Source organism: Desulfosoma sp., assembly GCF_052743555.1.
Genome location: NZ_JBRAHS010000016.1, coordinates 1 through 42,880 on the forward strand (window position 1 = coordinate 1; position 42,880 = coordinate 42,880).

The 42,880-nt window shown below is 56.7% G+C and carries 41 protein-coding genes and 3 pseudogenes; 26 read left to right on the forward strand and 18 right to left on the reverse strand.

What is annotated here, in order from left to right:
• Both ACUVSA_RS11055 and ACUVSA_RS11060 read left to right on the forward strand, forming a co-directional pair.
• Nucleotides 1–216: pseudogene (locus ACUVSA_RS11055) on the forward strand (hypothetical protein); the annotation flags it as partial.
• Nucleotides 217–252: 36 nt separating this feature from the next.
• Nucleotides 253–1,086 (forward strand): GAF domain-containing protein, encoded by an 834-nt coding sequence (locus ACUVSA_RS11060; RefSeq protein WP_445894859.1) that lies wholly within the window; start codon nt 253–255, stop codon nt 1,084–1,086.
• Nucleotides 1,087–1,101: 15 nt separating this feature from the next.
• On the opposite strand, the gene ACUVSA_RS11065 is transcribed toward ACUVSA_RS11060, so the two are convergent.
• Nucleotides 1,102–2,322 (reverse strand): EAL and HDOD domain-containing protein, encoded by a 1,221-nt coding sequence (locus ACUVSA_RS11065; RefSeq protein ID WP_445894860.1) that lies wholly within the window; start codon nt 2,320–2,322, stop codon nt 1,102–1,104.
• 230 nt (nt 2,323–2,552) lie between these two features.
• On the opposite strand from ACUVSA_RS11065, the gene ACUVSA_RS11070 reads away from it, so the two are divergent.
• The 4 genes from ACUVSA_RS11070 (at nt 2,553) to ACUVSA_RS11085 (ending at nt 6,482) form a co-directional block, all read left to right on the forward strand.
• The gene (locus ACUVSA_RS11070) at nt 2,553–3,422 is read left to right on the forward strand and encodes an EamA family transporter (RefSeq protein WP_445894861.1); all 870 of its coding nucleotides are present in this window, start codon (nt 2,553–2,555) and stop codon (nt 3,420–3,422) included.
• A 121-nt stretch (nt 3,423–3,543) separates the two neighbouring features.
• Nucleotides 3,544–3,885, forward strand: a complete 342-nt coding sequence (locus tag ACUVSA_RS11075) for a hypothetical protein (protein WP_445894862.1) — start codon at nt 3,544–3,546, stop codon at nt 3,883–3,885.
• Between the two features lie 106 nt (nt 3,886–3,991).
• The gene (locus ACUVSA_RS11080; protein WP_445894863.1) at nt 3,992–5,602 is read left to right on the forward strand and encodes a cache domain-containing protein; all 1,611 of its coding nucleotides are present in this window, start codon (nt 3,992–3,994) and stop codon (nt 5,600–5,602) included.
• Nucleotides 5,603–5,768: 166 nt separating this feature from the next.
• Nucleotides 5,769–6,482 (forward strand): Crp/Fnr family transcriptional regulator, encoded by a 714-nt coding sequence (locus ACUVSA_RS11085; RefSeq protein ID WP_445890562.1) that lies wholly within the window; start codon nt 5,769–5,771, stop codon nt 6,480–6,482.
• On the opposite strand, the gene ACUVSA_RS11090 is transcribed toward ACUVSA_RS11085, so the two are convergent.
• Entirely contained in the window at nt 6,430–7,440 is a 1,011-nt protein-coding gene (locus ACUVSA_RS11090; RefSeq protein ID WP_445890563.1) for a DMT family transporter, read from the reverse strand. The genes ACUVSA_RS11085 and ACUVSA_RS11090 overlap by 53 nt on opposite strands.
• 288 nt (nt 7,441–7,728) lie before the next feature.
• Here ACUVSA_RS11090 and ACUVSA_RS11095 point away from each other — a divergent pair, with 288 nt between their 5' ends.
• A complete protein-coding gene (locus ACUVSA_RS11095; protein WP_445890564.1) occupies nt 7,729–8,829 on the forward strand; it encodes a TRAP transporter substrate-binding protein in 1,101 nt (366 codons plus the stop codon).
• Nucleotides 8,830–8,939: 110 nt separating this feature from the next.
• Here ACUVSA_RS11095 and ACUVSA_RS11100 read toward each other — a convergent pair whose 3' ends face one another.
• The 3 genes from ACUVSA_RS11100 to ACUVSA_RS11110 are packed head-to-tail and all read right to left on the reverse strand — an operon-like array spanning nt 8,940 to nt 12,595.
• Nucleotides 8,940–10,256 (reverse strand): TRAP transporter large permease, encoded by a 1,317-nt coding sequence (locus ACUVSA_RS11100; protein ID WP_445890565.1) that lies wholly within the window; start codon nt 10,254–10,256, stop codon nt 8,940–8,942.
• On the reverse strand, nt 10,256–10,798 hold the full coding sequence (locus tag ACUVSA_RS11105) for a TRAP transporter small permease subunit (protein WP_445890566.1): 543 nt from the start codon (nt 10,796–10,798) through the stop codon (nt 10,256–10,258). The genes ACUVSA_RS11100 and ACUVSA_RS11105 overlap by 1 nt, the downstream gene beginning before the upstream one ends.
• A 33-nt stretch (nt 10,799–10,831) precedes the next feature.
• Nucleotides 10,832–12,595: a gamma-glutamyltransferase family protein gene (locus ACUVSA_RS11110; RefSeq protein ID WP_445894864.1), complete on the reverse strand. Its 1,764-nt coding sequence runs from the start codon at nt 12,593–12,595 to the stop codon at nt 10,832–10,834.
• Between the two features lie 433 nt (nt 12,596–13,028).
• Between ACUVSA_RS11110 and ACUVSA_RS11115 the strand changes: the two genes are divergently transcribed.
• Nucleotides 13,029–14,060, forward strand: coding sequence for a bile acid:sodium symporter (locus tag ACUVSA_RS11115; RefSeq protein ID WP_445894865.1), 1,032 nt, complete (start codon nt 13,029–13,031; stop codon nt 14,058–14,060).
• A gap of 23 nt (nt 14,061–14,083) precedes the next feature.
• Nucleotides 14,084–15,587 (forward strand): annotated as a pseudogene (gene hutH / locus ACUVSA_RS11120) (histidine ammonia-lyase).
• A gap of 604 nt (nt 15,588–16,191) precedes the next feature.
• Here the strand turns inward: hutH and ACUVSA_RS11125 are convergent.
• The 3 genes from ACUVSA_RS11125 to ACUVSA_RS11135 all read right to left on the reverse strand — a co-directional run bounded on the left by ACUVSA_RS11125 (nt 16,192) and on the right by ACUVSA_RS11135 (nt 17,875).
• On the reverse strand, nt 16,192–17,091 hold the full coding sequence (locus ACUVSA_RS11125) for a TIGR01777 family oxidoreductase (protein WP_445894866.1): 900 nt from the start codon (nt 17,089–17,091) through the stop codon (nt 16,192–16,194).
• 160 nt (nt 17,092–17,251) lie between these two features.
• Complete coding sequence (locus ACUVSA_RS11130; protein WP_445894867.1) at nt 17,252–17,437, reverse strand: hypothetical protein; 186 nt, start codon at nt 17,435–17,437, stop codon at nt 17,252–17,254.
• Between the two features lie 168 nt (nt 17,438–17,605).
• Complete coding sequence (locus ACUVSA_RS11135; protein WP_445894868.1) at nt 17,606–17,875, reverse strand: hypothetical protein; 270 nt, start codon at nt 17,873–17,875, stop codon at nt 17,606–17,608.
• 143 nt (nt 17,876–18,018) lie between these two features.
• Between ACUVSA_RS11135 and ACUVSA_RS11140 the strand changes: the two genes are divergently transcribed.
• From ACUVSA_RS11140 to ACUVSA_RS11155, 4 genes are read left to right on the forward strand one after another with little or no spacing between them, the layout of a single operon-like run.
• On the forward strand, nt 18,019–19,494 hold the full coding sequence (locus ACUVSA_RS11140; protein WP_445894869.1) for a TolC family protein: 1,476 nt from the start codon (nt 18,019–18,021) through the stop codon (nt 19,492–19,494).
• Entirely contained in the window at nt 19,484–20,623 is a 1,140-nt protein-coding gene (locus tag ACUVSA_RS11145) for an efflux RND transporter periplasmic adaptor subunit (RefSeq protein WP_445894870.1), read from the forward strand. The genes ACUVSA_RS11140 and ACUVSA_RS11145 overlap by 11 nt, the downstream gene beginning before the upstream one ends.
• Before the next feature lie 54 nt (nt 20,624–20,677).
• The gene (locus ACUVSA_RS11150) at nt 20,678–23,812 is read left to right on the forward strand and encodes an efflux RND transporter permease subunit (RefSeq protein WP_445894871.1); all 3,135 of its coding nucleotides are present in this window, start codon (nt 20,678–20,680) and stop codon (nt 23,810–23,812) included.
• A gap of 3 nt (nt 23,813–23,815) precedes the next feature.
• Nucleotides 23,816–24,109: a PG0541 family transporter-associated protein gene (locus ACUVSA_RS11155; protein ID WP_445894872.1), complete on the forward strand. Its 294-nt coding sequence runs from the start codon at nt 23,816–23,818 to the stop codon at nt 24,107–24,109.
• A gap of 200 nt (nt 24,110–24,309) precedes the next feature.
• On the opposite strand, the gene ACUVSA_RS11160 is transcribed toward ACUVSA_RS11155, so the two are convergent.
• Entirely contained in the window at nt 24,310–24,948 is a 639-nt protein-coding gene (locus ACUVSA_RS11160; protein WP_445894873.1) for a hypothetical protein, read from the reverse strand.
• A gap of 81 nt (nt 24,949–25,029) precedes the next feature.
• Here ACUVSA_RS11160 and ACUVSA_RS11165 point away from each other — a divergent pair, with 81 nt between their 5' ends.
• Together ACUVSA_RS11165 and ACUVSA_RS11170 are read left to right on the forward strand one after the other, a co-directional pair.
• The gene (locus ACUVSA_RS11165) at nt 25,030–25,254 is read left to right on the forward strand and encodes a hypothetical protein (protein ID WP_445894874.1); all 225 of its coding nucleotides are present in this window, start codon (nt 25,030–25,032) and stop codon (nt 25,252–25,254) included.
• Entirely contained in the window at nt 25,247–25,531 is a 285-nt protein-coding gene (locus ACUVSA_RS11170; protein ID WP_445894875.1) for a hypothetical protein, read from the forward strand. The genes ACUVSA_RS11165 and ACUVSA_RS11170 overlap by 8 nt, the downstream gene beginning before the upstream one ends.
• A 399-nt stretch (nt 25,532–25,930) precedes the next feature.
• On the opposite strand, the gene ACUVSA_RS11175 is transcribed toward ACUVSA_RS11170, so the two are convergent.
• The 4 genes from ACUVSA_RS11175 to ACUVSA_RS11190 are packed head-to-tail and all read right to left on the reverse strand — an operon-like array spanning nt 25,931 to nt 30,280.
• Complete coding sequence (locus ACUVSA_RS11175) at nt 25,931–27,406, reverse strand: deoxyribodipyrimidine photolyase (RefSeq protein WP_445894876.1); 1,476 nt, start codon at nt 27,404–27,406, stop codon at nt 25,931–25,933.
• Between the two features lie 48 nt (nt 27,407–27,454).
• Nucleotides 27,455–28,738 carry a TRAP transporter large permease gene (locus ACUVSA_RS11180; protein WP_445894877.1) on the reverse strand — a complete coding sequence of 428 codons (1,284 nt, stop codon included), beginning with the start codon at nt 28,736–28,738 and terminating at the stop codon, nt 27,455–27,457.
• Between the two features lie 15 nt (nt 28,739–28,753).
• Complete coding sequence (locus tag ACUVSA_RS11185; RefSeq protein WP_445894878.1) at nt 28,754–29,233, reverse strand: TRAP transporter small permease; 480 nt, start codon at nt 29,231–29,233, stop codon at nt 28,754–28,756.
• Between the two features lie 27 nt (nt 29,234–29,260).
• Complete coding sequence (locus tag ACUVSA_RS11190) at nt 29,261–30,280, reverse strand: DctP family TRAP transporter solute-binding subunit (protein WP_445890581.1); 1,020 nt, start codon at nt 30,278–30,280, stop codon at nt 29,261–29,263.
• Nucleotides 30,281–30,627: 347 nt separating this feature from the next.
• Between ACUVSA_RS11190 and ACUVSA_RS11195 the strand changes: the two genes are divergently transcribed.
• Nucleotides 30,628–31,089 (forward strand): pyridoxamine 5'-phosphate oxidase family protein, encoded by a 462-nt coding sequence (locus ACUVSA_RS11195; RefSeq protein ID WP_445894879.1) that lies wholly within the window; start codon nt 30,628–30,630, stop codon nt 31,087–31,089.
• Between the two features lie 397 nt (nt 31,090–31,486).
• Nucleotides 31,487–32,542: a methyltransferase domain-containing protein gene (locus ACUVSA_RS11200; RefSeq protein WP_445894880.1), complete on the forward strand. Its 1,056-nt coding sequence runs from the start codon at nt 31,487–31,489 to the stop codon at nt 32,540–32,542.
• Between the two features lie 57 nt (nt 32,543–32,599).
• Here the strand turns inward: ACUVSA_RS11200 and ACUVSA_RS11205 are convergent, their stop codons facing one another.
• The gene (locus ACUVSA_RS11205; RefSeq protein WP_445894881.1) at nt 32,600–33,238 is read right to left on the reverse strand and encodes a TetR/AcrR family transcriptional regulator; all 639 of its coding nucleotides are present in this window, start codon (nt 33,236–33,238) and stop codon (nt 32,600–32,602) included.
• 138 nt (nt 33,239–33,376) lie between these two features.
• Here ACUVSA_RS11205 and cooS point away from each other — a divergent pair.
• Nucleotides 33,377–35,282 (forward strand): annotated as a pseudogene (gene cooS / locus ACUVSA_RS11210) (anaerobic carbon-monoxide dehydrogenase catalytic subunit).
• 324 nt (nt 35,283–35,606) lie between these two features.
• Here the strand turns inward: cooS and ACUVSA_RS11215 are convergent.
• The 3 genes from ACUVSA_RS11215 to ACUVSA_RS11225 are packed head-to-tail and all read right to left on the reverse strand — an operon-like array spanning nt 35,607 to nt 36,980.
• Nucleotides 35,607–36,293: a class I SAM-dependent methyltransferase gene (locus tag ACUVSA_RS11215; RefSeq protein WP_445894882.1), complete on the reverse strand. Its 687-nt coding sequence runs from the start codon at nt 36,291–36,293 to the stop codon at nt 35,607–35,609.
• Nucleotides 36,280–36,537: a hypothetical protein gene (locus ACUVSA_RS11220; RefSeq protein WP_445894883.1), complete on the reverse strand. Its 258-nt coding sequence runs from the start codon at nt 36,535–36,537 to the stop codon at nt 36,280–36,282. Before ACUVSA_RS11220 ends, ACUVSA_RS11215 begins: the two co-directional genes overlap by 14 nt.
• Complete coding sequence (locus ACUVSA_RS11225) at nt 36,534–36,980, reverse strand: translation initiation factor IF-2 (RefSeq protein WP_445894916.1); 447 nt, start codon at nt 36,978–36,980, stop codon at nt 36,534–36,536. Before ACUVSA_RS11225 ends, ACUVSA_RS11220 begins: the two co-directional genes overlap by 4 nt.
• Before the next feature lie 264 nt (nt 36,981–37,244).
• On the opposite strand from ACUVSA_RS11225, the gene ACUVSA_RS11230 reads away from it, so the two are divergent.
• The 3 genes from ACUVSA_RS11230 to ACUVSA_RS11240 are packed head-to-tail and all read left to right on the forward strand — an operon-like array spanning nt 37,245 to nt 37,907.
• On the forward strand, nt 37,245–37,529 hold the full coding sequence (locus ACUVSA_RS11230) for a universal stress protein (RefSeq protein WP_445894884.1): 285 nt from the start codon (nt 37,245–37,247) through the stop codon (nt 37,527–37,529).
• A 25-nt stretch (nt 37,530–37,554) separates the two neighbouring features.
• Nucleotides 37,555–37,716, forward strand: coding sequence for a universal stress protein (locus ACUVSA_RS11235; protein WP_445894885.1), 162 nt, complete (start codon nt 37,555–37,557; stop codon nt 37,714–37,716).
• A complete protein-coding gene (locus ACUVSA_RS11240; RefSeq protein ID WP_445894886.1) occupies nt 37,713–37,907 on the forward strand; it encodes a ferredoxin in 195 nt (64 codons plus the stop codon). The genes ACUVSA_RS11235 and ACUVSA_RS11240 overlap by 4 nt, the downstream gene beginning before the upstream one ends.
• A gap of 352 nt (nt 37,908–38,259) precedes the next feature.
• Here ACUVSA_RS11240 and ACUVSA_RS11245 read toward each other — a convergent pair whose 3' ends face one another.
• A complete protein-coding gene (locus tag ACUVSA_RS11245; RefSeq protein ID WP_445894887.1) occupies nt 38,260–38,796 on the reverse strand; it encodes a hypothetical protein in 537 nt (178 codons plus the stop codon).
• A gap of 203 nt (nt 38,797–38,999) precedes the next feature.
• Here ACUVSA_RS11245 and ACUVSA_RS11250 point away from each other — a divergent pair, with 203 nt between their 5' ends.
• The 5 genes from ACUVSA_RS11250 (at nt 39,000) to ACUVSA_RS11270 (ending at nt 42,771) form a co-directional block, all read left to right on the forward strand.
• Nucleotides 39,000–39,386: a hypothetical protein gene (locus ACUVSA_RS11250; protein ID WP_445894888.1), complete on the forward strand. Its 387-nt coding sequence runs from the start codon at nt 39,000–39,002 to the stop codon at nt 39,384–39,386.
• On the forward strand, nt 39,361–41,067 hold the full coding sequence (locus ACUVSA_RS11255; protein WP_445894889.1) for a proton-conducting transporter transmembrane domain-containing protein: 1,707 nt from the start codon (nt 39,361–39,363) through the stop codon (nt 41,065–41,067). The genes ACUVSA_RS11250 and ACUVSA_RS11255 overlap by 26 nt, the downstream gene beginning before the upstream one ends.
• Before the next feature lie 30 nt (nt 41,068–41,097).
• The gene (gene mbhE, locus ACUVSA_RS11260; protein ID WP_445894890.1) at nt 41,098–41,823 is read left to right on the forward strand and encodes a hydrogen gas-evolving membrane-bound hydrogenase subunit E; all 726 of its coding nucleotides are present in this window, start codon (nt 41,098–41,100) and stop codon (nt 41,821–41,823) included.
• Nucleotides 41,823–42,149 (forward strand): Na+/H+ antiporter subunit C, encoded by a 327-nt coding sequence (locus ACUVSA_RS11265; RefSeq protein ID WP_445894891.1) that lies wholly within the window; start codon nt 41,823–41,825, stop codon nt 42,147–42,149. Before mbhE ends, ACUVSA_RS11265 begins: the two co-directional genes overlap by 1 nt.
• A gap of 64 nt (nt 42,150–42,213) precedes the next feature.
• Complete coding sequence (locus tag ACUVSA_RS11270; protein WP_445894892.1) at nt 42,214–42,771, forward strand: proton-conducting transporter transmembrane domain-containing protein; 558 nt, start codon at nt 42,214–42,216, stop codon at nt 42,769–42,771.
• Nucleotides 42,772–42,880 lie beyond the last annotated feature (109 nt).

Genomic DNA, 42,880 nt, shown 5'->3' on the forward strand with positions numbered 1-42,880 from the left:
TCAGTGATGGCCGCCTATTATTACCTGCGCGTTGTGGTGACCATCTACAGGCCTGGGGAAGAGTCGGCCGTAGTCTTTTCGGGTCCCATGGCGGCGGCGCTGTCCGTCGGGGAAAAGGGCGCTCTTCTGGGGGCAGGGGCTCTCACGACCCTGGTGGGCGTCTGGCCCCATGCCTTTTGGAATCTGGCACGCCAAGCCGTGCATGTGCTCTTCTGAAGGTTTCGATCCATACTGGGATTGAAAGGAAAAACCATGGAAAAGAAAACCTCTCCTCAGGTGCAACGGGCGCTCACCCTCGTGCTGCAGGGGCTTTTGGAAAGCCTTACGGAGCCGCAGGTGGCCGATCTAGTGGTGGATCGCCTGGCTCGAAAGGTCCAACAAGACGGGTGTTGCCCGCTCAATCTCAAAGACGTCTCGGACCTGGAAGCCTGCCCTTTTACGGCTTTATCGCTGGAATGCTTTCATCGCCAAGCCTTTGTGGCCGAAGACATCGATGAAGAGAGCGTGGGCATGTTGCGGCTTTTCAAAAATCCTTACCTTCAAGGGTTTATGAACATCAGCCGAACCGTGACCTCCACTCTGGAATACCGCAAGGTGCTTCAAGTAATTGTAGAGGAAGTGACAAAGATCTTTCAGGCTAAGGGATGCACGCTGCTGCTGGATAGGGAAAAATCGCGCCTGGACCAGGTGGCGGCCTATGGCCTGAGTGAAAAGTACCTTGAAAAGGGGCCGGTGGACGCAGCCCGAAGCATCGCCGAAACCACGTCGGGCACACCGGTACAGATCTACGATGTACAAAACGATCCGCGCGTTCAATACCCTGCGGAAGCGGCCATGGAGGGCATTGGATCGATTCTGGCGATTCCCATCGTCATTCGGGATCGCGTCATCGGCAGTATGCGCATTTTTACGGAAAACAAGCGCCGTTTTCACAAATACGAAGTGGAATACGCCATGGCTGTGGCTGAACAATGCGGCATCGCCATCGAAAATGCGCTCATGTACAGTAAGGGCCGAGAAAAATACCGATCGCTGCTCTCCGAAGTCCACAACTGGATCGAATACTGCGCTTACCGGCCGGAATAGGGTGGATCGGGCCGCTCACTGCACGCGAAAAACGTGTTCTGCCCATTCGACGGCTTGAAGGTATCGGGCCGTCAGGGCGGACGCTTCGATGTGCAGGTTGGAACCGATGTGGGAAAGAGTGTCCCACTTGGCCCGTTCGTAGCCGAGAACGATTTCGTAAAGGACACGGTGCCGGTTCATGGTACCCAGCAGGGCGGCTTTGATCGACTCATCCAGCGGCACTTCTTCAAGGGCTTCGTCGATGGGACGGCCCAGCAGGGTGTCCATCACGGAAAAGATGCCCATGAGAAACAGCTGCTCTTTCTGGGAGCCCATGTTCACAAGATCCGCCAGCAATTCCAGAAACCGGGCTCGAATCAGAGACAACTTCATGAGCTCGTTGGGTTGTTTGGCCGTCAGGCGCGAAAAGACGCTTAAAGTGGCCCACTTTCGGATCTCCCGTTCCCCAAGCAGCGCCAGGGCGTGTCGAATGGACGTGACCCTGTGGCGCAGTCCAAAGAATGCTGAATTGATGTAGCGAAGCAGCTTGTAAATGAGGGCGGGATCCCGTTTGATCACATTATGGAGCGATTCCACGTCCAGGTCGGGCCGGTTGAGATTGGCAATCAGTTGGAGTGCGTGGAACTTGAAGACCGGCACATCCTTGCGTTCAATGATGACGGGTCGGCTGAAAAAATACCCTTGAAAAAGGGTATAGCCGGCTTGAAGCCCTTTCTGAAACTCTTCGCGCGTCTCGGTCTTTTCGGCCAGAAGATGGGGGATGCGAGAGCCCAGGTCTCGAGCGATGCGCTCCTGCACATCGACGGAAGTGCCTCGAAAATCGACCTTAACGATATCCACGAGGTTCAGCAGTGTGCGGTGGGAGTCTTCCAAAAGGATCACGTCGTCCAGGGCCAGCAGGTAGCCGCGTTCTTTCAGGCGGCGGCAGGCCTCATGAACGGCCGGAATGGGTTGCACGTTCTCAAGGATTTCAATGACGGCCCATTCCTTGGGCAGTAGATAGGGGGCGTCCTGCAGCAAAAGGTTTTGCGTGAAGTTGACAAAAGCCTTCCGGCCTCCGGCAAAGAGTTCCGTGCCCATGGTAAAGAAAAGGTTTTGAATGACACTGACAGAGGCCTGGTCGCCGTCTTGAAAAACAGCTTCTTGGTCCTGGCAAGCAGCCCGATAAAGAATCTCATACCCATAGACCTGAAGCCTTCGATCGAAAATGGGCTGCCGGGCGATGAAACTTTCCACAGGGCAAGCCAGGTGTAAGTAGGCATTCGGATTTTTCAGGCCAGGAACATTCGGTGGTTCCGGGGCTGAGGGTTTTGTTATGGTGTCACTCATGAGCGTTTATGCACCGTTTTTATTGTGGGAAAGAGAGATGCTTCGAAAGGACATTATCCCGGCCGTGGGGGCATGGCACCCGACACCACAGGGAGTGCCAAGGACGGTGGCCCTGCGCGTTTTGGTGCCATGAAACCATGTGGGTGGCCCTGTCTGTCCTGACCGCTTTGGCGGCCGCTTCCGTCGACGCCTGGACGAAGAAGTTTTTCGGCCATCGCGATGCCGTCACCATGGCTTTTTATCCTCTGTGTTTCAGTCTGCCGCTTTTCCTGGCGAGCTTGCCCTTTGTGCCGGTTCCGACCTTGGATATCACGTTCTGGTGGTGTTTCGGCCTCTCCGTTCCCATCAATTGTCTCAGCTTCGTGCTCTACATGGAGTCGATCCGCCTTTCGCCCCTCTCGTTGACACTGCCCCTTCTGACCCTGACTCCCGTGTTCATGCTGGCCACCGGGTACGCCGTTTTGCAGGAGGCGGCCTCGTGGATCGCCGTGCTGGGCATCGTTATCATCGTCTGTGGCGGCTACTTACTGAACGCCCCTTCCGCACAAGCCGGATTGCTGGAGCCCCTGCGATCCATCGCCAAAGAAAAGGGATCGCTCACCATGATCACGGTGGCCTTGATTTACAGCTTTTCCGCCGTGCTCGGCAAAAAAGCCATCCTTCACTCCTCTCCCATGTTTTTCGGCGTTTTTTTCTTTGTCCTTCAAAACTTTTTGTTGGTGACCTGGGCGATCCTGACCGGCCGCGCCCAGCCACGTCATTTTTTCACGGTGTCCAACGCCTCCAAAGGTTTGCTTGTGGGAGCCCTTTACTATCTGCACGTGGTGCTCCACGTCTGGGCCATTTCCATGACCCAGGCCGCGTATATGATTTCTCTCAAGAGGTTGAGCGCCGTTTTTGGAGTGCTCTACGGCGCGTGGCTGTTTCGGGAAGAACACGTCAGTTGGCGCCTTGCGGGGTCGGTCATTATGGTTGCCGGGGCGGCCCTGGTGGCCGTAGGTGGGTAGACTGCAGGGCTTTGGGCGCGATAGCATAGTTACACAACGACCTCTTTAAAATGGTGTCCCGGCAATACACACTCCGTGGCGCAATGCAGCGGCCCTTGAGCACTGGGATGGAGGGATCGTTATGAAGGCACAGCAGATGAGCTGTTTTTTGAGCGTCGTGGTCTTGACGATTGTGAGCGCGTTCCTCTCGGCGCCCGCTGCCGGCGCCGAAAACAATGCTTACCGAGCGGGGTATGTTAGAGGCTTTCGAGATGCGCCGATCTGGAAGGCCAAAGACCCATCCATCACGGCGGGCCGCTATGCCGAAACCACTCGCGATGCCTTGGCTGCTCAAGGACCGGTGCCCAGAAACTTCTGGCGCGGCCTGCGCGACGGCTATCGCGATGCCGTGCGGGCGTACACGCCCAAATTCACCGAAGAGGACGTGAATCGGGAAAATCTCCCTTCCCATCTGCGTCCTTGAGGAAAAAAAGTGCTCACTTTTGCTTAAGTTTTCATCCCATCTTTCCGAGGAAAAGATAGACAAGGGGAAGTTTATGTTTTTGGGGCGTTTCAGAGGAGGGATGGTGATGAAAGGGTTTGGTCGAAAGAAAGGGAAATTTTCCACAAGGCTCACCGTGTTCGGCGTTGGCGGTGTCTTGGCCTTTACCGCCGTGTTGGTCTGGATTTCCGTTTCTTTGGAATCACGTCTTATGGAAGAGAAGAAAACCGCGACGAAGCACGTGGTGGAGGTGGCTTATTCGGTCTTGGATAAATACGCCAAGATGGCGCAGCAGGGCATCCTGACCGAGGACACCGCTAAAGCGCAGGCTTTGGATCAGATCCGGACGTTGAGGTATCGAGAAAACGACTATTTTTGGATCAACGATGCCAAGCCGGTCATGGTTATGCATCCCATCAAACCGGAACTGGACGGCAAGGACCTCAGCGATTTTAAGGATCCCAATGGGAAGCATCTTTTCGTGGAATTTGTCAGAGTGTGCCGTGAAAAGGGAGCCGGCTTCGTGGACTATCTATGGCCCAAGCCGGGAATGGAAAAGCCCGTGCCCAAAGTGTCCTACGTGAAGCTCTTTCAGCCATGGGGCTGGATTATCGGCAGCGGCATTTACGTGGATGATGTGCGGGCCCAGGCCAATCAGATTCGCCTCCATTTTGGAGGGATTGCCGGGGTCTTGTTGGTGCTGGGGCTTTTGGCCACCTGGTGGATTGTGCGATCGGTGGCCCGGCCCGTGTATGGGGTGGTGTGCGGCCTGCATGAAGGTGCCGAACAGGTGGCGGCCGCCTCCGATCAAGTGGCCCAGGCGGGTCAATCCCTTGCCGATGGCGCCTCCCAGCAGGCGGCTTCCATTGAAGAAACCTCCTCCGCGCTGGAAGAACTGGCTTCCATGACTCGACAAAACGCGGATAATGCCGGCCAGGCCCACAGCATTGTTAAAGAGTCGGCTCACGATATCGAAGAGGCTACCGAGGCGATGAGCGATCTCACGAAGGCCATTCACGCGATTTCCGCGGCCAGTGAACAAACGCAAAAGATCATCAAGACCATTGATGAAATCGCTTTTCAGACCAACCTGTTGGCCCTCAATGCGGCCGTGGAGGCGGCTCGAGCCGGCGAGGCCGGAGCGGGCTTTGCGGTGGTGGCCGATGAGGTGCGCAATCTGGCCATGAGGGCTGCCGAAGCGGCGCGCAGCACGGCAGAAATTATTGAAGATACGGTGAAAAAGGTTCGCGAATGTTCCACCATGGTCGCGCGGGCCAACGGCGTCTTTACCAGGGTGGAAGGGGGAAGCCGGCGCATTGGGGATCTGGTGGCGGAAATTGCGGCGGCAAGCCAGGAGCAGGCTGAAGGCATCGAACAGATCAACAAGGCCGTGGCCCAATTGGATCAAGTGGTCCAGCAAAATGCCGCCCATGCCGAGGAAACAGCCTCCGCTTCCAATGAACTGCAGCATCAGGCGGAACGCATGAAACAGTTCGTGGCGGAACTGCAAAGTATCGTGGGCATTTCCGTCATGGAAGGCGAAGCCGTGCGCACGGGGCTCCGCCAAAGGCGTTCGCAAAGGGGAAACGGCAAAGCCGCCGAAGACGTGTTCCACGGCATGAAAGAGGCTGTGGCCGCAGGGCGTCCCGTAGTGAAAGCACGGCATGGCCAAGGGTCGGCGTCGCTGAGCGATTTGTGACGTCACTGCAGGCCGTCGCGAAGGGTGAGGTCCATTGTCTTTTCGTAAAGGCGTTCGGAAGCGGTTGTGATATAAAGACCTGACGGATGCTCGGCCTTGAGAGTGTCCGCCGGGTCTTTGTGTTTTTGTCATCTTCACTGGACGAAGCCTTTCCGGGAGGCTGGCCATGACGCGTGCGGCGGAGAGGGGTTCCTCTGCGGACGCGGTGGAATGCCTGAGCCACGGGCTCTTGTTTGATAACCTCTCCCAAAAGCAACTGGCACAACTTGGGGCCATTTGCAGTGAGCGTTTCTATCGCAAAGGGAAAGCTATTTTTGCCGAAGGTGAGAAAGCCGAAGGGTTTTTTGTGGTCTGCAGCGGCCGCGTCAAAGTTTACAAGGTTTCTTTTGACGGCCGGGAACAGATCCTCCATATCTTTGATGCCGGAAACATTCTTGGGGAAGTGCCAGTGTTTGCGGGCAGCGCCTACCCCGCTCATGCCGAAGCCCTGACGGACGTGAAGGCTTTGTTTATTCCCAGGAATGCCTTCATAGGCCTCCTTCAAGAAGACAGCGGCCTGGCACTGGCCATGCTGGCGGTGCTTTCCCGAAAGCTTCGGCACTTCGCGGCCCTCGTGGAAAGCCTTTCCCTCAAGGAGGTTCCGGGACGGCTCGCCTCATACCTGCTCTACTTGAGGGAACGCAACCCTGCCGCCGATACCGTGGATCTGGATCTGTCCAAGACCCAATTGGCGGCCGTGCTGGGCACCATTCCGGAAACCCTGTCTCGGATTTTTTCCAAAATGGTAGCCGCCGGACTCATCGAAATGCAGGGCCGCTCCATTCACATCAAGGATCGGGAAGGCCTCGTGGCCTTGTCTCAAGGGGAGAAGCCCGGCTGAAAAGCCGGCGTGCGAGCCCCGTCTGAGGATTTCCCAGGCAGTAAGCCACAAGGCCGACCACGATGAAAGTCAATCCTACCCAGCCCCAGGGTGTGGGCCAGGCGCCGTGCAAAAGGAGGATTTCGCCCAAAAGGGAAAAGACGACTTCTCCCGACTGCGTGGCATCCACGGCAGCGATCGCCAGGGGCGCATGGGAGGCGTTGCGGGCCTTGTAGAAAAGGGAAGTGGCCACGACACCCGAAGACAGGGCCACAATACCCGTCTGCAACCATTGGGATGTGTCGGGAGGATCTGGGCGTACCATGGCCCACAAGACGATCCAAAAGGGGACGGAGCCCAAGGTCATCAAAAGGACGCATGTGGGGGCATCGCGAAGGTGCGCATGGGGCACGAAAGGGATTTTTTCAAAGCCGCCGTGACGAGCCGCGTTGAGCATTTGATTTCCGGTGGGATAGGCAAAAGCCGCTAGCACCACACACAGGGCTCCCAGAAAGGCTTCCCGAACCGGTGTCGCCTCATTCACCTGTTGCACGTGCACGAGTACAATTCCTAGAAAGATCACCCCTGTGTACAGGACACCGACATAGGGCACGGGGCGCTTGAACGCCCAGAGGACGAGCGGCGTGGCCAGAATGGTGATCTGCCATGTGGCCGCAACGATCCATCCGGGTGCGTGATCGGCCGCAAAGCACAGAGCGCCGTAAAAGACGCCGAAGCCGATGGTTCCTGCCGTGATCCAAAAGAGTGCATGAGTGCGAAAGATGCCGAGCACCTCGGTAAAGTATTTCCATCCATGACGAGTGATGAGCCATAGGGCAAGTATCCAGAGCATATGGAAATACCGAAGGGCTGCCGACCACATCCAATGGCCCCCGGATAGACTCATGGCCCGATTTAGAATAAAGGTGGCGCTAAAGAAAGCCGATGCGGCCAGCCCCCACAGCACGAGTCGAATCATGACTGCACAACTCCTTGATTTATCTTAGCGCCAGATGCATCAGGAGAGTGCCACTCCTGAATCTGTCGTCGAAAGGTTGGCTTGGTTCGGTGAATCGAAGAGTATTTGGCATGAAAGGATGTCTGTGGTAAAGGAAAATGGCGAGCGTGTCAGGCGAAGCTCCCTTCTCCACTCTCTCGGTTTTCCCCCTTCTCTGCGACTTTCTCGCCGGCCTGCGACAGTTTCCCGGTTGCAAGGGGTCGTGATGGTCATCAGGACAAGAATCCGAGCGGAACAAAGGAGGATGGCATGGACAGGAGATCGTTCGTCAAGAAGGTAGGATTGGGATCGGCAGCGGCGGTGGCGGCGGCGACCATCAATGCCCCGTACGTATGGCCCAAAGGGCAGACCTATCAATGGCGCATGGTGACTACGTGGCCGCCGCAGATGCCCGTGTTGCAGACCGGCGCGGAACGTTTTGCCAAGCGCGTGGAAGAGGCCAGTGAAGGGCGCCTGAAGATTCAGGTCTATGCGGGTGGCGAACTGGTTCCTCCCTTGGGCGTCTTTGATGCCGTTTCCCAAGGCACGGTGGAATGCGGCAGCAGCGCATCCTATTACTGGGCTGGCAAGAGTCCCGCCGCGCAATGGTTTTCCGCCGTTCCCTTTGGATTTAACCCGCAAGGGATCAACGCCTGGTTTTATTCCGGGGGAGGCCTTCAGCTCTGGGAGGAAGTCTATGCCCCCTTTAACGTCGTGCCCAGGCCTCAGGGTAACACGGGCGTGCAAATGGGTGGTTGGTTCAACAGGAAGATCGAAACCATCGGTGATTTTAAGGGCTTGAAGATGCGCATTCCGGGCCTGGGCGGGAAAGTGGTGGCCAAGGCCGGCGGTACCGTGGTGCTGTTGGCTGGCGGGGAAATTTACACGTCGCTGGAGCGTGGCGTGATCGACGCCACGGAATGGGTCGGCCCGCTCCACGACCTGCGCATGGGCTTTTATCAAGCGGCTAAATATTACTATTACCCAGGCTGGCATGAACCGGGAACCACGCTGGAAGTGATCTTCAATAAGAAGGCCTACGAGTCTCTGCCCAAGGATCTGCAGGCCCTTCTGGATGCCGTGGCCATGGAAACCAATCTTTGGAGCTTGTGCGAGTTTGAAGCGCAAAATGGAGCGGCCTTGGAAACGTTGGTCAAGGAGCACAAGGTGCAACTGGTGCGTTTCCCGGATCAGGTGCTGGATGAATTGCGCAAGCTGGCTGATGAAACCATCGAAGAAGAAGCCAACAAGGACCCTATGGCCCGCAAGGTTCATGAAGCCTTTAAGGCCTTCAAGGCCAAACTCGGCCCCTGGGGCACCGTCTCTGAAAAGGCCTATTATGATCTGATCGCCACCAAGATCGGCGCATAAAGAGCGAACCAGCCGTGCCGATTCGCTCTAGAATGTAGCGATAAGTCGGCACACGCTGGCGCTGTGGTTGTGGTGAGCGCGGGCAGGAAGATCCTGCACGCGCTTTTTTGTCAGTGCAGCAGCACGCGAGGAAGCCATGTGGCCAGGGGCGGATAAAGCGCCACTGTGAGCAGCCCCATAAGTTGCAAAAGGACGAAGGCGATGATGCCTCGATAAATGTGTCCGGTGGTGATTTCAGGAGGGGCCACACCTTTGAGGTAAAACAGGGAAAATCCAAAGGGTGGCGTCATGAAGGATGTCTGAAGGTTGACGGCGAAGAGAATGGAAAACCATAAAGGGTCAAATCCCAGTTCTTTCATGATGGGAGCGAGCACGGGAATGTGAATGAACGTGATCTCGATGAAGTCCAAAAAAAACCCGATGATAAAGACGATGCTCATACAAATGAAGAGCACGCCCCACTTGCCGTAGGGAATATGGGTGAGGATGTTGCGGACCCAGTGATCTCCGCCTAATCCTCGAAAAACGAGCCCGAAAGCCCCAGCACCCACCAAAATGATGAACACCATGCAGGTAAGACGCGTGGTGGTTTGCATGACTTGGACCAGAATGTCCAAGGAAAGTTTGCGGTTTGCGGCAGCCAGCACCATGGCCCCTGAGGCACCCACGGCGGCGGCTTCCGTGGGCGATGCAATGCCCGCAAAGACGGACCCAAGAACGCTCACCATAAGGACCAGAGGCGGTACCAGGGCTCTGGCCAGGCGTCGAAAAAGCCCGGCTGTGAGAATCTCCCGCCACTCCTCCACGGGAATGAGGGGGGCCAAAGTGGGTTTGATTCGAGCCACAATGAGGATATAAAGGATGTAGAATACCACCAACACGAGACCTGGAACCACAGCGGCGATAAAAAGATCACCGACGGACACACCGATGATATCTCCGAGAAGGACCAACACGATGCTTGGAGGAATGATCTGTCCCAGGGTCCCCGATGCGGAAATGGTGCCTGTGGCCAGTTCCGGCTGATAGCCGCGCCGCAGCATGGTGGGAAGACTCAACAGCCCCATGGTCACCACGGTGGCTCCCACAATACCCGTCGATGCGCCGAGAAGCGCTCCCACCACCACTACGGAGACGGCCAGACCCCCTCGAATCCTTCCAAAAAGCAGAGCCATGGTTTCCAGAAGCTCTTCGGCAATTCCGGAACGTTCCAGCATCACGCCCATGAAAACAAAGAGGGGTACGGCAAGGAGCGTAAAGTTGGTGATGACACCCCAGATGCGCAGCGGAAGCAGATTAAAAAAATTCCAACCGAACCCGTACAGACCGAAAAACAAAGCCGTTCCCAATAGGGTAAAAGCGACGGGGAATCCGAACATGAGCAGAATGGTCAGAGCGAGGAACATCAGTCCCGGAAGAGATTCCATCAGTGCCCTCCTTTCGAAGTTTTCGAGGAGGTTGTTGGCGAGCCTAAAAGTACCATGAGGTTGCGCAAGGCCATGGGAATGCCTTGAATGGCCACCAAAGTAAATCCCAGGGGAATCATGGCCTTGATGACATAGCGGGCCGGAAGTCCACCGGGATCGGGGGAACCCTCGCCGATGGTCCAGGAATTGGCCACGAAGTTCATGGAGGTGGCAATGATGAGGTAGCAGCCTGGAAAAAGGAAGAGCAGACAACCCAGGAAATCGATCCAAGCTTTGGTCTTTGGGGAAAACCGTTGGTAGAAGACATCCACGCGCACATGGGCATCGTAGAGCAGGGTGTAGCCGGCCCCCACAAGAAAAAGGACGCCGAACAAGTGCCACTCCAGTTCCTGCACAAAGACGTAGGTGGTCTTGAAAAGGTAGCGCATGATGACGTCCATGGTCACGACGACCACCATGAGCAACGTCACCCAGGAGATGCCGCGCCCGACGATTCGATTGAGGACATCGAGGCGGTCGCACAGTTTTTGAAGCTTTTCCATAGAATTTCCTCCGTCCTTCATGTCATGCCGATCTCACCAAGCCAGAGCACAGGATGGAAACACACAGCTGCGATGGCCTCGAGGATCGGCCCCCGCCACACACAGCCCATCGCCTTCCCGGGACACCGCGCACAGGAAGCTCAAGCTCCAGGGCGGCTCCACCACTACATCATGGCCAAGGGAGGTCAGGGCATGTCGGGTTGCTTCGGGTAGGCGCCGTTCCACCCGCACCCGTGCCGGGTAGGCGTCATGCGGATGAAAGGTGCCAGGGAAATGGTCCGAACACACCTTTGGAGCTTCGATGGCTTGGGCCATGTCCATGCCGAAGACCACGCGGTTCAGAAAAAACTGCAGGGTCCATTGATCCTGCTGATCCCCGCCCATGGTGCCGAAGGCCATCCAGGGCCGGCCGTCCCGAAAGGCAAGGGACGGGGTCAGAGTGGTTCTCGGGCGCTTGCCCGGCTGCAGGACGTTGGGATGAGCGGGATCTAGGTAAAAGGTTTGGAGGCGCGTGCCCAGAGGAAACCCCACAAAGGGCATGACTTCATTGCCAGAGATCCATCCGCCGCTGGGTGTCAAAGCGGCCATGTTGCCCAAGGCATCGGCCACGGCCACATGCACCGTGCCGTAGCCCCAGCTGTCCCATCGAAAGACGGCTTCGGAGGCGAGAAGGGCTTTGTTTTGTCGAGGATCCCCAGGCCGATGAGCCCGGCTGGCTCGATGAAGGTCCACAAGGGGGCGTCGCAGGGCGGCGTAGGATGGGCTGAGCAATGCATTCATAGGGACATCCACAAAACACGGATCGGCGTAGTATTGCTCGCGGTCCGCAAAAGCCAACTTGGCCGTTTCCAGCCAGAGGTGCAGATAGGTGGGATCATCCCATGCCATGGATTCCAGATCGAAGCCTTCCAGCAAGCGAAGCATTTGGAGAAACACGGGGCCCTGAGACCACGGGCCGCATTTGAAGACGCGAGTGTTTCGAAAAGCTACGCTGACGGGTTGTTCAAACCGTGTTTGGTACGTCTCCAGATCGGTTCGCGCCAAAAAACCCTCGCGTTCGCGAACGAACCGGTCGATCTCATAGGCAACGTCTCCTTTATAAAAAGCGTCTCGCGCCGCACGCAGCCCTTGCGCTCGATGCTCACCGCAGCGCCGGGCGGTTTCCATGAGATAATCCAGTAAGCGCCCATAAGCGGCATTCACCAGACGCGATCCCGGAACCGGTTCATGGCCGTTGCCGTCCAGGTACAGGGCCGCTGACGCAGGCCATTGTTTTTGAAAAAGTTCGGCATTTTCTGCAATGCCGAATTTGGGCATGTGCACAAGACCCTCATGGACGGGAAAGCCGTCCTGAGCCAAGGCCCTGGCTGGAGCCAAGACGTCTTGCAGAGGCAGAGTGCCTAGGCGTTCCAGCATGTCCAAAAGCGCAGCGACGGCAGCCGGGACCCCCGCTGCCGGCATGCCCTGCGAAGGAATCAAGGTGAGGCCTCGAGCACGATAGGCCTCTAGGGAAGCTGCCGCCGGGGCTTGCGTGTTGCCGTTCACCACTGTGACTGACCGGTCTCGAGCGACGTAAAGGATCATGGGGCATTCGCCGCCCAGGGTGAACATGTGCGGATTGACCAACGCTTCCACAAAAACGGCGGCCGCGGCGGCATCAAAGGCGTTGCCGCCGGCTTTGAGCACGTCCATGGCCGCTTGCGCCGACAGATAATGTTCCGAGGCGACCCCTCCGTGAAAACCCATAGCCGGACGAAAATCACAATCCACACCATCGTTCCTCTCGAAACACCGCATGAACAGACTCCTTGTCAGGGCAAGCGCCACAAAGTTGGGGGGCGCGCCCCGAAAAAACTGCTCCCCATCTGGTGGGGAAGATGGGATCATCAACGTCGGGGGGGGCTGTGCGGGGTGAGCCGAAACGGAACTGGATGCAGAGTGGTTGTCACGAGAGCGGTGTCGAGGTCACTGGTCAGGGCTATCCGGCTCATCCCTTGGCGATGTGCGACTCTCACGTCGCGGGCCTTTATGCAACACTCCGCCTGCATACTCAAACAAAGCACAAAATTCAAGTCTGGACTGTTGATGATGCTTCGACTTATAGATGGTCGATTCGAAGGCGAGGAGACCGGAGCGCAGTGAATGGCCGTTGGGAAAAAAGGGGGCGAAACAGGTGAGTCCCAGTGATCGACGAAAAGCGTTATCGGCCTTGCTGCACCGTCACGGCTTTATGATAGGTCTCATTGGGGTTACGGCCTTGACTGTGGTGGATGACGCCGAGATAAGTGTTCGGTGGGGGCTTTGGCTGAAGGCTCATCACGGTCCGGATGCTATCATCGCCGCCATATTTTTCGTTTCAGGCTTGACCTTGAAAAAGGAAACGCTGTGGCAGGGCCTTATGGACCTGAAGGCCATCGGCGGCGCCCTGTTCCTCATTTTTATCCTTGCGCCTCTGTGGGCTCTGGCTCTGGCGCAATGGCCCATGGGCCCGGGCCTTGTCGCGGGACTTTTTCTGGTGGCCAGCATGCCCACCACCTTGAGCAGCGGCGTGGTTATGACGGGCTCTGCCGGCGGCAACACAGCCACGGCGCTCCTCATCACCATTGTTTCCAATGTGGCGTCGGTTGTGGTCACGCCCCTTCTCCTTGAGTTTCTCTTGGGCCAAACCATGGAATCCACCACCGTGGTTCTCGATACACGCGCACTCATGGTCACCCTGACCTTTTTGGTGCTGACGCCTCTGGCCCTGGGCATGAGCCTCAGGCGCCCTTTCCTGTCCCTCATGGAGGGGACGCGATGTCCGCACCCAGGAACCCTTAATACCTTTTTCGTCATTATGATCGTCTGGCTGGGAGTCTGTGGGTCTCGGCACACGATCCTGCGAGGATTGAACCTTATGCCTCTTGTACTGGCCTTGGCCGTCGTCTTGCACGGGGGTCTGCTCGCCGGCGGGTTTCTCATGGCACGCTCCCTCGGACTTTCGGTGGGCCGGCGCGAAGCCGTGATCTTCATGGGAGGCCAAAAGACCCTGCCCCTTTCCGTGCTCATTCAAACGGCGATATTTCCCCAATACGGAGAAGCCTTGGTCTTTTGTGTGGGGCATCATTTGGTGCATCTCATCATGGATGGCGGTGTTCTGAGCCTTCTGAAAACTGCACAATCCCCGTCGGCTCATGGCATGCCACAAAGCGCGCAATGGGCGGTCCACGAAGCGTGTGATCCTATGGTCAAAGCGCAAAGAGATGGGAAAGGTTTGCCGTGACGATTTTTTTGGACAAAGAGGGCATGAGTCTGGAGCAGGTGATGGCCGTGGCGCGCCGTCGGGTGTCGGTGGAATTCAGTGAAGCGGCACGGCATCGCCTTCTCAAAGCCAGGGCTCTGGTGGATTCCTGGGTTGCCGAGGGCCGTGTGATTTACGGCGTGACCACGGGTTTTGGGGCTTTGAGTGATGTAGTGATTCCCGCAGCGGATGTGCGCGCGTTGCAGCGAAACATACTCATGAGCCATGCGGCGGGCGTGGGGCCGGAACTGGCTCCCGAAGAAGTGCGGGCTCTGATGGTGTTACGCCTGAAAGATCTTGCGCGCGGCCATTCCGGAATCCGATGGGAAACGGCCGTTCGGCTTCGGGACTTTTTGAATGTCGATCTTCTCCCCGTCATTCCAGCGAAGGGTTCCGTTGGGGCGAGCGGAGATCTGGCTCCCATGGCCCACATGGCGCTGCCGCTCATTGGAATGGGGGAAGTCCTGTATGGAGGTGAAAGGATATCGGGAGCCGAGGCGCTGCGGCGGTTGGGCTTGAAACCGCTGGAACTGGAGGCCGGTGAGGGACTGGCTCTGGTCAACGGCACCCAACTCATGACCGCCTTGGGAGCTTTGGCGGTTCATGATGCGGAAAACCTTTCCAAGACGGCTGACATTGCTGCGTCCATAAGCCTGGAGGTGCTCATGGGCAGCCGCATGGAATTCGACCCACGCATCCATCGCGTGCGGCCTCACCCCGGCCAGGCCAAGGCGGCTCACAATATGCGCCGCATCACGCACGGCAGTGACATCATCTCGTCCCACAAGGACTGCTCTCGAGTCCAAGACGCCTACACCCTGCGGTGTTCTCCCCAGGTGCACGGGGCATCCCAGGATGCCATCGCCTACTGCCGCCGGGTCATTGAACGAGAAATCAATGCGGCGACGAACAATCCATTGATTTTTCGCCGACAGCGAAGAGTTTCTTCTTGGGGGCAATTTTCACGGCCAACCGGTGGCCTTAGCCATGGATTTTCTGGCCATTGCTTTGGCGGAATTGGCGGACATCTCGGAACGGCGCATCGAACGCTTGGTCAATCCGCAGCTGAGCGGCCTGCCCGCTTTTTTGGTCTCTCAAGGAGGCCTCCATTCGGGGTTGATGATCGCCCAGTACACGGCGGCGGCGCTGGTTTCGGAAAACAAGACTCTGGCCCATCCGGCCTCCGTGGATTCCATTCCCACGTCCGCCAACAAGGAAGACCATGTGAGCATGGGAACGTTTGCGGCACGGAAATGTCGCGATGTGGTGCGCAATGTGGAAACGGTGTTGGCCATAGAGCTTTTATGCGGCGCCCAAGCTTTGGATCTTTTCACCAACATGCGACCCGGCGTGGGGACTCTTGCGGCCTACAGAAGAATCCGTTCCGAGATTCCGCACCTGGAAAGGGATCGCGTTCTGGCTCCGGACATCGCGGCGATGGTGCAACTTCTTCGCAGTCAAGAACTAGTGCGGGCCGTGGAAGCCGAGGTCGGCAAGCTCCATCCCTGAGCCTCAAAACCTCAGCGCCCCTCCCATGATGGCTCCCGTGCCGGGTGCCGCCCAAAGCGCCGTTTTGTCGAAGGCACATTCGAGAGTGTTGTGTGCAAGGGATCTCCATATGTTACGAAAAAATACGCGTTATATTACACATTCATCAATAACTGGTTCCTTGTGGGAGCGAAGCGAACTGGGGTTGGGATGCCCGAAAGGCGTGCTGGCCGTCCACCTCAAACACAGCTTATAGTGCACCCATAAAGAGCCGGCATTCGGTGCAGGCACCTTGGTCCATGCAAAGGTGCAAGGCACACCGTGACCGCGGACAAAGGAAAAACATCTTCCATTTTGCGGCCACCCTCTTCCTGCGGTGTTGAAAGTTTAAGCCTTTCATGAGGTATCGGACTGATTCCTGAGAAAGCCTTATCAGGCGCATTTTCTCTAAGATGTCCGCGCTGTGGTGCTTGATCGTGGACGCTATCGAAGAAGGCCCAATGGAGAAGCGACGCACGCCGTGCTGAAGATCGCCGGCAGGCCATGGAGCGTGCGGTTACTCCAAGAGCATCGGGCCGGGCGCCGCTCCCCCCAGCGCCCACCGGAAAGATGGCCCATAAGCCGCTCAGGCTTTGAGAATCTCCCGCAGAGCGGCCTCGATTTCCGGGTAACGAAAGACGTATCCGTGGCGCAGCAACACGGCGGGGAAAACCCTTTGGCCTTCGAGAAGCACTGAGCCGAATTCTCCGAGCGCCAATTTGAGAACAAAGGCGGGCGTACGAAGAAAGCTCGGCCGACGGAGTAGCTTTCCCAACACCTGGGCCAGCGTTTCGTTGCGCACGGGATGTGGTGCGCAGAAATTCACAGGTCCCTCGATGGCCGGTTTTTCCATGACAAACAGCATGGCGCCGATGAGGTCTTCCATGTGAATCCAGGAAAACCATTGGCGCCCATTTCCCAAAGGACCTCCCACGAACCGCTTGAATGCTGGAATCATCTGGCCTAAAGCTCCACCCGTTTTGCCCAGCACTATGCCGAACCGAGGGCACACGACGCGCGCCCCTTTGGCGCGGGCTTTCATGGCGGCACTTTCCCAGTCCACGCACACGGAAGCCAGAAAATCGGATCCGTGGGGTTCCTCTTCCGTCAGACTGGCATCGCCCCGTGAGCCATAATACCCCACGGCGGACGTGCTCAAGAGCGTCATAGAAGACCCCTCGGGAATGGCGTGAACAAGGTTCTGGGTGGTCAGAATGCGGGATTGATAAATGATTTCCTTGGTTTTGGCCGTCCAACGTCGAAAGATGGATGCCCCGGCGAGATTGATCAGCACGTCCTGATCCGCGACGGCTTCCTGCCACGAACCTGGTTGAGTGGTATCCGCCACGATGTAGTGCACTTGGGAAGGCGTAGCAGTCGGTCGAGCCCGCTGGGCCACGCCCGTAACCTGGTGACCGCGCTCAACGAGTCGAACACACAGTTGCGTGCCCACAAAGCCCGAAGCTCCTGTAATCAGAACCTTCATGGCCTGCTCCTCACTTTGTCGGTTGAACAATGGCGGCTCGATAACCTCAAAGCGCACGATAACCTAAAAAATCTTTGTTTTCCAATATGAGCGCAAGAAAAAGTGCATTAAAAAAACCCGCCCTCATTGAGGCGGGTTTTTTTACGCGGCGCTTTTGGAATTATTGAAAGTATGCACACTTCTCGCAGGTAAAGCCGCTCCACATCCCCTTGGCGGCCTTATCCAAACAGTCGTCGTAGTGCAGACAGTCAAAATTGCGCAGTCCTTTGCCTTCTTTGCACTTGACGGGATTGGGAATGGGCTGTGACGTCGAAACAGCGCATCTTTGGGAAGACTGTCGCGTCATGGGAACCTCCTGTGACAGATCCAGAAAATGTCCAAGACCATAGCCATGCGATGAAAGTCCAGCAGCGGTCGTTTACCTGTCGGCGGAACGCTTGCACAACATGCCGAGCAGTAGAAACCCTGCAGCGGCGATGGCCCAGCACGCCACGTCCATAAAAATCCTCCATGGTTACAGTAAAAACCGAGCCCCCTCAAAGGGTGGGGCTAGATAACTCAGGTCTAAGGAGACGTCAAGAACTTTTTGAAATTCTCGAAGGAGCCACAGAAGGTGGTGTTTCATGCCGTGCGATCCCATCCCCGTTTCCATCGGTCTAGGCCACGACGAATGCACATGCTCTTTTATACAATCACCGCTGGATTCGTCAAAGAAAAAATGGAGCCACGACGACTTGGCCTCTATGTCTTTCTGAGCCTTGACGCAGCACGGAAAATGGTTCATGAATCAAAAGGTTTGGCACCGGGGTCTTACCAGCCGTGAAAAGAAGGTTGGCCGCGACGGCCACCCACGCGAGGCGTCTGAATGGAACGGGAAAGGAAGGGCCAAGGGTGGAGACCCTGTCAACAGGCTGAGAGGGGAAAGGGATGATCGTGGGTGTGAGCGGCGAGGGGTTCCTCAGGACCTTTAAGGTCAAAGGTCGAGCGCCGACCAAAGGGGGCAAAAACGGCATGCCGTCTTGGAAAAGACGAGAAAAAACCATGCGATGGAGCCTTTGGTGGGGGCTCTGCCTCTTGTGCCTGGGAAGCTTTTCAGCGTTTTGTGCGGCCGCCGGTACGGCTTCGGATGAGGTTTTGTCCCTGCAGGCGGCCGTGGAAGAGGCTTTGGCCAACCATCACCTGATTCGAGAGGCCGAAGAGCTGGAAAAGGCGGCCATGAATGAACAAGAGAGCGCCCAAGCCGCTTTGAAACCTTCGCTTTCCGCCCACTACCAGTATTTTCGGCTTGAAGACCATCCATACGCCATACTTCGCACAAACCTTGGGGTGCAGGAAGTGAACATGGGCCATCGCGGCACCTACACGTGGGATGTGACCTTGACCCAGCCCCTCTTTACCGGCTTTGCGCTTTCCACCAAGAAAAAGATCGCCGCCCTGGACGTGGCGGTATCCCAAGTGCGAAAGGAAGCGGCAATTCTGGACGTTATCAAGCATGTCAAAACGGCGTATTACCGCGTGCTTTTGGCGCAGCGTCGCCTGGACGTGGCCCGCGAAGCGGTGGATCAACTGGCGGCGCACCTCCAGGATGCGCAACGCTTCTACGATCAGGGCCTCATTCCCTACAACGATGTGTTGAAATCGCAAGTGGCTCTGGCGCAAGCGCAGCAAGTTCATGTGCGCCGGCAAAAAGATATGGAATTGGCTTCGGCGGATTTGAACCGCCTTTTGGGTCGGGATTTTGCCCACCCCGTGCGCCTCCATGAGGCCGGGGCCTTTCCTCTCTCTCAGGCGCTGTCTTTGGACGAACTGACCGCGGAGGCTTCACGCGCTCGACCGGAACTGGCGATCCTAAGGCTGGAGGTCGGCAAGGCGAAAGAAGCAGTGCGGCTGGCGGCCAGCGAGTTCTATCCCAAGGTGTTTGCCGTCGGCATGTACGAGCGCACGGGCAAGGATCCTTTGGGGGAAGAGAACGATTATCGAAACCCGGAGACGGCTGCCGTGGGCGTGCGCATGGACTGGTCCATCTTTGAATGGGGGCGCAGCCAGTCCCAGGTGCGCCGTCAGCGCCATAGCCTCAGGGCTCTTGAGGAAAGGTTGGCGGACATTGAACGCAGTGTGTTTTTGGAAGTCAGAGCGGCGTTGGCGGATGTGCAGGTGGCGGAGGAAAATATTCACACGGCAAAAAAAGCCCTGGAACAGGCCAAAGAAAACCTCAGAATCACCCGCCTGCAATATCAGCAGCAAGTGACCACCGTCACTGAGGTCCTGGATGCGCGGACTTACCTGACGCAAGCGGAAGCCAACTTCTATGCCGCCCACTACGGCCGCCATATCGCTCAGGCGGAATTGGATCGGGCCGTGGGCCGCCGAGAATGTATCGAAGGAGTATCGCATGGACAATAAATCCGCGCAACACCCCAAGCAACGAATCTCTATGGTTGTGGCGCTTGGGGTCGCGGCGGCTTTGCTGTTGCTGAGCGCCTTCAATGTGGTGCGGTTGCGGTCGCGCCCTTCGGAAACTCGGGATCTCGACGTCGCGGTGCCCGTGGCGGTACGATCCGCGCACCTGGCTTCAGTGGAAGAATCCCTTAAAACCACTGGGGATCTCGTTCCCATGCGGGATGTGTACCTGTATCCTGCCGTGCCGGGAAAGAGAATCCAACAGGTGTTTTTTGAGCGGGGGCAGTGGGTTTCACAAGACGCTCTGGTGGTGCGGTTGGACGATGCGGAAGTGGCGGCGCGTCTTCGCCAGGCCCGGGCGAGCCTTCAAGCGGCACGGGTCCAAATGGCTTTGCTGGAAAAAGATCAAAGGCGCATGGAAAACCTGTATCGAGAAAAAGCCGTCGCCAAGCAGCGGTTGGATCACACTCGAGCGGAATATCAAGCAGCGCAGGCGCGGGTGGAGGAAGCGCAAGCGGCCTTGAAGACTCTCGAGGAAATTCATGCCGATTTCTTTCTCCGTTCCCCCATTGCCGGCATGGTGGCGGAACGTTATCTGGACCCGGGAAACCTTACGGACACGAGAAAACCTATCGTGCGCATTACCGATGAAACGGTCCTAAAGGTCGTCTTTCATGTGCCGGAAAAGGATTTTGGACTCATGCGCCCGGGCATGAAAGGTTTTTGTCGGCTGGATGCTTTTCCCGGCCGAACCTTTGAAGGAACGGTTACGGTGCTCTCTCCCGTCCTGGATCCTCAAACCCGCACAGCTTTGGCCGAACTCCACTTGCCCAACCCCGACATGGCCCTGCGCTCCGGTATGTTCGCCCACGTGACCATTCCCCTCAAAAGGCGTGAAACCTTGGTCGTGGACCGAGACGCCGTGGTGCGTCTGCCTGGAACGGGGCAGCCTTACGTGTTTGTGGTCGAAGGGGGAAAAGCGCACCTGCGCAATGTGCGCCTTGGGATTGAACAGGAAACCCTTGTGGAAATTGTGGAAGGGCTTCGCTTGAATGACCAGGTGATCGTGCGCGGCCAGAACCGGGTTGTGGAGGGATCGTCGGTGGAGATGACCGATTTCAAGGCATCGTGAGCGCAGGTTCGCAGACAGTTCTGAAATTCAAACTGGATGTGAAGAGAAAGCCCCATGCGAGTTCCCGAATTCGCCGTGCGCCAGCCAGTAGCGACCTTGATGATTCTCTCTGCGGGCCTCTTGCTGGGAATCATGTCCCTTATTCGCCTCAGCATCGACATGTTTCCGGATATCAGCCCTCCCGTGGTATCCATTCTGACCACGTGGCCGGGAGCCAGTGCCTCGGACGTGGAGACCGAGGTGACCAAAGTCATCGAGGACCAAGTGAACGCCGTCAGCAACCTGGACACGCTCACCTCCAAGTCCTTGGATAACCTTTCCGTGGTGGTGTGCCGCTTCACCTGGGGGACCGATCTTTCAGTGGCCACCAACGATATTCGAGACTGGTTGGAACGGGCCAAGAGAGACCTTCCTTCCGATGTGGAAGCCCCCATGCTCTACAAATTCAGCAGCGCCACGGCGCCCATCTTCTTTATGACCGTCACGGGGGAAAGCAGTTGGCCTCGATTGTATCATCTGGTGGATAAGCGCATTTCCGATGAACTCAAAAGGGTTCCCGGCGTCGGAGCCATTCAGCTCTACGGCGGTTTGCGGCGCCGCATCAATGTCTATTTTGATCTAGAAAAGCTGGAAGGGTATAGGCTATCTCTGGAACAGGTCAATCGGTTGCTGGCGGCGGAGAACGTCAATATTCCGGCTGGAGCCATTAAAGCGGGACAAAAAGAATACTTCGTGCGCGTGCCCGCTCGATTTGCCGACGTTCGAGAAATGGAAAGCACGGTGGTGGGCTTCTATGAAGGCCGCCCCGTGTACCTTCGCGATATCGCCCGCGTCCAAGACGACTTCAAGCCTATGGAACTGAACGGCTGGGGGGATGGCAAACCCGCCATTGTGCTCATTTTGCAAAAACAGACGGGGGAAAATACCGTGGAGGTGTCCCGTCGAGTGCGCGCCAAGATCGAAGAAATTCAAAAGACGTTGCCCACCGACGTGCGCATTCACATCGTCATGGAGATGGCCGAGAACATCTTGACCTCCATTCGAAACCTTCGCAGCACACTCTTCTACGGTATCGCCCTGGTGGTCTTGGTCACTGTGGTTTTTCTTCGACAGATCCGTTCTGCACTCATCATTGCCTTGAGCATTCCCTTTTCCTTGATCGTTTCTTTTATCTTGTTGTATTTATTTGGTTATACGATTAACCTCATTTCGCTTATGTCCCTGGCCATTGCTTCGGGCATGGTGGTGGACAACAGCATTGTGGTGCTGGAAAATATTGTGCGTCACATGGAGCGGGGGAGTCGAAGAACGGCTGCGGCCATGTTCGGCGCCAGTGAAATGGGTTTGGCCATTACGGCGTCCACGTTGACCACGGTGGTCGTTTTCGTGCCGCTCATGTTTTTGACCGGCCTGGCTGGCATCATGTTCAAGCAGTTGGGGTTCACCATTGTGATCACCCTGGGGGTTTCCCTGTTCACGGCGCTCACCTTGACCCCCATGTTGTCTTCGCAATGGCTGCATCGAAGGCATTTTTTGCCGGAACGCCACACAGGGCTGGTGGGAAAACTTTACCGGTGGAGCGAAGCGGCTTTTTTGAAGGTGGAACAAGGCTATGGGGTCATCCTGCACTGGTGCTTGCATCACGGCAAGACCACTTTGTTTTTGGCCTTTTCCCTGTTTGTGAGCAGCCTTTTGTTGGTCCCATTTCTTTCCACGTCTTTTATGCCCGAAGTGGACAGCGGAGACATTCTGGTGGATTTCAGGCTTTCGGAAGGGACGCGCATTGAAGAGACCAACCGGGTGGTGGAAGCCATATTGGAAAACATCGACAGGGTGGTGAGGCCGGAAGAATTTCGCCATTCCTATGCCTTTGCCGGGCAGTCCGAAGAAGGGATCGGTGTGGCTTTGGGTTTTGAGGAAGGCGCCAACGTAGGGTCCATCGGCCTGAAGTTGGTGGATCGGGACAAGCGGGATCGCTCCGCTCAGGAGATTGCGGCGCTTTTGCGCAAGGAATTGCAAAAGATTCCAGGCATCAGCCGCATTATGGTCACGGCCCAAGACCCGATCACCCAGATCCTCAAGGGCCGTGGCAAAACCGTTTCATTGGAAATCCAGGGCGCGGATATGGATGTCCTTATGGACACGGCGCAGCGCGTGGAAAAAGCGTTCTTCTCCATCCCCGGCCTCGTGGACGTAGAAATCCGCCAAAAGCCCCCACGCCCGGAACTGTGGGTTGTCATCGATCGAGAAAAAGCGGCGGCCCTCGGCCTTCGTGTAGCTCAGGTGGCCGCGGTGCTCAGAAACTATTTTTACGGCAAGGAAGCAAGCGTGTACCGGGATGCCGGGGACAGCTTTGATATCTTCACGCGGCTTAAGGAAGAGGACAAGGATCGACTGGAAAACCTTTTGCGTTCTCCCGTTCCCTTGCCTGACGGCCGCACGGTGCAACTCAAAAATTTCGTCACCCTGCGTGAAGGTTCGGGACCCATTGAGATTGAGCGCAAGAATCGCCAAAAGATTGTCAAGGTGGAAGCGGACCTTTGGGGACGATCCCTAGGATCGGCCAGCGCGGAGATTCGAGAGCGACTGGCGGCCATGGATATTCCGGAAGGAGTCAGCCTTGCTTTTGGAGGGGACGTGGAAGAGCAGCGGAAGGCCTTTCGTGAACTGACCCTGCTCTTTGTTTTAGGCATCGTGCTGGTTTACATGGTGATGGCCTCCCTTTTCGGTAACCTGAGAGACCCCCTGATCATTATGTTTTCCGTGCCTTTTGCAGTGAGCGGTGTTTTATATGCCTTTTACCTGACCGAAACAACGCTGGGCGTGGTGTCCTTCATGGGCGTAGTCATGCTGGTGGGGATTGTGGTCAACAACGCCATCGTCTTATTGGACTACACACACCTTTTGGAAAAGAGGGGTTTGAAACTCTTTGATGCCGTCGCGCAAGCGGGCCGAAGCCGCTTGCGGCCGGTGCTCATGACCACTTTGACCACCTTTTTCGGCATGCTGCCCATGGCCGTTTCCCGCAGCGTGGGTGCGGAAACCTGGAACCCTCTGGGGATAACCATGCTGGGAGGGCTCACCCTTTCCAGCGCAGTGACGCTCCTTGTGGTCCCCACTTTCTATTATGTGTTGGAAAGGCGGCGCCAGGCCGCCAAGGCATGGCCAAACGACGATGCGCCGAGGTGACGTATGGACATGTACTGGGTTTTTTATGATGCGGGCTACGATGAGGACGTGATGGAAACCCTGGAAGGATGCTGTGTCAATGGGTTCACCAAATGGGACCGGGTCTTGGGCAAAGGTCCTCATGCCGTCCCGAAAATGGATAATGCCGTGTGGCCGGGCTACAACTGTGCCGTAGTGGTGGTCGTGCCCGACGAGGAGAGCGGCCGTCTTCGAGCGTCCCTGCACGAACTGCGAAGGAAACTGGGCGGCCGTGGCATGGAAATCTTCCGCACCAGCGCGGAACGCGTCGTAGACTGACGGCCTCCGAGAGCGCGTCGGAGAATGTTGATATGAAGTGACGGTGCAAGGCGGCAATGTTCGTTGTCGGAGCGGCGCAAGCCGCGACCCCAGGTTGGCGCAGCTCTTTGGGCATCCGGTGAAATGCGGAGATCGCGCCGTGCGGGGCGCCTACAGAATGCAACGAAAACGGCCTCGAGAAGCCATTTTCGGGCACACCATTATGGCAGCTGCCGTTCTTGGATGCCGTTGGCGTCCATTTGAAGAAGGAAAAAGGGCGGTGCAGCGTCCTGGGACTGCTGGGCACGGTGTCGCAGCAGATCTTCCATGAGTTTCTTGACTGTTTCCAGATCCTGCGCCGACCCCGAAAGGCGGCTCACCCGCACTTCAAATCCCAGATGTCGAGGAATGGCCAGAGAGGATCCGAGGGGAATGCGTTCGATGGAAGCTTCATGGGACTCGGCGCCCAGAAGCATCCAGTGAGCGGAAGGGGGATTGGTTCGCAAAGAGATGCCGGCGAGCAGAATGTAATAACGATCCATGTCGGCATCGCCCGGCCTTGAAAAGGTGCCCATCTGTTGGTGCAGTAACGGAGCCTGGGCCCTGGCAAATGGCAGCGCCTTGGGAAAGATATTTTCCACGTCCCATAGCCCTTGAGAACGCACGGCCGCGGCGAATTGATGGCTCAAGGCCAAGCCGAGGCCGTAACCCCCCGAGAGCATGAAAACGGATGGGGACAGAGGAACGATCTTGCGCACCGTTTTTCGTTCCCAACCGCCTCGCGCATCGGGGCACAAAGCTAAACTATCCGTGGCCAAGAGGATGGTGTGGGGGGTATGGTAGCCGAAAATCTGGGTCATGAAACGCTCCTTCATGAATCGAGCCAGGCGGATTGGCGTCGTGCCATTGCCTCTCCATAACATGATCGAGAGAGGAATGTCATGAACTTTGCGCGGGAAACAGGAAACAAAATGGTGTGCGAACTGGTTCTGGAAGGTGGGGATGTGCTTGGTGCCTTCTTTCCCTGGTTCCAAGGCGGCGTGTGGGTCTACGTTGCGCCAAAGACCACCGTGGCCGAACTGCTCATAGACCAGTGGCGATTGGACCGGGAAACTGTTGAAAAAACACATCGGCACCCTTTTTCTGAACGGCATTCCCGTGGATGATGTGGCCTCGGCCTGTTTAAGCGAGGGGGATGTGCTGGCCCTTTCAGGCCCTATGCCGGGGTTGGCGGGAGCCATTCTTCGAAAAAACAGTCCCCTGGCAGGGTTGCGCCACGGTCAAAGACCCCGGAAGATCGAGGCGATGTCTACAGCCACCTGCGCATCGGTGCGCGTGCACGTCAAACTTTTTAACCGCCTCATTGCCGAATTGGGGCCGGTGCTGCTCAAAAGGGGGATTCTTCTGGAAAGGAACAAGGCCGTGCAATGCCTCAAGGATTGAAGGGTTTCGGACAGACCCAAAGGCGAACGTCTATGGCTGAACAAAGAAGAGGTGTCCTTGATGAGCTTGGATCTCAACCATCTGAGCACTTGCGCTTTTGTGGCGTTTCGTACCGTCGAAAAGGAAGATGCCTAAGCTCTCTATAGAGTATGCTCTATGCGGTTCTTGTTTTCTTATCGGAAAGTTGCGCGCCCAAAGTTTTGAAGGGAGGACCTCCTGGAAGCGCAGTCAGATATGAAAATATGAGCGCGTCTAAGTCCTATGACAAGATGAAATGGTGAGACTGGCAATGCACAAAAATGAGTTCTCGGACATGCTCCTACAGGGGGTGTTTTGCGACACGGTCATAGAAATTGAAGAAAAATGAAGGGCGTGGCAAGAAAATCGGGCGCCTGAGCCTCAGGTTTTTCCGTATCTGGAAAGATATTCTTCCAGGCGGATCTTTCGTGCGGTATTTTTCGACGACATGTAACGAACCTTTCCAAAGACTGGGCGTTCGGGGCCCCAGGGCCTGTCATAACGCCCCAGCACCCAAAAAATGCCCGTGTAAGAATTGGGGTCCCGGCCGTCCAGAGCGTACTTGTTGTTGAGTTCGATCATCAACTGGAGGGCTTCCTGAGGAGAACGGCTCCAGTGCAGGATCTTTTTCCCCCACAGCATGCGTAGGTAATTGTGTATGCGCCCTTCCAAGACCAGTTGGGTTTGGGCGGCGTTCCACAGAGGGTCGTGGGTTTCGGCCTGTTCAAGCTCCTCCAGTGCGTACACATAAGGCCTGGTATCGGATGTATGCCTTTTCAGAGTTTCTCGAGCCCAGGCTGGCAGGGACTCATAGGCGTCGTAGTCCGCAGTGTATCGGCACATGTTGAACCCCAGTTCCCGCCACGTCACCAACTGGTCGAGAAACGCCTCGGCCCCTTCACTCATACCCCACCATCCTGCACGAGATCCTGTGGCTTTCAGGGCCAACTTCTCCAAAGACCAAGCTTCGTGACGGCCCACAGCGTCAAAGATTTCGTGGGCACTCAGGTGCCCGAAATGCAGGTAGGGGGAAAGGCCGCTGGTGACATCTTCGTCAGGTTGGTTGCGGTCCTGGGCGTAGCGGGACAAATGCCGTGCAATAAAGTGCTCCAGGCGGCGGCGCGCCGGGGTTGAGCCTCCACGGATCGAACAAGCGTTCACCCGATGATCGATGGGCAGCGCGGATGCCAGATCATCAGGGCGCTCAAGGTCGTTTGCCGTGCATGGAGGCCATCGATGAAAGAGGTTCTCAAGATTTGGAGCGGAATGGAGCGGAGGCAATCGGTCCAGGGGATTTTCCAACGGCCTGTGTTCCAGAAAATCCCGAAGCGTCTGCTGAAGATACCGGCGAAAGCTATGAGCTGTGAGGAAAACCTTGCCTGGGCTGTTCATGGGAAGAAGGCCGTTGCTGTCGACTTTTTCCAGAAGCACCGAAAGCTTTCGAGCAGCGGCCTCGATCATGGAAGGAAGGAAAAAGGCGGGGAAATCATCCGTGACGACGACACAGGCCCTTTGCCCCAGAGCACTCAGCAGTCCCTTGCCCTCGCCGCTGGCTCGTTCCACGTAACCATAATAGGTCGCGGGTGTGGAACGACTCAGGGCCTCGTTTTCCCTCATGCCCTGCAGAATAAAGCCATGAAACCGGTCACTGGCCCACGGGTAATCCGCGCGCAGGGCCTCAAGAATGACCAAAGGCTTTTGAAGCTCAAGAGCCCATTGCACGGCGCGGTCCAGAGCGAAATTCCAAGACAAGCGCCGATAGGCAGTCATCCAGTAGAGAACGAAGTCCCCTTGAGGGTTCGCAGCACAGGGGTTAACGGCTTGAATGCGATCCTGAGGCACACGAAAAGCGCTCATGAAGCGGAGCCTTTCAAAACCTTTTGGAAGGGCGCGAAGAGATTTGGATCAATACAGCCCCCACAATCGTGGCAGCCACAGGCTCAAGGCCGGAAACACGGCGACAAGAATAAGCGCCACAGCCATGGCCGCAATAAAGGGCAAGGTGGCCACGGAAGCTTTCTCCAGAGAAATGCCGGCCAAATTGGTGGTCACGAACAGGTTGACAGCGACCGGCGGCGTGAACTGTCCGATAGCCAGATTCAGCGTCATAACCACACCAAACCACAAGGGATCCCAACCGAAATGGGTCATAATGGGCATTAAAATGGGCAGAAATACGTAGTAGATGGAAATGGCGTCCAAAAGCATCCCGGCTATGAAAATGAGGAGATTCACCAAGAGCAGGACCGCCGCGGGATGGGACGATACGGACAGCAACGAAGCGGCGATTTTTTCCATGACCCCAAGAGTAGCTCCAGCCCAACTGTAGAGGCCGGCCAGGGCCACAATGATCAGCACCACGGCCGAGGACACGGCGGCATCCACAAGAATCTGATAAAGGTTCTTGAGGCTCAGGGTTCTGTAGACCACGAAACCTAAAAAGACGCCGTAAAAAACAGCCACAATGGCGGCTTCCGTGGCCGTGAAAATGCCGCCGTAAATGCCTCCGAGGATGACCAGAGGGGCAAGCAGCCCCCAAAAGGCGTCCTTAAAGGCCGCGGCCACTTCCCTCGCGGTACCGCGGCGCTCGCCCATGTAGCCTCGATGCTTGGAAATATAATATGCAGGTAAAATGAGCGAAAGGCCGGCGAGAATGCCGGGAAAGATGCCCGCGGCAAAGAGGGCCGGCACCGACGAGGTGGTGATGACGCCGTAAAGAATAAAGGCAATGCTGGGAGGTACCACAATAGCTGTGGAACCTCCGGCGGCTATTAACGCCGCGCTGAAGTCTCGAGCGTAATTTTTTCGAGCCATGGCGGGAATGAGCACGGCCCCCATGGCGGCGGCATCGGCGGGGCCGGAACCGCTCACCCCGCCAAAAAACACGCACACCAGAACGGCCACGATGGCCAACCCGCCAGGAAGAGATCCCACCACAAGGCTTGCCAAATGGACCAGGCGTTGTGACACGCCGCATCGCTCAAGAATCATGCCGGCCAAGATGAAAAAGGGAATGGCCAGCAAAGGATACTTGGCGATACCGGCGTAAAAATTGGACGACACCACCGGAATGCCCAGCTGGAAATGCCAAATCATGACGATGGCCACACTGCCCAAGGCCACCGCAATGGGAATGCCTAAAAGGAGCAGCGCCAGAAATGCGAAAAACAGCCAAATCGCCGGGTCCATGATGCCTCTTTCACGTTATCCTTTGTCGTTCCAGAGCACGCGGGAGCGTTCCAGAGCCCTGGCGATGATGAGCAGGCTTCCCAGAGGAACTGCCAGAGTATAGGCCCACTGGGGGACCTGCAGGGCTTCGGATAGGGTGGTCAGGGCCATTTCCTCGCGCATCTGCACGATGCCGTAGTAGGCCAGAGTTCCAAACACGAGAAGGATGAGGGTCATGGAAAGAATGAGCACCGCACGCCGAAGCGTTAGGGGAAAACGAACGAACAGGAAATGCAGCCCCAGATGCAGACCCTTGCGAAACGCCGCAGCGCCCCCAAAAACCGTCAGATATACCAGCGCGCTCACTTCCACCTCTTCTACGAACGCAAAGGAATAATTGGTGCCGTAGCGGATAAGCACGTTGACAAAGGCCACCAGGGCCATCATAAGGAGCAGGAGGGCGCACGCCGCTTCCTCAAAATGGTCCCGAAGCCAGAGAATCCATGGGTGATGCATCGGTTCATGCCTTCACGGTCCAAAGACCTATCGCCCGAGAAGCTTCTCGGCTTGGGTGACCAGATCCGCACCGATTTTTTCCTTCCAATCGGTGTACACGGCTCGAGTTTTTTCGCGAAAAGCCGTGCGCATCTGCGGTGTGAACACTGTGACCTCCATGCCGTTTTGGCGCAAGGTGTCCAAAGCCGCCATGTCGTTCTGAAGCCCCTGGCGTGCCTGCTGAATTTCCCAGGCGCAGGCATCCAGAGCGGCTTGTTTCACAATGGCCTGGTCTTCGGGGCTGAAGGTTTTCCATGTCTGTTGGCTGGCTCCGAGAATGAGCGGGTCGATGGCGTAGTGCCAGATGCTGATGTATTTATGCACCTGCCAGAGCTGGTAAGGAATGATGACCGCGTTGACCGGGTTTTCCTGACCGTCCACAGTGCCCTGCTGAAAGGCGGTTTGCGCTTCACCCCAGTTCATGTTGATGGGATTGGCTTCCAAGGCACGAAAGGTGTCGATAAAAATGGGAGAACCCACCACACGGACTTTCAGGCCCTTGATGGCTTCGGGGGAATCCACGGCCCGCACGCGATTGGTCAATTCCCGAAATCCGTTTTCTCCCCAAGCCAAAGGCACCACACCGCGCTCTTCGATTTGGCGGAACAGTTCCTCGCCGGGTGGGCCGTTTTTCACCGCATCCAGCTGTTCGTAGGATTCGAAAAAGAACGGCAGAGCAAACAAGTTCAGGGACGGGACCTGAGGCGACCAGTTGATGGTGGAAGCGAGGGCGAAATCGATGACCCCTTGGCGCATCAGCATAAACTCATTGGTTTGTTTTCCGGCGAAGAGCTGGCCTGCGAAGTAACATTTGATGTTGATGCGTCCTTGGGTCCTTTCGCGCACCAGATCGGCAAACTTTTGGGCCCCCTCCCCCCAAGGGCCTTTAGGGCCGACGACGATGCTCATTTTGTACTCGTCTTTGTAGGTCCCGGCCATGGTCCAGCTCGAAGCCGTTGCCAAGATAGCCATCGCCGCCAGAATCGCCCATAATGCTCGTGCCTTCATCGCTGCCTTCCTTGTGCTCGGTTCAAAGTGTTCTCTGGTTTTCGACGGAACCGTGGTGCCGCCGTTTTCCGCTGCGATGCCACACAAAAGCACCCTTGCCATAGGTGCCCTGATGAGAAGAAAATGTCAACCAAGTCGTTAAGCTTTCTTTGCTTTTGGGAAGCCGACTTGCTAAGGTTTTACGGGTGGTGGGGGCTCTTTAGAAGATCCCACGCGCGCGGTCTTGCGTTCGCGGCTTTTGCGGTCCACGTGCGTGCTCAAGAAAGACGCCTGCCGGCCTGTGGAATCCTGGGCGATGCCGTGCCTTTTACGAGTGCGCGGAAAAAAAGAGGTGAAAAAGGGATACCATGCTGAAGAAAATGATAGCTTTGCTCACATCGCACGATATGTGCGTTTTGGCCACCTGCCGGGACCACAAGCCTCATTGTTCCCTCATGGCCTACGTCACCGACGACCACGGTCTGACCCTTTACATGGTTACACGGCGAGACACCACCAAATATCGAAACATTGTGGACAACGGGCACGTGAGCTTGCTTGTGGACACGCGCCAAGGCGCCGGCGACCGCCCCTCCATTCGGTCCTTGACCGTAGAAGGGTGGGCCGCGCCCCTGATGGATGGCGCCCGGGACGTTGAGATGCGACGGCGCCTTCAAGAGCGACACCCTCAGATTCAAGGACTGCTGGATCATCCCCAGTCGACCCTTATCGAGGTGACCGTTCGGGCCTTTCTTTTGCTGGAAGGACCCGAAAAGGCCACGCACATCACGGTCACCTCGGTGGACACCCCATCGAGTGAGTCACATTGAATTGAGGACATCCATATCCCTGCGGCCGTGCCGGTCCCATAAGAGCTTGTCTGAGAACACCTTCAGCGGGAGCGGCGTAAGCGGTGGTTCCTTATCGCGCCTTGCGGCGCGCCCATGGATGAGATCCTGCATGTTGTGCGCGCCCGCCGAGCTTTCCTCCCCGATGAGCCACTTGGAACCAAGGCACGGATTTGCTCCCGGTTTGTAGGAGCGGCCTTTCGGCTGGTTGCCCCATGCAGGAAAGGCCGAATGCCTGCGTTTCCGAAAAACGGGGTTTTTGAACTCAATGCCGTAAGTTTCGTGCCCACACCCTCTTGCCATTCGTGCCCACAGTGCTTTTGTTCATGACCGGACAAACCCCGACAGGTTGTTGTCCGCACAGGGAAAGGAGCGAGGCATGGCCGAAAAACACGCAATGCAGGAGAGGGTGCAGCAATGGGTTTACACAGAGGACGCTTTTCAAAGAGTCGATGAGACGGACGATGCGGTCTTTTATCAAAGGGATCGCTTTGTTTCCCACTTGGACCGCGTCGCCCTTGAGACGGTGGAACAGATCATCGGCACCCTGATCATTGAAGATCGACCGGTGATTTTGGATTTGATGGCGGGATGGGATTCCCACATTCCCGACACGGTCCAGCCCGGCGAAGTGGTGGCCTTGGGGCTCAACGAAAATGAACTGAAATCCAACAAGGCGCTTCACCGCTACGTGCTTCACGACCTCAATGCTGATCCTCGGCTTCCCTTTGGCGACAATACCTTTGACGTGGTCCTGAACACGGTCTCTGTGGACTACATGACGCAGCCGTTTCGAGTTTTTGCGGAAGTGGCGCGGGTGCTCAAGCCGGGTGGCATGTTTTTGGTCATCTTCTCCAACCGCATGTTTCCACAAAAGGCCGTCAAGATCTGGAGGGAAAGCAGTGAAGAAGAACGTATTCTTCTTGTGGAAGATTTTTTTGCCAGTGTGCCGGAATTCGAAAAGACCCACCTGGTGGTCTCCAAGGGAAAACCACGCCCGGCCGATGACAAGTATGCCCATCTGGGCATTCCCAGCGATCCCGTCTACGCCATGTGGGCGGAAAAGAAAGGGAGGCCCGAGGGGCGGCGCCAACGGCCGGTGGTGGCGCTGAGTGCAGGTGAGGCCAAGTCGGCCGAGGAGGTGGAACAAAGGAAGCGCCATATTGCGAAAACGCTGCAATGTCCCCACTGTGGCGAGCGCATGAAAAAGTGGAGGGTTCCTCAGACTCCCTTTACCGAATGGGACAACGAGTTCATGTACATCTGCTTTAATGATTCTTGTCCATACCTCGTGCGGGGATGGAGCGTCATGGCGTCCCAGGGAAATCGGGGGTTTTCTTATCGGATGATGTACAATCCCGACCGAAACCTTCTTCTTCCAGTTCCTGTGCCGACACTTCGGGCCTTGAAGGAAAGCATTGTCGACGAGGAATAAAGGCGAGGTCACAGAGGACGAAGAGCCGAGGACCGCCGTGAAGGCGGCGGTCCTTTTTTAAAGTTTCAGGCACTGGCGATAAAGTTTCCAAGCGGTGCGGGCATGTTCGGAAAAATCAAAACGTCCGCCGCTCACATGCCACAGAATGGCCGCCGGTTGCACAATCCCAAGAAACATCACGGCCGCCGCCTCTGCAGATACGTCCGAACGCAGCTCCCCTTCTTGCTGCCCTTCCTCAATGATGGCCGCAATGCGCATGACATGGGCGTGAATGATTTCGCCCAGCCGTACCCGCCTTCGCTCCGCATCGCCGATAATTTCCTCGGAAAAAAGGATTCGAGGAAGGGCCTGATGGGACGTGATAAAGAAGACATGGTGGGCCAACAAGGCATCCAGTCGGGCCAACGAAGAAAAATGTTCCCGCCGCACCCGTTCCACATGCTCTGCCAGACGCTCTGCCACCAGTTCCAAAACCGCATCCAGGATGGCATCTTTGTTGGCATAATGACGGTACAGCGCCGAGGGTACCAGGCCCAATTCTTGAGCCAAACGGGCCACACTGAGGCTTTTTAACCCCTCATGATTGACAATGCGCAGGGCCGCCTCGGCAATTTGCGCTCGTCGCCCTTCGAGTCCCGCTGTGCTTTGTGGTGCCTGTCTTGATTGAGAATTTTCTTTCACTTTATGCGAGGCCATATTCCAGCCCTTCTGTTAGCCCCCCTTGAAGTTTTTTCGCCTATAGGGTTTAATGAGTGAAATTAAGTTCACTTCATGGCGGCGCGCGGAACAGTGGTGCGCCCCACGGCCAGGTCTTTCTTATCATGGAGGAAAGGTATGGAAAAGGAACGGTTGTCATACCACGACTCGGTGCAGACCATGGTGGATCGGATTTGTCGCGACAGGAAGACCAACCTTTGGGATCGGTATGCGGCCCAAGGGCTGGGCAATGATCCCGACAAGCGGTGTCCCTTTTGCATGGGGGGGCGTGCGTGGTGATCTGTGCTCCAACGGGCCGTGCCGAGCCGATGCTGAAAAGGATAAGCGAGGTGTGTGCGGCATCAAGGCCGACGGCATGGCCATGCGCATGATGGTCTTGCGCAATGTCATGGGCGCGTCCACCTATCATTATCACACGGAACAGACGGTGCGCACCCTTCGTGCGACGGCTCGAGGGCAGAGCCCCTTTCGGCTGGCGGAACCGCAGAAGTTGAAAGCCTTTGCAGAGCGTTTGGGCGTGGATGCATCGGGATCGGCGGAGGAGACGGCGTTGCGCCTGTGTGATTTTGCGCAGCAGGATTTCAACAAGCCTGCACACGAACCTAGCGGTATTGTGGCCCGGCTGGCTCCGGCGGACTGCCAGGCTCTGTGGAAAAAATTGGATATCTTTACGGGAGGCATCTACGGGGAGATGCTGCGCGCCACCAGTTCCTGCCTCACCAACGTGGACGGCTACTATGTGAGTCTGGCGCTCAAGGTTATGCGCATGGGCATTGCCATGGCCTATCAGAGTCAGATTATCAATGAATACTGCCAGGACGTGCTTTTTGGCATTCCCAGGCCTCATCGCATGCGCGTGGACCTTGGAGTCCTGGACCCCGATTACGTGAACGTGCTTCCCAACGGCCATGAACCCTTTCTGGGTTTTGCCATGGTCCAGCTTGCTCGCCAACCCGAATAGTAACAAAAGGCCAAAGCCGTAGGCGCCAAGGGCCTGCGGGTTATCGCCTCCATTGAAACGGGCCAGGAAATGATTCAGCGCTGGACCATGGATGACGCCTTCTACGGTTTTACAGGCAACTGGATCATCCAGGGACCCGTCTTAGCCAGCGGCTGCGTGGATCTTTTTGCCTGCGACATTAATTGTTCCATGCCCATCGATCCCCTGTATGCCCAGAAGTATCATTTCAAACTCATTCCGGTCAGTGATCTTGTCGCCTTTGAAGGCATCACGGATCGCCTGGATTATTTGCCGGAAAAGGCAGCCGAACAGGCCGCGGCCCTCTTGACCATGGCCATTGAAAATTTCCCTCAACGGCCCAAGGCCGTCGAACCGGTGACCGGTCTGCAGCTTGGCGAAGCGGTGGTGGGCTTTTCCACCGAAAGTATTCTTGAGGCTTTGGGCGGGTCCTTAGACCCGTTGTTGAAGGCCATCAAGGAGGGCGCCGTTGGCGGCGTGGCGGGGTTCGTCTCCTGCACCACGCTGAGGGATTCCGGTCAGGATGTGCACAGTGTGCGCGTGGCTAAGGAACTCATCAAAAGAGACATCCTTGTGCTGTCCCTGGGCTGCGTCAACGCCGCTTTGCAGGTGGCCGGACTGTGTCTTCCCGAAGCCAAGGATCTGGCAGGTCCGGGCCTGAAATCAGTGTTTGAAGCGTTGGGGGTGCCGCCGGTGCTCAGCTATGGCACGTGCACCGACACGGGCCGCTGCGCGGACCTCGTGGCCCCGGTTTCCCATGCCCTTGGAGGGGTTCCCATTCCCGATCTTCCCGTCGTCGCTTGCGCCCCGGAATACATGGAACAAAAGGCTACCATTGATGCCATCTTCGCTTTGGCTTTCGGGTTGTATACCTACGTGAATCCTGTCCCCAACGTGACGGGAGCCCCCAATTTGGTGAAGCTGCTCACTGAATACCACATTCAGATAACGGGCGGACTGCTCAACGTCAACCCCAACGCTCAGGAAGCCGCCGACGCGCTTCTGGCACACATCGAAAAGAATCGGCAAAAGCTTGGCCTCTGACGCTGTGCCCACCGCGGAGTACAAAAGCCGCTATGGCATAGGCCAGCAAATGCAGGGTGGCCTTTGTGGCTGCCCTAGTTTTTCCGGACGGCGAGGAGCTTGTCCGAGACCTTATTTTTGACAATTGGCGCCCTTGCAATTTCAATAAGTTGCAAGGGGCCATTGGGCCAAAATCCGCATTGTCGGAAAGGCTCCGAGAAGGCGATCGTTTCAGAGGCAAGGGTTCGCGCCTTGGGTGTGCAGGGCGGCCCCTGTAGCGGACCACAGGCCTCCCCCAGTGTCAGAAGGCCCCGCCATCCACAGAACAGGCGCACCTTCGTGGCCTTAAGGGAGATGATTTTCGGACTTTGACTCGAATCGCTCAGGATGCGGGGTTTCCCAGCGACCCTCAAAAAGACCCACCGTTCCCAGCAGTCCAAGGGTGCAGCGCAGCACCTGAAGCCCGGCGGCGTGAAGCACCCCTTCGGTGGCGCCTCTTTGCAGATAATCGCAAAAGGCATGGTAATGGGCGCGTCCTACCATCCGTTCAATACCACTCAGGAAGAGCGATAAAAACCGCCCGTGCACGCGAGCGGGGCGGACATAGTCCAAGACGACAACGGTGCCGCCCGGTTTCAAAACACGACGCCCTTCAGCCAAAATGGCCAGACGCTGAGAATGCGGCTTTTCATGAAGGGCAAAAGACAACACAAGGCCGTCAAAGGCATGGTCAGAGAAAGGAAGCCGACGTCCGTCCCCAAGGACAAAGGAAGATGCCCCACCGGGCACCCTGGTGGCAGCATGCCGAAGCATGGTCGGGGAGATGTCGATGCCCACGGCGCACAGACCAGCGGCCCGCAACTTGAGCACCTGCGTGCCCGTTCCACAACCCACATCCAGAATTTTGGAAAGCCCACGCTCTTGCACGGCACGTGTTATGACGTAGCGAAACCTCTCAAGGGCCGTATCCACCAAGGGGTAGCCTCTTGAAATCATCGCGTAATCATCGATGGCTTTTTTAAGTCTTTTCATACACCTCCACCAGATCACCCAGGCGGGCGCCTTTCCAGTCAGGAATCTTGATCCCGACCTGACGACCTTTACCGGCCTCCTTGACGGGATTTCGGTCGACTTGCATGGACTGAATGAATCCGGCATAATCAGGGCCCATGGCGGAGATGACACGAAAGGGAGCGCCCACTCGAAACACGCCGTCGGTGATCTCGCATCCGATGATGATACCGTGGCGACTGCTCTCGAACAGGGCGATAATCATGCCTTGACCATGAATCTTTTCCGACATCGTAGAACCGCTGGCTGTCTGGGGGGGGCCGATGACACGCGGGCTGCCACAGCAGCCACCAGATCGTGAATGACATGAAAGAGGAGAATCTCCACGCCCATGTCTCGAGCGACCACAGCCACTTTGGGTCCCAAATCCACCCCCAGCCCGAGAATCAGGCGGCTTGCCGTGGCTGCCATTAGCACATCAGATATGGAGACTGTCCCGATGCCGCGGTGTATCACCTTGATGGGCTGCCCCTTCGAGCCGAGTTTGTGCAAGGCTGTTTCAATGGCTTCACAGGTGCCCACCGTGTCCGCCTTGATCACCACCTCAAGGGCATCCCTTGCAGCGGATCTTTGAGACAGGAGGGTGGCGAGGGTTTTTTCTTCAGTGTTCCTGAAGGGCTTTTTCCCTTTATGGTCGGCCATTTTCATTTCTCCAGACGTCACGACAGGATGTGAATTCCGTTGAGGACGGTCCAATGTCTAAGAGCTTGTTCGACAGCGGTTGAGCAGCACCCTTACGGTATGAAGCTGTAGCCGTGCAGCAACGCGCGATCAGAAGTCGCGGCTTGCGCCGTTCCTCCTGAAAGTGTTCTCAGACAGGCTCCTACGCCGCGTTTTGCCTTGTCTTGTGATCCTTTCTGAACAAGCTTAGATTTCCTTCAAGAGAAAATCACCATTGCAAAGGAGCTCACCATGAAGATGCGTAAAATACTATGGCCGACGGATCTTTCCAAGAGCTCTTCCGCCGCTCTGTCCTATGTGCTTGATCTGGCCGGTAAGTTCGACGCCGAAGTCCTTCTTCTCTATGTGGTCGAAGACATGTCAGGGCACGAACCCTGGTATGGCGAGTGGGGTCGAAAGCATCTGGAAACGTTCTACCAGTGGATCGTCAAGGAAGCGGAGGATCGACTGGATGCCTTGTGTCGGGAACACCCTACAGGGGTGTCCACGGTTTCGACGATTGGTCCTCGGAGGTGATCCGGCAAAAAAGATTCTGGAAACCATGGACGCAGAAGGCGTGGATTTGGTGGTGCTCACCAGCCATGGACTCAAAGGGCATTTTCCCTTCGGTAGCGTGGCTGAACGAGTGGTTCGAAACGCCACCAAGCCCGTCCCGGTGGTTCGACCGCACGCCTCGGGAAACGGCAGGGGAGGTTTGTCATGAATGTTCGCATCGATTATGAACTGTGTATGGGAGACCGCAATTGCAGCAAGGTCTGCCCGGAAGTCTTTCAGTATGACGAAGACCAAATGCTTTCGCGGGTTATAGTTGAAGTCGTTCCGCCGCATCTGGAGGCGAAAGTGCGCCAGGCCGCAGAGGAGTGCGTACCGGGAGAGATCCTCATCGAGGAATGAGGCTCACCGCACACGCCGTCACGGGAATCGGCTCTTTTTGCGACGAGGGGAATACCTCCAGCCAACACGAAAGGGCAAAAACAAGTTGGAGCGCATACTGCCACCAGCCGAAGAGCCGTCGTTCACAACGCGTTGAGGAGCCTGTCCCGTGATGCGGATGTTTGCCAAAGGGGGCTGTCTAGTGAGAAGGAACGGCGAGGTCCTGAAGCGGATCATTGAGTTTTCAAGCAGCCTTTCATGAGCCTCCTTAGAAAGAAGCGGCGAAGGTGAGTTACCTAAAGTTACAAGTTCACGCCTTTCAAAAAACCGTTCGCGGGCCGCTCGTTTTCAAAAAGCGGCCTCAAAAATGCAGTTACGACCAAACCTTCAGAATGCTCAGAAAGGCCACTATAATAGAAAATCCCAAGCCCATGGTCCACTGAAGCATCGTAAAGCGTTTATCCATCGCTTCAAAGCGTTTGTCGACAGTTTCAAATCGAGCAGCCATTTCCCGCTGCAGCGTTTCAAAGCGTTTGTCGACGGCCTCAAAGCGAGCGACTATTTCCCGTTGCAGCGCCTCAAAGCGTGTCTCCATGGCCTCAAAGCGTTTGTCCATGGCCTCAAAGCGTTTGTCCATGGCCTCAAAGCGTTTGTCCATGGCCTCAAAGCGCTTCTCTGCAGCGCCGAAGTGAGCGATCTGAATTTCACGCAGGGCCTTGAGTTCCTCCTCTACACGAATGACTCTTTCCATGAGGGCCAGTTCTCGGGCTCGCCGTTCATTTTCCGAGACAAAGGCGGCGATCTTTTGGGTAAAGAGTTCATCCGCCTTCTCTTGAAGCGCCTCGGCCACACTCTGGGCGATCCATAGCTTGAGTTCGTTTTCACTCACGGGAAGGGTCGATTCGGCCATGGCATCAATCCTGTTTTCGGCCTGTTTTTTGCTCTTTCCTAACATGCGTGCTGCCTTGAGGCAAGATAATGATCTGCGGCTTCTTGATCATGGTGGTCATCCGTGCCTATGAGGATCTTCGCGACTGAAGGTGGCCAATGGCCGTTTTGAACGAGCAAAACCTTTCCATCTGCGGATCTTGAAGTTGCCACACAGGAGCGCCAATGAACCTTGTGACTTTATTAGTGGCATTCCCCGCTGCCGGATCGCTACTGGCCCCAATCGGGGCCATGCGTGGACGTGCTACGGCCGCATGGACGGCGGCTCTATCCATGGCGATGTCCTTGGGTGTGCTGGCTGTTCTATTACCCTCTGTTCTAGCCGGAAACGTCATGGAGTATCGCCGTCCATGGATTCCGCACATGGAATGGGAGCTGGCGTTTCGGCTGGACGGACTCTCTTTGGCTTTTTGCGCTATCGTCTTTGCCGTCGGTCTCCTCGTGGTGCTTTATGCCCACTACGACTTGCCTCGAACGGATCGCCTCGGGCGCTTCCTGGGGCTCTTGCTTCTCTTTGCGGGGGGGCATGACGGGTCTAGTGTTGGCCGATGATCTGCTTCTTCTGTTTGTGTGTTGGGAAGCCACAAGCCTTGTGTCTTTTCTTTTGGTGGCCTACCATGGCGAATCACAGAACGCGCGCCGGGGCGCTCGACTCGCGCTCATAGTGACCGTGGCCAGCGGCCTGGCTCTCCTGGCAGGTCTTTTGCTCCTCGGGCATATGAGCGGCACGCATCGCCTTTCCGAAATTCTTGGCAAGGGTGATGTGGTGCGCTCGCACGCCCATTACGCGCTCGTTCTAGGTCTGATTTTCCTGGGCGTCTTTACCAAATCGGCCCAGTTTCCCTTTCATTTCTGGCTTCCAGCGGCCATGGCCGCCCCGACGCCGGCCAGCGCTTATCTGCATTCAGCCACCATGGTCAAAGCGGGCGTTTTTCTTTTGGCCCGATTGTTTTCCGCGCTCTCGGGCACTTCCCTGTGGTTTGCCCTTGTGGCCGGAGTCGGCGTGGCCACGTTTACCGTGGGAGCCTCTACGGCCTTGTTCAAGCATGACGTGAAAGAACTTCTGGCCTATTCCACAGTCAGTCATCTCGGACTCATCACCTTGCTACTGGGCCTCGGTACACCTCTAGGCGCTGTGGCGGCGGTTTTTCACGTGCTGAACCATGCCACCTTCAAGGCGTCCCTTTTTATGGCCGCGGGCATTATCGACCATGAAGCGGGCACCCGCGACATGCGCCTTCTGAACGGGTTGTGGTTTTGCATGCCCTATACGGCTTTGCTGGCCACCGTTTCAGCAGCGGCCATGGCGGGGGTGCCCTTGTTGAATGGTTTTCTCAGCAAAGAGATGTTTTTCGCGGAGCTTTTGCATCAGGAGGGTCCAGGAGCTCTGCGTCATGTTTTGACGTTTGCGGCGGCTTTGGCCGGAACCTTTTCCGTGGCCTATTCTCTTCGGTTCATGCACGGCGTGTTTTTCGCTCGACCGTGGTGCGAGCCTCCTCGGCGTCCTCATGAAACTCCGGCGTGGATGAAAGTGCCCGTCACGGTTCTGACCAGCGTCTGCCTCTTGGTTGGATTGTTTCCGGACCACACTGTGCGGCCCATTTTAAATGCGGCCTCGGCGGCCGTGCTGATGACCCCGCCGCCCGATTACTCCCTGGCTTTATGGCATGGTCTTACCCCGGCTCTGATCCTGAGCGCCGGTGTCATGGCGGGCGGTGTGGTGCTTTACGCCTTTCGGGAACCTCTCTTTCGTTTTCACGACGAACATTTTCCACCATGGATAGGGGGCATGATTGTGGAACGCTTGGTGGAGGGCACCATCGGTTTGGCCAGCCGCTTTATTCGCCAGCTGCACAATGGATCTTTGCGTCGCTCTTTAGCTCTTTTGCTTGCATGGACGGCACTCCTGGGTGTTTTGGCTTTTGTGAGGTCCCGAACGGCGCTTTTGGTGCCTGTGCCCTTGTCATCTCTAGATGCCCCAACTGTAGTGGGGGCGGGGCTTATTGTGATCGCCACCGGCGTGGCCGTTCTTTCCCGCAGCCGTCCTTTACCAGCGATCTTGAACTTGGGCGTCACGGGTGTGGTGGTTACGCTGGCCTTTGTCCGGTTTTCGGGACCGGACCTGGTCCTGACGCAAATCGCCGTGGAAATGGTTTTCACGGTGGTGTTGCTTTTGATTCTTTTCTTCATGCCTCAAGAAATCCCCTCCGTAATTTCAAGGGCGCGCCGTTGAGCTGACGTTTTTCTGGCACTTGTCATCGGTGTGGGCGTTGCCGCCGTCACCCTTGGCGTTCTCACCCGCCCTTATGCCCCCGTTTCGGATTATTTCCTTCGCGTGGGAAAGCCTCTGGCCGAAGGCGCCAATGTGGTCAATGTGATTTTGGTGGATTTTCGAGGACTTGACACCCTTGGGGAAATCGCAGTCATGGCCATTGCGGCGGTGGTGATCTTTGGAATCTTGGATGGTTTGCGTCAGCATCGAGTTTTGTCGGGCTTTCCATTGGAAAGCCGGTCAAAGAAAGTGCACCCTCCGATTTTGGCACAGATCTCCCGCCTGCTCATGCCCTTGGCCTTGTCGGTGGCCGTTTTTCTGTTTCTTCGAGGTCACAATCGACCTGGGGGCGGGTTCGTGGCCGGTCTTGTGGCGGCGACGATCCACATTTTACTGCACATGGCCAACGGCATCGAATGGGCGCAAGCGAGGCTGCGCTTTCGCTTTATTCCCTTGATTGCCGCAGGGCTTCTTTTGGCCGTTTTGACCGGGCTTGGAAGTCTCTTTGTCGGTCACCCTTTTCTTACATCGGCTGTGGTGCACGGCCGTGTTCCGCTGATCGGTCACTGGGAAATCACTTCCACGCTCGCCTTTGATTTGGGAGTCTTCGGCACGGTGCTCGAGACTTTATTGCTGATCCATGTAAGATTGGGGCGGCTGAGTGTGGGACCGAACAGGGTGCCGCATCCTAAAGAGAGTCGCGGGGAGGTCGACTGATGGAGCTATTGTTTGCTGCAGTGGTGGGTGTCCTGACGGCCGCAGCGGCGTACCTGCTGTTGGAACGGCGAAGCTTCTCCGTGGTCCTAGGCCTTATGGTGCTGTCCTATGCGGTGAATCTTTTTCTTTTCGCTATGGGACGACTGCACACCAACAAACCGCCCCTGGTGGATCTGGGCGTCGGCGTGGCGGACCCAGTGCCGCAGGCCCTTGTGCTGACTGCCATCGTCATTGGGTTTGCCATGACCGCCTTTGCGCTGGTTCTGGCCCTGCACACGCAGGTGATCAGTGGATCTGACGACGTGGATGATCCTGCAGAGGAGTAAAGTAAACCACTGGGTCGTCGCTCCCATTTTGATTTCGCTCGGCACTGCAGGCGTCTTGCTTGCCATGGCTCGAGCCGCTCTGGCGTGGAAGCGGGCCGCCAGCGCCCTGGCCTGTGCGGCGCAACTCATTACAGCATTGCGATTTGTCGGGGCGGCCGCCTCCAAAGTTCCTCTGGTCTACAGCGTGGGCCATTGGCCCGCACCTTTTGGCATCGTGCTCGTGGTGGACCGGCTCGCCGCTGTCATGATGTTGCTCACGGCGGTGGTGGCCTTGGTGGTTTTGGGCTATGCCGTTCGAGGACAAGACGCTCAAGGGCGGGGGTTCCATGCCCTGTACCAGTTTCAAGTGCTGGGCCTCTACGGCACCTTTCTGACCGGGGATTTATTTAATCTTTACGTCTTTGTGGTGATTCTTCTTATAAGTTCTTACGCCCTCCTTTTGCAGGATACCCATGGGAGAGGCCGAGCCCTCGGTCGTGCCGGGTTTCACTACGTGGTGGTCAACTTGGTGGCTTCGTCCCTTTTTCTAGTGGGCATCGGGGTCCTTTACGGCATCCTCGGCACACTGAACCTTGCCGATCTATTCATCAAAATGGCTTCTCTTCCAGCAGAAAACTCTTGATTGGCGCGCATGGCTTTCGATCTGCTTCTCGCCGTCTTTGCTCTAAAAGGCGCTCTGGTTCCCCTCCACTTTTGGCTGACACCCGCCTATGCGGCCGCTTCCGGATCCG

Coding starts and splice junctions, on each gene's coding strand:
- ACUVSA_RS11265 (WP_445894891.1), top strand. CDS start 41,823: ATGGAGCTATTGTTTGCTGCAGTGGTGGGTGTCCTGACGGCCGCAGCG.
- ACUVSA_RS11175 (WP_445894876.1), bottom strand. CDS start 27,406: ATGAGCGCTTTTCGTGTGCCTCAGGATCGCATTCAAGCCGTTAACCCC.
- ACUVSA_RS11225 (WP_445894916.1), bottom strand. CDS start 36,980: ATGAAAATGGCCGACCATAAAGGGAAAAAGCCCTTCAGGAACACTGAA.
- ACUVSA_RS11105 (WP_445890566.1), bottom strand. CDS start 10,798: ATGGAAAAGCTTCAAAAACTGTGCGACCGCCTCGATGTCCTCAATCGA.
- ACUVSA_RS11195 (WP_445894879.1), top strand. CDS start 30,628: ATGCTGAAGAAAATGATAGCTTTGCTCACATCGCACGATATGTGCGTT.
- ACUVSA_RS11070 (WP_445894861.1), top strand. CDS start 2,553: ATGTGGGTGGCCCTGTCTGTCCTGACCGCTTTGGCGGCCGCTTCCGTC.
- ACUVSA_RS11130 (WP_445894867.1), bottom strand. CDS start 17,437: ATGACGCGACAGTCTTCCCAAAGATGCGCTGTTTCGACGTCACAGCCC.
- ACUVSA_RS11075 (WP_445894862.1), top strand. CDS start 3,544: ATGAAGGCACAGCAGATGAGCTGTTTTTTGAGCGTCGTGGTCTTGACG.
- ACUVSA_RS11200 (WP_445894880.1), top strand. CDS start 31,487: ATGGCCGAAAAACACGCAATGCAGGAGAGGGTGCAGCAATGGGTTTAC.
- ACUVSA_RS11220 (WP_445894883.1), bottom strand. CDS start 36,537: ATGATTATCGCCCTGTTCGAGAGCAGTCGCCACGGTATCATCATCGGA.
- ACUVSA_RS11095 (WP_445890564.1), top strand. CDS start 7,729: ATGGACAGGAGATCGTTCGTCAAGAAGGTAGGATTGGGATCGGCAGCG.
- ACUVSA_RS11190 (WP_445890581.1), bottom strand. CDS start 30,280: ATGAAGGCACGAGCATTATGGGCGATTCTGGCGGCGATGGCTATCTTG.
- ACUVSA_RS11100 (WP_445890565.1), bottom strand. CDS start 10,256: ATGGAATCTCTTCCGGGACTGATGTTCCTCGCTCTGACCATTCTGCTC.
- ACUVSA_RS11125 (WP_445894866.1), bottom strand. CDS start 17,091: ATGAAGGTTCTGATTACAGGAGCTTCGGGCTTTGTGGGCACGCAACTG.
- ACUVSA_RS11085 (WP_445890562.1), top strand. CDS start 5,769: ATGACGCGTGCGGCGGAGAGGGGTTCCTCTGCGGACGCGGTGGAATGC.
- ACUVSA_RS11090 (WP_445890563.1), bottom strand. CDS start 7,440: ATGATTCGACTCGTGCTGTGGGGGCTGGCCGCATCGGCTTTCTTTAGC.
- ACUVSA_RS11155 (WP_445894872.1), top strand. CDS start 23,816: ATGGACATGTACTGGGTTTTTTATGATGCGGGCTACGATGAGGACGTG.
- ACUVSA_RS11135 (WP_445894868.1), bottom strand. CDS start 17,875: ATGAACCATTTTCCGTGCTGCGTCAAGGCTCAGAAAGACATAGAGGCC.
- ACUVSA_RS11205 (WP_445894881.1), bottom strand. CDS start 33,238: ATGGCCTCGCATAAAGTGAAAGAAAATTCTCAATCAAGACAGGCACCA.
- ACUVSA_RS11270 (WP_445894892.1), top strand. CDS start 42,214: ATGGCTCGAGCCGCTCTGGCGTGGAAGCGGGCCGCCAGCGCCCTGGCC.
- ACUVSA_RS11110 (WP_445894864.1), bottom strand. CDS start 12,595: ATGCGGTGTTTCGAGAGGAACGATGGTGTGGATTGTGATTTTCGTCCG.
- ACUVSA_RS11215 (WP_445894882.1), bottom strand. CDS start 36,293: ATGAAAAGACTTAAAAAAGCCATCGATGATTACGCGATGATTTCAAGA.
- ACUVSA_RS11150 (WP_445894871.1), top strand. CDS start 20,678: ATGCGAGTTCCCGAATTCGCCGTGCGCCAGCCAGTAGCGACCTTGATG.
- ACUVSA_RS11145 (WP_445894870.1), top strand. CDS start 19,484: ATGGACAATAAATCCGCGCAACACCCCAAGCAACGAATCTCTATGGTT.
- ACUVSA_RS11165 (WP_445894874.1), top strand. CDS start 25,030: ATGAACTTTGCGCGGGAAACAGGAAACAAAATGGTGTGCGAACTGGTT.
- ACUVSA_RS11080 (WP_445894863.1), top strand. CDS start 3,992: ATGAAAGGGTTTGGTCGAAAGAAAGGGAAATTTTCCACAAGGCTCACC.
- ACUVSA_RS11115 (WP_445894865.1), top strand. CDS start 13,029: ATGATAGGTCTCATTGGGGTTACGGCCTTGACTGTGGTGGATGACGCC.
- ACUVSA_RS11240 (WP_445894886.1), top strand. CDS start 37,713: ATGAATGTTCGCATCGATTATGAACTGTGTATGGGAGACCGCAATTGC.
- ACUVSA_RS11235 (WP_445894885.1), top strand. CDS start 37,555: ATGGACGCAGAAGGCGTGGATTTGGTGGTGCTCACCAGCCATGGACTC.
- ACUVSA_RS11180 (WP_445894877.1), bottom strand. CDS start 28,738: ATGGACCCGGCGATTTGGCTGTTTTTCGCATTTCTGGCGCTGCTCCTT.
- ACUVSA_RS11160 (WP_445894873.1), bottom strand. CDS start 24,948: ATGACCCAGATTTTCGGCTACCATACCCCCCACACCATCCTCTTGGCC.
- ACUVSA_RS11245 (WP_445894887.1), bottom strand. CDS start 38,796: ATGGCCGAATCGACCCTTCCCGTGAGTGAAAACGAACTCAAGCTATGG.
- ACUVSA_RS11230 (WP_445894884.1), top strand. CDS start 37,245: ATGAAGATGCGTAAAATACTATGGCCGACGGATCTTTCCAAGAGCTCT.
- ACUVSA_RS11185 (WP_445894878.1), bottom strand. CDS start 29,233: ATGCATCACCCATGGATTCTCTGGCTTCGGGACCATTTTGAGGAAGCG.
- ACUVSA_RS11060 (WP_445894859.1), top strand. CDS start 253: ATGGAAAAGAAAACCTCTCCTCAGGTGCAACGGGCGCTCACCCTCGTG.
- ACUVSA_RS11250 (WP_445894888.1), top strand. CDS start 39,000: ATGAACCTTGTGACTTTATTAGTGGCATTCCCCGCTGCCGGATCGCTA.
- ACUVSA_RS11140 (WP_445894869.1), top strand. CDS start 18,019: ATGATCGTGGGTGTGAGCGGCGAGGGGTTCCTCAGGACCTTTAAGGTC.
- ACUVSA_RS11255 (WP_445894889.1), top strand. CDS start 39,361: ATGACGGGTCTAGTGTTGGCCGATGATCTGCTTCTTCTGTTTGTGTGT.